Origin of the sequence: Chitinophaga terrae (ex Kim and Jung 2007) (assembly GCF_900107795.1) — a bacterium.
Classification (GTDB): domain Bacteria; phylum Bacteroidota; class Bacteroidia; order Chitinophagales; family Chitinophagaceae; genus Chitinophaga; species Chitinophaga terrae.
This window is the reverse complement of record NZ_FNRL01000038.1, coordinates 1-46,515: the sequence shown is the minus strand read 5'-3', so window position 1 is coordinate 46,515 and position 46,515 is coordinate 1. Positions and strand designations below refer to the sequence as shown.

The 46,515-nt window shown below is 47.4% G+C and carries 46 protein-coding genes and 1 tRNA gene; 30 read left to right on the top strand and 17 right to left on the bottom strand.

The features are described from left to right. Positions 1 to 317: 317 nt before the first annotated feature. The gene (locus tag BLV62_RS25990) at positions 318 to 2,474 is read right to left on the bottom strand and encodes a TonB-dependent receptor plug domain-containing protein (protein WP_089765730.1); all 2,157 of its coding nucleotides are present in this window, start codon (positions 2,472 to 2,474) and stop codon (positions 318 to 320) included. A 277-nt stretch (positions 2,475 to 2,751) separates the two neighbouring features. On the opposite strand from BLV62_RS25990, the gene BLV62_RS25980 reads away from it, so the two are divergent. Continuing rightward, positions 2,752 to 3,741: a helix-turn-helix domain-containing protein gene (locus BLV62_RS25980; protein WP_089765726.1), complete on the top strand. Its 990-nt coding sequence runs from the start codon at positions 2,752 to 2,754 to the stop codon at positions 3,739 to 3,741. 156 nt (positions 3,742 to 3,897) lie between these two features. Here the strand turns inward: BLV62_RS25980 and BLV62_RS25970 are convergent, their stop codons facing one another. Continuing rightward, positions 3,898 to 4,227, bottom strand: coding sequence for an antibiotic biosynthesis monooxygenase family protein (locus tag BLV62_RS25970; protein ID WP_168928001.1), 330 nt, complete (start codon positions 4,225 to 4,227; stop codon positions 3,898 to 3,900). A 181-nt stretch (positions 4,228 to 4,408) separates the two neighbouring features. On the opposite strand from BLV62_RS25970, the gene BLV62_RS25965 reads away from it, so the two are divergent. The 7 genes from BLV62_RS25965 (at position 4,409) to BLV62_RS25935 (ending at position 10,211) form a co-directional block, all read left to right on the top strand. Continuing rightward, positions 4,409 to 5,104 (top strand): HmuY family protein, encoded by a 696-nt coding sequence (locus BLV62_RS25965; protein WP_089765720.1) that lies wholly within the window; start codon positions 4,409 to 4,411, stop codon positions 5,102 to 5,104. A 24-nt stretch (positions 5,105 to 5,128) separates the two neighbouring features. Then, on the top strand, positions 5,129 to 5,917 hold the full coding sequence (locus BLV62_RS25960) for an HmuY family protein (RefSeq protein ID WP_139170400.1): 789 nt from the start codon (positions 5,129 to 5,131) through the stop codon (positions 5,915 to 5,917). A 20-nt stretch (positions 5,918 to 5,937) separates the two neighbouring features. After that, positions 5,938 to 6,684, top strand: a complete 747-nt coding sequence (locus BLV62_RS25955; protein ID WP_139170399.1) for a hypothetical protein — start codon at positions 5,938 to 5,940, stop codon at positions 6,682 to 6,684. A gap of 12 nt (positions 6,685 to 6,696) precedes the next feature. Beyond that, a complete protein-coding gene (locus BLV62_RS25950) occupies positions 6,697 to 7,734 on the top strand; it encodes a hypothetical protein (RefSeq protein ID WP_139170398.1) in 1,038 nt (345 codons plus the stop codon). A 63-nt stretch (positions 7,735 to 7,797) separates the two neighbouring features. Beyond that, positions 7,798 to 8,502 carry a hypothetical protein gene (locus tag BLV62_RS25945; protein ID WP_089765712.1) on the top strand — a complete coding sequence of 235 codons (705 nt, stop codon included), beginning with the start codon at positions 7,798 to 7,800 and terminating at the stop codon, positions 8,500 to 8,502. 210 nt (positions 8,503 to 8,712) lie between these two features. Beyond that, a complete protein-coding gene (locus BLV62_RS25940) occupies positions 8,713 to 9,303 on the top strand; it encodes a Crp/Fnr family transcriptional regulator (RefSeq protein WP_089765711.1) in 591 nt (196 codons plus the stop codon). Positions 9,304 to 9,398: 95 nt separating this feature from the next. Then, positions 9,399 to 10,211 (top strand): sterol desaturase family protein, encoded by an 813-nt coding sequence (locus tag BLV62_RS25935; RefSeq protein ID WP_089765709.1) that lies wholly within the window; start codon positions 9,399 to 9,401, stop codon positions 10,209 to 10,211. A gap of 185 nt (positions 10,212 to 10,396) precedes the next feature. Here the strand turns inward: BLV62_RS25935 and BLV62_RS25930 are convergent, their stop codons facing one another. From BLV62_RS25930 to BLV62_RS25920, 3 genes are all read right to left on the bottom strand, one after another. Continuing rightward, positions 10,397 to 10,765, bottom strand: a complete 369-nt coding sequence (locus BLV62_RS25930; protein WP_089765736.1) for a VOC family protein — start codon at positions 10,763 to 10,765, stop codon at positions 10,397 to 10,399. A gap of 79 nt (positions 10,766 to 10,844) precedes the next feature. Continuing rightward, entirely contained in the window at positions 10,845 to 11,636 is a 792-nt protein-coding gene (locus BLV62_RS25925; RefSeq protein WP_089765707.1) for a helix-turn-helix domain-containing protein, read from the bottom strand. Between the two features lie 51 nt (positions 11,637 to 11,687). Then, entirely contained in the window at positions 11,688 to 13,838 is a 2,151-nt protein-coding gene (locus BLV62_RS25920; RefSeq protein ID WP_089765705.1) for a formylglycine-generating enzyme family protein, read from the bottom strand. Positions 13,839 to 13,913: 75 nt separating this feature from the next. On the opposite strand from BLV62_RS25920, the gene BLV62_RS25915 reads away from it, so the two are divergent. After that, entirely contained in the window at positions 13,914 to 14,789 is an 876-nt protein-coding gene (locus tag BLV62_RS25915; protein ID WP_089765703.1) for a serine hydrolase, read from the top strand. Between the two features lie 60 nt (positions 14,790 to 14,849). On the opposite strand, the gene BLV62_RS25910 is transcribed toward BLV62_RS25915, so the two are convergent. From BLV62_RS25910 to BLV62_RS25885, 6 genes are all read right to left on the bottom strand, one after another. Beyond that, positions 14,850 to 15,311, bottom strand: a complete 462-nt coding sequence (locus BLV62_RS25910; RefSeq protein ID WP_089765701.1) for a hypothetical protein — start codon at positions 15,309 to 15,311, stop codon at positions 14,850 to 14,852. A 188-nt stretch (positions 15,312 to 15,499) separates the two neighbouring features. Beyond that, complete coding sequence (locus tag BLV62_RS25905) at positions 15,500 to 16,417, bottom strand: bestrophin family protein (RefSeq protein ID WP_089765699.1); 918 nt, start codon at positions 16,415 to 16,417, stop codon at positions 15,500 to 15,502. A 12-nt stretch (positions 16,418 to 16,429) separates the two neighbouring features. After that, positions 16,430 to 16,912, bottom strand: a complete 483-nt coding sequence (locus tag BLV62_RS25900; RefSeq protein ID WP_089765697.1) for a hypothetical protein — start codon at positions 16,910 to 16,912, stop codon at positions 16,430 to 16,432. Between the two features lie 110 nt (positions 16,913 to 17,022). After that, positions 17,023 to 18,378, bottom strand: a complete 1,356-nt coding sequence (locus tag BLV62_RS25895) for a sensor histidine kinase (RefSeq protein WP_089765695.1) — start codon at positions 18,376 to 18,378, stop codon at positions 17,023 to 17,025. Further along, positions 18,362 to 19,087 carry a response regulator transcription factor gene (locus BLV62_RS25890; protein WP_089765693.1) on the bottom strand — a complete coding sequence of 242 codons (726 nt, stop codon included), beginning with the start codon at positions 19,085 to 19,087 and terminating at the stop codon, positions 18,362 to 18,364. Before BLV62_RS25890 ends, BLV62_RS25895 begins: the two co-directional genes overlap by 17 nt. Positions 19,088 to 19,183: 96 nt before the next feature. Continuing rightward, positions 19,184 to 19,759 carry a histidine phosphatase family protein gene (locus BLV62_RS25885; RefSeq protein WP_089765691.1) on the bottom strand — a complete coding sequence of 192 codons (576 nt, stop codon included), beginning with the start codon at positions 19,757 to 19,759 and terminating at the stop codon, positions 19,184 to 19,186. Between the two features lie 96 nt (positions 19,760 to 19,855). Between BLV62_RS25885 and BLV62_RS28450 the strand changes: the two genes are divergently transcribed. Together BLV62_RS28450 and BLV62_RS25880 are read left to right on the top strand one after the other, a co-directional pair. Beyond that, positions 19,856 to 20,023 (top strand): hypothetical protein, encoded by a 168-nt coding sequence (locus BLV62_RS28450; protein WP_168928002.1) that lies wholly within the window; start codon positions 19,856 to 19,858, stop codon positions 20,021 to 20,023. 34 nt (positions 20,024 to 20,057) lie between these two features. Further along, complete coding sequence (locus BLV62_RS25880) at positions 20,058 to 21,131, top strand: class I fructose-bisphosphate aldolase (RefSeq protein ID WP_089765689.1); 1,074 nt, start codon at positions 20,058 to 20,060, stop codon at positions 21,129 to 21,131. 2 nt (positions 21,132 to 21,133) lie between these two features. Here BLV62_RS25880 and BLV62_RS25875 read toward each other — a convergent pair whose 3' ends face one another. Then, positions 21,134 to 22,381: a glutamate-5-semialdehyde dehydrogenase gene (locus BLV62_RS25875; protein WP_089765687.1), complete on the bottom strand. Its 1,248-nt coding sequence runs from the start codon at positions 22,379 to 22,381 to the stop codon at positions 21,134 to 21,136. A gap of 12 nt (positions 22,382 to 22,393) precedes the next feature. After that, positions 22,394 to 23,428, bottom strand: coding sequence for a glutamate 5-kinase (gene proB / locus BLV62_RS25870; protein ID WP_089765734.1), 1,035 nt, complete (start codon positions 23,426 to 23,428; stop codon positions 22,394 to 22,396). A 307-nt stretch (positions 23,429 to 23,735) separates the two neighbouring features. On the opposite strand from proB, the gene BLV62_RS25865 reads away from it, so the two are divergent. From BLV62_RS25865 to ltrA, 5 genes are all read left to right on the top strand, one after another. Beyond that, positions 23,736 to 24,005, top strand: coding sequence for an ArsR/SmtB family transcription factor (locus BLV62_RS25865; protein ID WP_089765685.1), 270 nt, complete (start codon positions 23,736 to 23,738; stop codon positions 24,003 to 24,005). A gap of 140 nt (positions 24,006 to 24,145) precedes the next feature. Then, positions 24,146 to 24,901, top strand: a complete 756-nt coding sequence (locus BLV62_RS25860; RefSeq protein WP_089765683.1) for a glucose 1-dehydrogenase — start codon at positions 24,146 to 24,148, stop codon at positions 24,899 to 24,901. Between the two features lie 20 nt (positions 24,902 to 24,921). Continuing rightward, complete coding sequence (locus BLV62_RS25855; protein WP_089765681.1) at positions 24,922 to 25,668, top strand: SDR family oxidoreductase; 747 nt, start codon at positions 24,922 to 24,924, stop codon at positions 25,666 to 25,668. A 408-nt stretch (positions 25,669 to 26,076) separates the two neighbouring features. Continuing rightward, a complete protein-coding gene (locus BLV62_RS25850; protein WP_089765679.1) occupies positions 26,077 to 26,259 on the top strand; it encodes a hypothetical protein in 183 nt (60 codons plus the stop codon). A gap of 211 nt (positions 26,260 to 26,470) precedes the next feature. After that, positions 26,471 to 27,745, top strand: a complete 1,275-nt coding sequence (gene ltrA / locus BLV62_RS25845; protein WP_089765677.1) for a group II intron reverse transcriptase/maturase — start codon at positions 26,471 to 26,473, stop codon at positions 27,743 to 27,745. 79 nt (positions 27,746 to 27,824) lie between these two features. Here the strand turns inward: ltrA and BLV62_RS25840 are convergent, their stop codons facing one another. Then, positions 27,825 to 29,258 carry an aminotransferase-like domain-containing protein gene (locus tag BLV62_RS25840; protein ID WP_089765676.1) on the bottom strand — a complete coding sequence of 478 codons (1,434 nt, stop codon included), beginning with the start codon at positions 29,256 to 29,258 and terminating at the stop codon, positions 27,825 to 27,827. A 45-nt stretch (positions 29,259 to 29,303) separates the two neighbouring features. After that, entirely contained in the window at positions 29,304 to 30,731 is a 1,428-nt protein-coding gene (locus BLV62_RS25835) for an aminotransferase-like domain-containing protein (RefSeq protein WP_089765674.1), read from the bottom strand. Between the two features lie 98 nt (positions 30,732 to 30,829). Here BLV62_RS25835 and BLV62_RS25830 point away from each other — a divergent pair, with 98 nt between their 5' ends. From BLV62_RS25830 to BLV62_RS25785, 9 genes are all read left to right on the top strand, one after another. Continuing rightward, on the top strand, positions 30,830 to 31,270 hold the full coding sequence (locus tag BLV62_RS25830; protein ID WP_089765672.1) for a carboxymuconolactone decarboxylase family protein: 441 nt from the start codon (positions 30,830 to 30,832) through the stop codon (positions 31,268 to 31,270). A gap of 337 nt (positions 31,271 to 31,607) precedes the next feature. Then, on the top strand, positions 31,608 to 32,504 hold the full coding sequence (locus tag BLV62_RS25820) for a DNA-3-methyladenine glycosylase family protein (RefSeq protein WP_089765667.1): 897 nt from the start codon (positions 31,608 to 31,610) through the stop codon (positions 32,502 to 32,504). Positions 32,505 to 32,511: 7 nt separating this feature from the next. Beyond that, positions 32,512 to 32,997 carry a methylated-DNA--[protein]-cysteine S-methyltransferase gene (locus BLV62_RS25815; RefSeq protein WP_089765665.1) on the top strand — a complete coding sequence of 162 codons (486 nt, stop codon included), beginning with the start codon at positions 32,512 to 32,514 and terminating at the stop codon, positions 32,995 to 32,997. A gap of 110 nt (positions 32,998 to 33,107) precedes the next feature. After that, positions 33,108 to 33,902, top strand: a complete 795-nt coding sequence (locus tag BLV62_RS29105; RefSeq protein WP_089765663.1) for a DMT family transporter — start codon at positions 33,108 to 33,110, stop codon at positions 33,900 to 33,902. Between the two features lie 106 nt (positions 33,903 to 34,008). Next, positions 34,009 to 34,449 (top strand): GNAT family N-acetyltransferase, encoded by a 441-nt coding sequence (locus tag BLV62_RS25805; protein ID WP_089765661.1) that lies wholly within the window; start codon positions 34,009 to 34,011, stop codon positions 34,447 to 34,449. A gap of 18 nt (positions 34,450 to 34,467) precedes the next feature. Further along, entirely contained in the window at positions 34,468 to 35,031 is a 564-nt protein-coding gene (locus BLV62_RS25800) for an NUDIX domain-containing protein (protein ID WP_089765659.1), read from the top strand. A gap of 20 nt (positions 35,032 to 35,051) precedes the next feature. Further along, positions 35,052 to 35,870: a 23S rRNA (guanosine(2251)-2'-O)-methyltransferase RlmB gene (gene rlmB, locus BLV62_RS25795; protein WP_225889715.1), complete on the top strand. Its 819-nt coding sequence runs from the start codon at positions 35,052 to 35,054 to the stop codon at positions 35,868 to 35,870. A 42-nt stretch (positions 35,871 to 35,912) separates the two neighbouring features. Then, a complete protein-coding gene (locus BLV62_RS25790) occupies positions 35,913 to 36,764 on the top strand; it encodes a hydroxymethylglutaryl-CoA lyase (protein ID WP_089765657.1) in 852 nt (283 codons plus the stop codon). A 9-nt stretch (positions 36,765 to 36,773) separates the two neighbouring features. Beyond that, complete coding sequence (locus tag BLV62_RS25785) at positions 36,774 to 37,748, top strand: GSCFA domain-containing protein (RefSeq protein ID WP_089765655.1); 975 nt, start codon at positions 36,774 to 36,776, stop codon at positions 37,746 to 37,748. Positions 37,749 to 37,803: 55 nt separating this feature from the next. On the opposite strand, the gene BLV62_RS25780 is transcribed toward BLV62_RS25785, so the two are convergent. Next, positions 37,804 to 39,297, bottom strand: coding sequence for an MFS transporter (locus BLV62_RS25780; protein ID WP_089765652.1), 1,494 nt, complete (start codon positions 39,295 to 39,297; stop codon positions 37,804 to 37,806). Between the two features lie 159 nt (positions 39,298 to 39,456). Between BLV62_RS25780 and BLV62_RS25775 the strand changes: the two genes are divergently transcribed. Further along, positions 39,457 to 41,721, top strand: coding sequence for a patatin-like phospholipase family protein (locus BLV62_RS25775; protein WP_089765650.1), 2,265 nt, complete (start codon positions 39,457 to 39,459; stop codon positions 41,719 to 41,721). On the opposite strand, the gene miaE is transcribed toward BLV62_RS25775, so the two are convergent. Continuing rightward, the gene (miaE, locus tag BLV62_RS25770; RefSeq protein ID WP_225889716.1) at positions 41,718 to 42,314 is read right to left on the bottom strand and encodes a MiaE family protein; all 597 of its coding nucleotides are present in this window, start codon (positions 42,312 to 42,314) and stop codon (positions 41,718 to 41,720) included. The genes BLV62_RS25775 and miaE overlap by 4 nt on opposite strands. Before the next feature lie 61 nt (positions 42,315 to 42,375). Between miaE and BLV62_RS25765 the strand changes: the two genes are divergently transcribed. From BLV62_RS25765 to BLV62_RS28675, 4 genes are all read left to right on the top strand, one after another. Next, complete coding sequence (locus BLV62_RS25765; protein ID WP_089765646.1) at positions 42,376 to 43,485, top strand: aminotransferase class I/II-fold pyridoxal phosphate-dependent enzyme; 1,110 nt, start codon at positions 42,376 to 42,378, stop codon at positions 43,483 to 43,485. Between the two features lie 49 nt (positions 43,486 to 43,534). Next, positions 43,535 to 45,958 (top strand): penicillin acylase family protein, encoded by a 2,424-nt coding sequence (locus BLV62_RS25760; protein ID WP_089765644.1) that lies wholly within the window; start codon positions 43,535 to 43,537, stop codon positions 45,956 to 45,958. 62 nt (positions 45,959 to 46,020) lie between these two features. Further along, positions 46,021 to 46,096, top strand: a tRNA-Lys gene (locus tag BLV62_RS25755). A gap of 145 nt (positions 46,097 to 46,241) precedes the next feature. Beyond that, positions 46,242 to 46,515, top strand: a 274-nt coding sequence (locus BLV62_RS28675; RefSeq protein WP_211118338.1) for an ISAon1 family transposase N-terminal region protein, incomplete at its 3' end; no start/stop codon positions are given.

Genomic DNA, 46,515 nt, shown 5'->3' with positions numbered 1-46,515 from the left:
CTACAATCGTCTGCGCATATGTATCTGGAAGCAATGGAAAACCATCCGTAACCGGTACCGTAATCTTATAAAACTTGGCTTATCAAAGTATTACGCAAGGATGTGGAGCAAAACGAGTATAGGTTACAGCCGTGCGGCTCGTAGTCCGATACTATGCAGAACCCTCACCAACGCATACTTTAGGAAAGAAGGCTATGTCGGATTTTACGAACGCTATTATCTGAAAACAAAAAGTCAGATTAAATTATTCTAACAAACCGCCGTATACCAGACCGGTACGTACGGTGGTGTGAGAGGACAGTGAGGGAAATAATCCCTCACTTCCTACTCGATTCGCTCTTCCCTCCAAACCGGTAACTAAAGCCTCCCATGAACATCCTGCCGGGTTGGGCAGGTACCAGGTAGTCTGTATAATTCGTGATGTTATCTACCAGGAATTTAAGCGTTAGTTTTTCTTTTAACAACGTTTTCTGCAGGGATACAGAAAGCAGGACAAAACCTCTCACAAAAACATCGTAGTTATCTATATACCCATTGTTATCGATATCCAGGAAGCCATACCGGCTCCTGTAGTTACCCCGCACGGAAGCGCTCAGCTTCCATGGCCGGTAAGTATAATATACCTGTGCATTGGCCATATGCCGGCTCCTGTTAGGCAACCCGAAATAATCACTTTTTACGGCGGCCCGTATCCCTTTGTCGGTGCGTACTTTACCGTAAGCCCCGTTGCCGGCGGCGATGCTGTCTTCCACGTCCCTGCTGCGGGCAACCAGGTACTGGTAGCCCCCCATAATGCGTAAATCCGGTAACAGGTTTAGCTCTATTGATGCTTCCAGTCCCCGGGTATACACCTTGCCAAGGTTGAGGTAAGAGAACAATTGCTGGCCGTTTCGCATAATGCCTACTTGTTCAGTATTGATGAGGTGATTGATATTGTTGTAAAACCCGTTGACAGACAACGTATATCCTTCCCCGAAAATAAATTTGCTTCCCAGGTTCCAGGAAACGGAAGTTTCTGCTTCCAATGGTTTTATTAACGCGGCATTGCTCCATACGGCCTGTACTGATCCCGTTTTCTTCAGTTCTTCCACAGCCGTATTGAAAACATTAGCGCCAACAACGGTATAGCCCTGGGTGATGTTAGTGAATACCTGGTAAGCCTGTGCATAGGTAGGCGCTTTAAATCCCTGGCCTACAGAACCTTTTACCTGCAGCCATCTGAAGGGCTTGTATTCCATGCCCAGCGTGGGATTAACCTTTCCGCCGTACAAACTGTTGCCATCATACCTCAATCCGGTGATCAGGCTGTATTTGGCAGTGGGGGTATAGTTAGCCTGGATATAGGCAAAATAGGTCTGCTGGTTGGGGATGCCTGCTACCGCACTATTGTTCATATGCTGCAATTCTCCTCCCAGTCCGCCTGTCAGCTCAAATTCCGCATCCCGGAACTCTTTGTTGCCCTGTATTTCCAGCCGTTGCAGCTGCTGGGAGAATTTGTTTTCCTGCAACCGCTTGCCGGTTTCCACAACCTTCACTTCCTGGTCGGTTCCATAGTGGGTAAAGTAATAACGGGTAAGAAGGCGGGTAGAGTGATTGATAGTAGTGCGTAAAGACAGGGCAGCGTTGACGTCCGTTTCATCCAGCAGGTCGCTGAACGGTTGGGCGCCATAGGAACGGGTCATGACCGAATGGCGGTTGGCCGCCCTGGCGCCCAGTTGCAGGGTGTTGTTGCTGTTCAGTTGCCAGGATGCCCTTGTTTGCCCGCTGAAACTGTGATAAGGTGGTGCAGTTTGCCCCTCCTTCAGGTACATTGTGTTTACATTAAACCCCGCTGTTTTGTAATAATTGCCGGAAAGATGCAGGGTTCCTTTTTTCCTGGCAAATGGCGTTTCACCACTTGCGCTGATATCGGCAGTCCGGTAGGCGCCATAAATGGCGGATACCTGCCCGCCGGTTTGCTTTACCTGCTGCCGGGTAATGATATTGATCACTCCTCCTAATGCTTCGCTTCCATACAGGCTGCTGGATGCGCCTCTCACAATCTCTATTCTTTCTATGTCCTGTACGCTGATGCGGCTGATGTCGAAATTTTCGTTGAACCGCCCGGATACAGGCAGGCCATTTAACAAAATAAGGATGTAGGCAGAGCTGAACCCCTGCATCTGGATGCCGATGCTCCTGTTGCCGGCTCCCAGGTCGCTCACGATGGCCATGCCTGCCTGTTCGCGCAGTACTTCATCCAGGCGGCGGCTGCCCATCTGTTCAATGGTTTTACCTTCGATCACGAGGGTAGGCGCTGCTATTTTCTTTACGTCTATGAGGTCGTCTGTTTTTCTGTGGTATTGCGCCTGGACATCTACGCCTTTCAGTTGTTGTATCTTTTGCATGCCGGTAGTATCCGCAGGCAGTGCGGTTGCATAAGTATTGCCCGTCAGCAACAGCAGGAGGGCGGGAAATATATATCTGTTACACATCAGTTCTCGGGAGCGCTTTTAAACTATGCAAGATGGAATTTTCCCGGCGCCAGGAGTGGAGAAATAATTACCACTTGCGGAGAATGCAGTACAGGCAAGGATGGCGGAAAAGGAGAAAAAGTTACCATAAACGGAAAAACCGTTTTTGTCAGAAATAGCATGACAAAGGGTTTTCCCATATTCATAAAATAAGTTCCCTTTTGCGCAAATTCTTTGATAGTGCAATGATTTAATATTGCTTCGTTGATGAAATATTCTGTAATTAATAAGAGTACCATTGTCTGCAATCGCAAATACCCATAACAAGCTATTCAATGCATGCCCGTTCAACATCCTGGGAGAAGAGAGCCTGCGGCAACGGAAACATGCGCTAAGCCAGCATGGCCACACAGGCATCGTCCAGGAGCTCCGGAGCCCCGACGGTATCGCGCTCGGCTATTACAACCTCAGATCAGAGAAAGGGGGTAGCGTTGTATTCAGTAACCAGCAACCTTTCCTGCAACTCAGTTATACGATCAGCGGCAGCAAAAGTTACCATGTGAACAGCGGTAAAACGGTGCTGGCAAACATGGGTAAACAACAATACAATTATCTTTTCTTCCCGCAGCAGGAGATACAGTTAAGTTGGGAACCTAACGAACCGCTGGAGATCTTCGAACTGGGCGTTAGTCCCGAACTGCTCTTTAACTTTATGCCCGAAGAGCATCCCCTGTTCGATGTTTTCAGGAAAAGCCTGGTCGATAATTCGCCGGTTCCGCTTAGCAAGAATAATCTTCCCTTACAAGCCAATTTCAGCACCATCCTTTACGAAATGCTAAACTGCCCGCTTGAAGGGCGTTACAAGCAATTGTACATCAAAGCCAAAACAATTGAGCTGCTGGCCATCCAGTTAACGCATTACGAACAGATGATGGGCGTACCGGCAAGAGAGCCGGCGGCCCGTACGCTGAAAAAGGAAGATATTGAAAAGATGTACCTGGCCAGGGATATCATCATACAGAATATTAACAGTCCCTGTACCCTGATCGATCTTTCGCACCGGGTCGGCACCAACGATGCATACCTGAAAAGCCATTTCAAACAGGTGTTCGGCACTACCGTGTACGGCTATCTGCAAAATATTAAAATGGCACATGCCAGGGAAATGTTGGCAGAGGGTAAAAGCGTTTCGGAAGTGGCTTACCTGTCGGGCTACAAACATACTGCCCACTTTACAAGGGCATTCAAAAAACATTTCGGGTTCGCTCCCGGTATAATGAAAAGGTAAGGCGCCGCCTTACCTTTTACTATTGCTGAAATTACTTTGCAACCCAATACAAAAGATACAGCCAGAAAAGACCTTTCAGCAGGAAAAAGAGGAATCCCCAAAAGCCGAGACGTTTCAGCCATTTGATTATTTTCTGTTTTCTGGTTGTTGTTTCCATCACTCGCTGATTATCTGGTAAATTTTAAAATCGCTGCGCATAGGAGCCGGTTTGCCTTCTGCTTTCGCTTTGGCCAGGTCTTCGAACCCCCGCTTATGCCCCGCTATGAACTGCTCTGATTTTGTCCAGTCCTTGAACGCCTGCTCACTTTCCCAGTAGCTGACGATCAGGTAATCGTCTCCCGGTTTCGAAGGGCGTAATACGTGCATGTTGATAAAGCCGGGCATGGTATCAATGGCATGGGCCCTGGAGGCAAACAGTTGTTCAAATCTTTCTGTGTAATCGCTGTTACAAGATATGTAATTAATAGCTACGAAATGCTTGTTCATGATCTGTAGATTTTTTGTTTGATAGATCAAAAGTACAATTGTCATATCACTGTCATGAACCTTATCCGGAAATATAGTTTACCACATCCGGAAAATCGCTTTTTTCCTTTCGTGGTTGGTTTTTCTCCGGTACTGGTCAGCAACCTTTTTGAAATTTGCATCATCAATTACCGCAATACTGATGAAGAAATATTTTTGGAAGATATCATTACCCTTTGCTGCTGCATGGCTGCTGGTTGCCTGTTCAGGCAAGAATGAAGACGCTGTTCAGCCGGCAGATAACGCCATAACAATACGTGATCTGCCAGCCGACACTGCCGCCTCCATGGGCGAAGGGGTAGATGGAAAAACGAAGCGCCCTTTCTATACTATTACTTTCAGTTTCCGCACCCAACAAACGCATGTTATACGCAATGCAGCAGATTCGGCTGCCTATCTTAAAAATGCAGATTGGGATATTGCTTTCTCCAAGGAGTATAATTCTTTCGTGGTGATCAACAACGGTAAAGTAGCCGGAACGCCCGGTTATGGCGGGCCTGGTACCGGCAACCTGGTAATAGTGGATCAGCCATTTGATAATGTAACTACTGCACCGGCAGATGAAGTGTTTGAACAGCAGGGTATCGCCGGCGTAGGCTGGGATAACGGCAATGGATATGGCTGGTTCTTTTATTCGCTCAATAATCATATATGCGTTCCCGTCAGGAACCGGACTTTCGTGATAAAGACGGCGAAGGGGCAATTCGCAAAACTGGAACTGCTAAACATCTATAAAGGTAATCCGCCGGTTGTAACAGATCTCTTCTGGCCGGCGCCTTACCTCACTTTCCGTTATTATGAGCAAACGGATGGCAGCAGGAACCTGAAAAACAAGTAAATATTTTATCTAATTCCAATCATTATGATTTCGCACTCAATATGGCGAACAGTTACCGCCATGCTGTTGCTGGCCGGCTCGCTGGCCGCATGTTCGAAGAACGACGATAAGCAGGAAGTTATTGACCCCGGGGGCAATACTGTTACTGTAAAGACAGGGGTTTACAGTGTAGTTAACCTCGTAGCAGATACAAACGCCACCTCCGCAGGCAACGCAGTAGAACTTTATTACAGCCTCGAAGAGAACAAGGTTATACCGGCATCTTTAAAGCAAACCAGCAAATGGGATATTGTTTTCTATGGCATCTATAACAGCAGCGTATATCCCAACAATGGCGCCGCTACCGGTTCGCCAGGCTTTGGGGGACCTGGAACAGCCAGGTTATACGTGGTAGTAGACAGGAAATTTGACGCGCAGTATTACGATACAACCAACTTTAAACCGAAAACGCTTCCCATCCCGCGCCAGCTATGGAACACCGCATTCGATGCTGTGAAAACAGTACCGGTAACAGACGGCCAAATGGGAGTAAGAGATGCAGGCCTGGATCACTTCCAGAACAACTTCGATGGCTGGGGATACTACGATTTCTATGGTTCCCTTTTTCCCGATGATCCAAAGAAGGCGCATGTCGTATATGCGATGCCGAGGGTAATAGTGGTGAAAACAACCAAAGGCCATTATGCAAAAGTGATCATCGAAAATATATATAAAGACAATCCTGCAGCTCCCAGCAGGGATAACAAGCCGGGATATGTCACTTTCCGTTACGCCATCCAGATGGATGGTTCCAAAAACCTGGACATTAAATAAGTCAGCTTCACATTACTATTATGAAGAATTTTTATTTCGCACTACTGGCGATGTTGGCAACATTGCCGGCCTGCACTAAAACTGAAACAGTCCCTTATCTTCCTGCAACTGGCAACCAGCTATTGGAATACAAAATTGTGAATGTACAGGGCAACCCGATCTATGGCGCTATTAACCAGGCCGACACAATCGTTACTGTTTATCTCCCTTTCTACCTGCAATTAACTTCACTGGAACCGGCTATTAAAGTAAGTGAAGGGGCAACTGTAACGCCGGCGTCGGGTACCATGATAGAAAACCTGCTGGAAGTATTCCGTACCGGGCGTACCATCAGGTATGAAGTGAAATCGAAAGACGGTAAGATCAAATCCTACAAACTGGATATCCAGGTACAACAGCCTGCTGTAACACTGGAAGAGGTAAGTAAAGAAGCGGACAAACCCAACGAATATGTGATAGATATGAAGAAGGATTACGATTCTTTCTCCTTCTCTGTGAATGGAACCGGCTTCGCGTCTAGCCAGGAAATGATCAGCGCCGTACTGGTAGATGAAACGAATAAGGAATATGGCCCGCTGCCCATGAGCACATTTAATACAACAGACCTTACTTACCTGAACTTTGTTGTGACTAAATACAAACCGGGGCAATCGTCCGAGATCCTGGCCACGCTGCCTGCTACAGGCTTGTACAGGGTGCGCGTATATTCCTACGCTAAAGTGGCTACAACACAAAATCCAATTCGCATCACCTTACTCAACAAGTAATAATCCTCCAACATGAATCGCATATCCCGGTTACTATATATTGGGTCATTAGCTGCCGGCGCAGCACTAATGACAGCCTGTAAAAAAGAAACTGCATACGTTAATTCCCCCTATCATAACATCGAGAGCTTCACAGTAACAACAGCAGACCTGGGCGCTCTCAGCGGGGCAGTGAACGGCGACAGCATCGTGCTTTACTGGCCTTCGTATTCGGCTATCCCGGCGAAAGTAGCCCCCGTTATCAAAGTATCAGCCAATGCTACAATAACGCCGGCGTCAGGAACGGAAGTGCCGCTGGCTACCGGCACCAAATACACGGTGAAAGCGCAGGATGGGCAAAGCAAGGATTACTTCCTGAAAGTGGTGCTGAACCAGCCCGGCATCCAATTCAATGAAACTGTTTCCTACTACGCTTTAAAAGGCCAGACCGTTTCTATCAATACCAACAGGGATGTAAAATACCTGGTAGAAGATGCGGCGAAAACCAAAGCCTTCCTGGTAGATAACGACGGGAAGGAAGCGGAACTTAATGTTGCTTTTACAGTGAGGGAAAAGATACATTACATTGATATCACCATACCTGCGGACATTGCCTTCAAAGAAGGCGCATATAAGCTCAAGTTCACCAGCAACCAGGTTTCGGCAACCAGCAACGGGAATATATTTGCCATCCTTTACCCGTCCGACAGGTACCCGAGGGCCAATAGCCTGACAGCTGACATCACCGTTAAACGTAACGAAAACATCACTTTTACAGGCGCCAGCTTTACCGACATGCAGGATGCCCGGGTCTTCTCCTATACTTCATCTTTTTCGGAGAAAGAGCTGGGGGTGTTTAAACTGGTAAGTTTCACTGAAACCACGGCTACTTATAAAGTGCCTGCCGATTTTCCTACCGGAACCTATGAAGTAGGAGGATGGGGAGATGATAACCCGAATATGTGGATACAGCTTCGGACCAGCGATTACTTTAACTACTGGAACTGGATGAACCCGAAGAAAAATTATGCAGATGTGAACGGCTCGGTAAAGATCACCATCAAAGACTAAACGAATAAACTCATTACAGCAGTAAATCCATTTTTAACTCATCAACTAAACCCTATTAGTATTATGTCCAAATTAACCACAAACCTCGCCAGGTTAACATGGGTGCTGGCGGGAGCCGGGGTGCTGTTCCTTGCATCCTGCTCAAAAGATAACGACAGTGTAGCGCCTTCCCTGCAAAAATTGGAAGGCGGTTCTAAAACTGCGGTAACGGTGCCTGATGGCGGCAGCGTTACTATCACCAACAATAACGGCCAGGGTAAAGTATACCGTAATGGCAGTGTTTACCGTGTTGAAAACTTCAGGCAGGCCTATGTTTCCGACACCGGTCAGCCAAATACCGGTACTTTCTGGTGGCGTTTCTCAGATAACGATGCAGGAAACCCGGCCAGCTATAATATCCGGTTTTCCGGCATTGCAACCGGCGATATCACCGCCGGCGGAACCGATGAACTCCGGTATATCGACAAAGCATTTTCCAGCGTAACCGCTGCCGACTGGAGCACGGCATCAGTACCTGTTGCCAATACTATTGGAATGAACAGCGTAACAGGCACCGGTGTTCCGCCTGCCGTAGCGGCCCTGGCTAACGGGAAAGGCTGGTATACCTATAACTGGAGCGCAGGTCATACTGTTACTCCTGTAAGTGGCCGTACGCTGCTCTATAAATCAGGTACTTTCCTGGTAGCTTTCGAGATCATCTCCATCTACCAGAACCAGGTGACAGGCGGCGCATTTCCATACTATCATTTCTATTACAAGATCCTGTAATAGCTGATTCATAACCGCTGCTGTAATACTTCCATAATAACGGAACGGGATGTCTTTTTACAAGATGTCCCGTTCCCGCTTATATAGCCGGTATGCCAAAAAAAGCGCCGCGTCTTCGGAACGATATTTTCTTCTTTCGTAAAAATATCTTCTATAATAACCATGCAACAACCGGAATATGTATTTTCGCGAAAATTGTAAGCCAAGAGCATGACCGTATTGCAAACATTACTGGAAGAACTGAGCGGGGTATTACCAGGTAATATGACCTCCTTATTTGCTTTAACCAGGCAGGTTAAACTGGAAGAAGGGGAAGCATACATACGGGAAGGCGATAAATCGAGGCGCCTGGCATTTATAGAGAAAGGTATTATCAGGGCTTATACCCTGAAGCAAAATGGCGATGAAGCTACCCTGTTCCTGCGTTGGGAAGGCCATTTCGTAGCTTCTCATGATACCATCATCCATTCCATTCCCGCCAGGTTCACCTATCGCGCCCTGGAAGCCTGTTCGCTGATCGAGATCGATTATGACGAATTGGACGATGTGCTTCGCCGGCAGCCGGAACTGGAACACCTGCGCAATTATTTCCTCCTGAAAATGTTATCAGACGCCCTGGAAGGACTGGAAGGATTCGTGCTCTTATCGCACGAAGAAAGATATCAACGCCTCCTTGAAAACAGGTGGGATATCGTTAACCGGGTTCCCGACAAATACATCGCTTCCATGCTGGGCATCACCCCCGTTTCCCTGAGCCGTATCAGGAAAAGGATACATAACAAAGGCCGCAACCAGGGATGAAATTAACTTTTGTTAATTTCCTTTCTTATCCATTGTTAACCGGAGTTAGGCCGTACCATATCTATTTTTGAGGTACAAACCAACTAACCGTAAAAATGGACGTAACTAACGAAATTGTAAAGATCTTCGGTGCATCGGCTATACGTTATTTTATATTGGCAGGAATTCCATTCCTGGTTTTTTACCTGGCATACCCGGACAAGCTGAACTCCCGCAAGATCCAGCAACGACTCGCCTCAAAAAAGGACTTCATCCGCGAGATCTGGCACTCCATGCAAAGCACCCTTGTTTTTACTTTAATCACCGCGTTAATACTGTTTACGCCCGTAAGGAACTATACACAGGTGTATGCTAACCTGAACGACTATCCTATATGGTATTTCTTCGTTAGCGTTGCTTTATCGCTGGTGATACACGATACTTATTTTTACTGGATGCACCGCATCCTGCATCACAAGACCTTATTCAACCTAACTCACCTAGTACATCACCGGAGTACCAATCCTTCGCCCTGGACCTCCTACAGTTTCCATCTGCTGGAAGCCATTGCAGAAGGAGGCGTGTTATTCGTGCTTATCGCCATCATGCCTATACATCCGCTGGCAATACTGTTGTTCACCGTACTATCATTTATAATTAACGTCTACGGTCACCTGGGATACGAGATCATGCCCCGCGGTTTCAGGAACAGCGTCTGGTTTGAAGTACTGAATACCTCCGTTCATCACAACCTGCATCACAGCAAATTTAAAGGAAACTACGGCCTCTATTTCCGGGTATGGGACCGCCTCATGGGCACCGAACATCCCGACTACGTGAAGGAGTACGACAAAATCCAAGCCCGAAGGTTCACGCAAAGGTTTCACGCAGAGGGGCATAAGGTGCAAAAGAGGCATAAGATATTTTGATCGGAGCGAATTTTAAGAAACAAAGGGAGCGAAGATGGTATTATAACACAATCTTCGCTCCCTTTGCTTTCTTATTTTCCTTAAAAAAATTTCTTATGCCTCTTTTGCACCTTATGCCCCTCTGCGTGAAACCTTTGAGCTTGGGTGATGATTTTGCATGCTGATAAGGGATGCAAATATATCCATTATAATGATGTGATCCACCAGGTGTTGTCGTTGGCGTCGACTACCCCGCTGCTTCTTCCGTAGTGCTGGTCTGCAGGCTCCATTACGCTGGTAGCGCCATGTTCCAGGGCTTTTTTATATGTTTCGTCTGCATTTTCAACGTAAATGAACATGCCTGCAGGCTGGGCAGGCCATTCGGGGCGGGCGGTTGCTACCATCAGCGTATTGCCGCCAACCTGGATCTCGGCATGCCTGAGCAGCCCGTCTTCGTGGTAGTCCTCATGGGTGATCCGGCCATTGAATACTTCCCTGACAAATGATAGGAATCCTTTTCCATCCTTCAGGATCAGGTATGGCATAACTGTTTGATGTCCTTCTGGTATTTTCATAATCATGAGTTTAACTGGGTGAATAATGATGTAAAACTATCGCAGGATCAGGGCCTGAAATTGGAAAAAACCGACATTATTATTCCATCCAGGCGGTAGCTTCTGAACGGCCGGAGAAATAGGTTTTAGGATGCAGCCCCGAAAACTCCTTAAAGTCGTGGATGAAATGCGACTGATCGTAATACCCCGATTCCAATGCTATGGAGGTAAGCGATTGACCGGGGTTGCCATATTGTTTCATTGCCCTGTGGAAACGGGAGATCCTGGAAAATAGTTTAGGGGTAAGACCCGTATAGTGTTTGAATTGTCGCTCGAACTGTCGTTCCGACAAATAGTAGTTTTCAGATAGTTCTTTTATGCTCATCGATGTTGGGTGATGAACCAGTTGGGCAATGGCATGGAAGATATTGGAATGCTGATAATTGCTGCGTAAACATTCATCCAGGAACCGCTCAATGATTGCGATCCTTTCGGCTGTAGATGCGGCCAGTCCTACCTGTTCTTCCAATGCGTTCCCGACATGCTTCAGCAGGTCCGACAGGTCGGGCATCTGGTTGGCGCAGTCGGTAGCCGGTATTTTAAACAGCAGGGGAATGGCCTGCGGGTAGAAGTACACGCCAAACATCGCGAATGCACTGTTGATATGAAATTTCCTGATGGAGGTACCGGGACCGTGTATGCCAGCGGTAAAGCTATGAGCGGTGGAACCGTTGGCAAACAGTTCGCTGAAGCGGCCTTCGTAGTGGAACAGCAATTCTGGGCATATTTCCGCCATGGAGTAATGCGTATATGGCGCATCGCTTTCCAGCACCCAGTAGGATCTGACAATCTGCTGATGCCTTTCGGCCGGTGGAATGGAGAAATATTTCATAATGCCTCAGTTTGAATACGGTCTGCCAGCTAAAGTTAACGAAGTTTCAGCTTATATTTTGTCTTTTACGCACCTGAATCCCAGCGTCCGGGCCCTGTCCATGCCGGGTGAAAGGAGCAGGTATTTGCCATGTTTATTTACCTCCTCGGCATGCGGGAAATACCAGTGGGAGGTCTGCGGATGGAAATAGCTGCCGCCTTTCAGTACGGCGGAGCGGGTATGTTCGTCCAGGTATTCGTCTGTCCATTGCCAGATATTGCCGCAGAGGTCTTCGACGCCGAAGGGGCTGCGGCCGCCGGGATAGGCGTTGACGTTAGTAGGCCTGCGCATTGCCCGGCTGGTATCCGGCGGCGGCATGTTAGCCGGCACTTTCTGCGAGCCCCAGGGGTAAATGCGGCCGTCATTGCCCTGCGCGGCATACTGCCATTCCCATTCGTGCGGCAGGCGCTTGCCAGCCCATGTTGCGTATGCCCTGGCATCTTCAATAGATACCCAGGTGACCGGCAGGTTTTCTTCTCCCGGTAGGTATTTGCCGTTCTGCCAGTCCTTCAGGAAGTTGGTAGTATCTGCAGGCCGGTAATGCGATTGTTGTAGAAAAGTATAGAACTGCTGGTTGGTAACCGGATATTTGTCCATATAAAAAGCAGGGATAGACAGCTCGTGCTGATGATCTCTCGACGGGTGCTGTTCCCAGGGGTACTGAACGCCAACGCCATCGGGCAACGGGTTGCCTTCTATCATTACGCCGTTGCTTTTAAACAGGTAGGAATCGGCGCCTGGTATCAGCACCATGCCTTCAGGCGCTTCCTGTGCGGGTTGTGTACGCGGGATCTCCCGGATCTTTTGCGGCATAAAAGGCCTGGTAGCGGCTAATTGATTCAAGGGTGTTGCTGAAAGAGATTTCATTGTTCCCAGGAATTTGCCCATACTTTTAAGGGGTTGATGCTGTATGCGGATGGCCCCAAAGCCGTTGCCTTCTACAGGTACCCGCAACGTAACCTGGTTGCCGGATATTTCGCCTTTCAATACGGTTCCGTTCCAGGCATCGAAGTATTGATCATTTTTTGAAAGGGGGACATTTATTTCCACGCTGCTTTTATCCACCGAGTCCCGGTTCACCAGCGTAATAACAGTGCCGCCAGCGTCGGGGAACCTGGAAGCAAAAACGCCTGCTGTAGCTACGGGGTAAAACGGTTCCCAGTCCATACTGCTCCAGGCCTCCGGGAACTGCCTGTAGATGCTGCGTATTTTTCGTATAGCCATGGCATATCTTTCAGGCACCTGGTTCCAGATACCCCAGATATTTTCCCAGGCGTTGTACCCGATCCCATTGAAGAAAGCATATTGCAGGTCTTCTGTTTTATTGATCGCCCAGCGGCTGGTAATATGCACCTGGTGTTTGGGCTGCAGCCATTTATAAAGACTTATACCCAGTATATAACCATTTTGGGCTCCATCCCAGACCCGCCAGAAATATCCCCAACTCATAGTGTTATATTCCAGCATCTTCAGATCCTTTATGCTGATCTCGGGTTGCAATGCCAGCGGGTGATGCAATTGCTTCATGGCATCTGCAAAGTCGATGGTTACCCCGTTCATGGTATCTCCATTCAATCCATCTGCCCCTAACTCCTTCGCTTCCTTTACCAGGGCCATTGCCATCGATTCGCTGATGGCGCGGGTGCCATGATCCCATATCATGATGGGAAAAAATACTTTGACGCCCCGCTTATGGAAGTCTTTTATCATTTTCTTTAATCCTGCTTTGCCTCCGGGCATGTCGGCGAACATATCGAACTGGTTGCGGTTGTCGATGCCGATATTGGGATAGGTAGGCCAGACCAATACAGCATCCAGTCCGCCGTAGCGGGCGGTTACATCATCCAGGAACCTGTCTACGGTATATTGCCTGGCAACAGGGTCATAAAGGTACCTGTCGTGGGCCATCATCTGCGCATACATATAGGTTTGGCGGGTCCAGTTCAGCGCCGGATCTTTATACAGCGCATCGTTGAATTGTAATTTGTTAAGTTGGTCCTGTCTCCATTGTTTCACTGTATCGAGCCAGGCATCGCGTTGGGCGCTGGTTCCAGGCCCGGCGATCAATTCTCCGGCAGCTCCCTGTATCCTTATGCTCTGGGCATTTACCAGCGCGCTGAACAGGAGGGGTAGGAGTGTTAGTTTTCTTTTCGTGGAAAGCATATAGGCAGCGTTTCGGTATTTCCTAAGTTAATAAGCTTATTTGTCTTTTAATAATCCAATGCTTATTTTGTTAGAATGAAAAAGGTCGTTTTATTCTCCCTCTTCTTTTCACTGCCTGTTTTTGCCGGTGCGCAAAAAAGACTGAAACCTGACAAGTCGCTGCAGCAGGCGATCTCAGCAGCTGTTGCAGGTTTTAAAGGCGATGTCGGCGTGTATGTCTGCCAGTTATCAACCGGGAAATATGCAGCCATCAATGCTGATACCATTTTCCCGACAGCCAGTATTGTAAAGATCCCCTTGCTGGTAGGGTTGTTTGATAAGATAGATAAAGGCGAGCTTCAGTACCACCAAACCCTTTGGTACAGGGATTCTATCAGGTATGGCGGCTCGGGGATCATGCAGTTTTTCAAAGACAGCACCAAAACAGAGCTCAGCGTACTGGCAGCGCTCATGATGGCGTATAGCGACAATACTTCTTCTTTATGGAACCAAAGCCTGGCGGGCGGTGGAGTAACCATCAATAAAATATTGGAACAATATGGCTTGAAGGATACAAGGGTCAATTCCCGTACCCCGGGGAGGGAACAGGACTGGAAAAAATATGGATGGGGACAAACTACGCCCCGCGAAATGGCTTCGCTGCTGGTGAAGATCCGCAAGCAGGAAGTGATCAGCCCTAAAGCTTCAGACAGGATGTACAGGTTGATGACCAAGGGATATTACGACGAAGGAGCTATTTCACAGATCCCTGCCTGGGTGCAGGTAGCGGATAAAACTGGGTCGATAGACGACTCAAAGTCGGAGGTGCTGCTGGTAAATGCCCCGCATGGGGATTATGTATTGTACATTGGAACAAAGAATATACAGGATCAGCGGTGGGCAGACGATAATGAAGCGGTAGTATTGATCCGCCGGATATCCGCCATTGTATGGAAGCATTTCGAAGAATAAAAAACAGGCGTCACTAAACGAACGCCTGCCCAAAATGAAAAGAAACAAAACCTGTGATTATTATGGTGCTGCTGTTTGCACAGCGCTGATCAGCGCATTGTAATAAGTTTCCAGTTTGGTTTTATCTTCCGGATCAATTTTTTGTTCGGCTACTTTCTTATTGTATTCATCTTTCAGGGAGGTAAGTTTATCCATATATTCAGATGCCTTTTTGCCGCTGTTGGTATTTACCAGGTCCGACAGGTATTTGTGGAAGTCCTGGGCTAAGTTCTTAGCGTTTGCTTTTTTGAAATCGGGCATCGGAACTTTCGACATGGCATCGTTGATGGCCGATTGAACGGCTGCTACAGCAGCGTTGGCGGCATTGGCGTTAGCGGCTGCATCGTGCATGGCAGACGCTTCTGCAGACTGGGTAGCTTCTTTCGCTTTTTCTTCCGCCATTTTTTCGTCGTGTTTCTGGGGATTCTGGCAGGCGGCGCCCAGGCAAAGGGCGGCTACCAGGCAGTAATTGAATAGTTTCATAGCTTAACAGTTTTGCGTGAGTAAGTAACTTGATTGAAACAGCTACCTAAAGAACACGCGTGCTGGGTTTTTGTTTAATATAATTGTTAATATAAAAAACGAGCCCCGGTTGATACCGGGGCTTTATGTTAACGCTATAAATTACGGCCCCGTGGGAAGGGCGCCTTAAACACAAATCAATAGTTTACTTACAACACATAGAAGCGTCCTACTTCTATTTGTTCTTCTTCCGGTGCGTTAAACTGTTCATGCAACTGCTGTCTCAAATCTTTTTCGATGTTCCGGGCAATGGTTGTTACCGGTGTATCTGTAGGTTTATTTTCGAATGGATCCTGTAAGTTGATACCCATCTTTTCTATCAACAGGAAAGAAGATGCAATGGCAACAACCAGCGGAATTTCCATGAACCCTAACACGTCGATCAATGCAAAGGGCAATAACAGTATAAAGAAGATCAGCGTAAAGTGAGTGTACAGGCTGTAGGTAGCCGGGAACACCGTATTCTTGATACGCTCGCATTTTCCCATGGCATCGCAGAGGCGCGATAATGTTTTGTCGATCTCTACCTGCTGGTACTGGTTGATCCAACCCTGATCCAGCGCATGTTTCAGATCTTTACCGTGTAAGAGCAACAGGGCAGCGGGCACGTTATCATATCTCATCACATAGTTTAATTCCCTCCTGGTTAGTAACCTTTCCAAACCTTTTAATGGATCCGTCTTGCGTAACGATTGTCCCAAGCTATAGCACCATGCTGCCTGCCGCTTTACAAAACGTTCCTGGAACTCGGTCAGTTCTTCCGATTGATACGCACTATCCATTAAACTCAATAACTGCCTTGTTAAGGAACGTGAATCATTTACTATCGCCCCCCAGATTGTTCTGGCCTCCCACCATCTGTCGTATGCCTGGTTAGACCTGAAAGCCAATAGCAGGGATAGCACAGTGCCTAATACCATGGGTACAGACAGTGGGATAACCAGATTAGTGAAGTCGTAGCGATAATACAGGAGATTAATAGCCAGTGTATACACTGTTACCAGCAGTATCTCAAACCTGATCTTACCAAATACATATTTTAAGGGGATATTCTTCTTCAGTAGCATAAAAAACGCTTTTTATTCGGCCAATAATAGCGATGAGATAGTTGACCTGTCGGTAACATATTTACGACGTTGCAACTGGATCTTCATCTTTGGGTAACTGCATTTGCTGAGTAATTTCTCAGGGTTGTAACTTCTCTTGGACGGAGGCGTAAATTCCTGGTCGGCAGGTTGGATGATCAGATCTATGTTTTGCGCCAGCAGGAAATTCCTCAGTGCAACCCTCGTATTACCATGGAAGAATTCTATCTTCAGTTGGTTAATGGCAGAGGAATATTTGTTGCGGATAATTTCACAACCATCCTGGAAGTCGTTGGAGATAAGTTCTACATGCCTGGAGTTACGTGTATAAGTTACCAAATCAAACAACGAGTCTGGCATCTCCAGTGCATGCATGAATATGATGTTTACCTTCTCTCCCGGATGTTGGGCAACAATACTGTGCACATAATTTAAGGAGCGGATCGAAAAATCAGTTGGAATGAGTATATTTTTCATATCTGGTAACTTTTTATGACAGCAAAATTATTGCTGGCAGATAAGTAACCAGTAAGAGCGGAGTTAAAAGGTCGTAAAAATCCGGTAAGAATTCGGTAAGAAAGCAGGCGCTACAATGGTAACTCAACCCTGATCTCAGTTCCGTGGTCTACTTCACTATGTACAATAATATCCCCTTTGTGCATGCGGACGATATTCATTGCCAGCGGCAAGCCAATGCCATAGCCCTTAAACTTGGATGTATTGGAAGCCCTGAAGAAGGGAGAGAAGATATAAGGAAGATCTCCCTGCGGGATGCCTATACCCATATCTTTTACGATGATAATATTTTTCTTTTCTGTTGCCGCCAGGGCTATGGAAACAGGTTTATTATCCGAATACTTGATGGCATTCACCACTATATTGGTTAACGCCAGTTCCAATAATTGCATGTTCCCGCTTATCTGCAGCTTTTCTTCTTCTTCCGGGAACAGGCTGTAGTCTATTTCTACATGGTTATCCGGGTACATCTTATCAATGGTGCGTTTCACATTGAAAAGCAGCTCATCTGTCCGGATGTCTTCCCATTCCTGTTTCTTGCCGTCAAACCCTGTTTGGGCAAGGTGCAGCAGGCTGCGGGTAATATGTTCAAGCCGTTCTGCTTCGCTGAGGATGTTTTGAAGGGAATACACGTAATGCGCAGGCGTTCTTTCTTTGTTCAGCGCCAGTTCTGCCTCGCCGATAATAGCGGTAAGCGGTGTTCCCAATTCGTGGGAAGCATTGCTCACGAAATTGTTCTGGGTTTCAAAGGCTGTTTCCAGCCTGTCGAGCATATTATTGAAAGTAGTTGCCAGGTCGGTGATCTCGTCTTCGCTGTTCTCTACGTTTAGCCGCAGGTGTAAGTTGCGGGAACTGATATTTTTTACCTGTACCATCATCTGGCGGATGGGTTTTAAAATATATTTGGAGAAGAAGATACCGGCTCCTATCAGGATAACGCTGGAGGCAACGGCACAGATCAGCAGCAGTTTTCTTAACCAGGCCAGGTATTCTATGCTGTATTGATTGATAGCGGAAACGATAACAATGTATACGCCTTGTTTACTTTTATAGAGTACGCCTTCATAAAAGCGGTCGCCTTCCCGGTAGGTAGCTTTGCTTTCGCGGATCACCTGCTGGTAAAACGTATCCGGTAAACTAAGTTGCTCATTTTTGGAAACGGTATTGTTATTAACAGCAAGGAAATATTCTTTTTCTGCCGGCAGTTTTTCCAGGTGTTCTTCCCTTATCTCGTTATAGATAGCGCTGTCGGATTCGTAATTGGGCAGGGTAGCCCTGGCGGCCAGGTAGGCGCGGATCTCCAGCCGTTTGTAGAAGTCTTCAAACGAATGCTGGTTGGCAAAATAGTACACCAGGCCCGTCATCACGAGGATCGTGGAAATGGTCAGACCTGCAAATACAAGTAATATCTTAGTGCGAATCTTCATCCAGCTTGGTTTCTTTCAGCATATACCCCAATCCTACAACGGTATGTATCAGTTCTGCTGCATCCGGCTTATTGATCTTCTTGCGAAGGTAGTTGATATAGACATCCACTACTTTCGTGTTCATGTTGAATTCTATACCCCAGACATGTTCCAGTATCTCTAACCTGGATAACACTTTGCGCGGGTTTTTAAGCAGGAATTCTAACAACCGGTATTCTGTTGCTGTCAGTTGTATGTTTTTACCCATACGGGTAGCTGTTTTCGTGTCGGTGTTGAGCGACAGGTCGGCCAGGCTCAGTATTGCCGGAGAGGGGGCGGCAGCGGGAGCTACAGGCTCCGTATTGCCTGTTTTCCGGCGCATCAGGCTCCTGATCCGGGCTTCCAGCTCCTGGAGCTTGAAAGGCTTCAGGAGGTAATCGTCGGCCCCGGAATCGAGCCCCATGACGATGTTCTCTGTAGTTCCCAGGGCGGTGAGCATCAAAATAGGGGTATCAACCTGCGATTTGCGCAGGGAACGACATACTTCGATACCATTCATGCCGGGTAGCATTACATCCAGTATAATCAGCCGGAAACTGGGATTATTCAGGGCCATTTCAAGGCCGCTGTTGCCGTCGGGAGCCACGCTTATCTCGTAGCCGGCTTCCGTCAGCCCACGGGTAATGACAGATACTACAGCAGGTTCGTCTTCTATCAACAATAATTTCATGGGTAACAAATATAACTCTCATGAATAAAGCAACAAAGTTCAGTTCTTTTTAACACTAAACTTTGTTGCTTTTTTAACAATTATGAAGAATAAGAGTTAGTCGAGATGCTTAACGCAATTGAATAATTCGCAGTTCCAGTTGTCGTTTGCGAACAACAGCCTGGTGAAAGAGGTGTTTTTCATCGCAGGGGTAGGGTGCATGGCCGGTACAATGGTGTCGAGCAACTGCCTGATAAAGCTGCCATGCGTTACGAGCACTATTTTCTTGCCTTTATTTTCCGTCACTACTTCTTCCAGGAACGATAGTCCCCGCTGCACTACTGACTCCCGGGATTCCATCCCCAGGTCAAGCTGTTTCCAGTTAACGCCCCATTTTTCCTGGCGTTCTTCTTCGGTAGTACCTTCTATCAAACCGCCGCCGGCTTCACCTATCCTTTTGTCTTCAAACACGCTGTCGATATTCAGTTCCTGTGCAATAATGGCGGCCGTTTGCCGGGCGCGTATAAGATGGCTGGAGAAAACCAGATCCCAATTTTCACTGCTTAACCGCTGTCCTAACTTCAAGGCCTGCTGGATACCCTCTTCATCAAGCGGGATATCCGAATATCCCTGAAGGCGGCCTGCTTTGTTCCAGGACGTAGTACCGTGACGAATAATTGCGATCTCAGTCATATTATTTTTTTTGTTCTTCCGGGGAGCAAAGATAGAAAAATAGAAGCGCTGATCCTACCAAAAATTCACTACCCAGTATTCCGTATATTTGTTGATATGGATAAAAATAACAGACCCGTTGAAGAGAACCCGGAAAAAAAACAAGAAGATGTAAAAGAAGAACCCATTATACATGATGGTTCGGGAGGTGCGTTTGAAGGTACTGAAAGAGTGTCGGAAGAGGAGGATGATAAACCATCCAAACCAGGCCCGCTTCCTTATTAAAAAAAATTTAATGACTCCTTAAAACCACAAGCTTATGTTATCATTAGACCAGATCAGTGAATTGTTAGGAAAGGAGAGTGAAGTGCTGTTGCAGCACCAGAGCAAAACAATTGATAAATCAATGTTGCACCTGCCGGGACCGGATACCGTTAACAGGATCTATCAGCCAAGCAGCCGCAATCCGCAGGTGCTGAGAAGCCTGGGGCAGTTGTTCGGGCATGGCAGATTGGCAAATACCGGTTATTTATCTATCCTGCCGGTAGACCAGGGCATAGAGCACAGCGCAGGGGCGTCTTTCGCTAAAAATCCTGCTTATTTTGATCCTGAAAATATAGTGAAACTGGCCATAGAAGGTGGTTGTAACGCTGTAGCCTCAACATTTGGCGTTTTAGCGGCAGTTTCCCGTCAATATGCCCATCGTATACCCTTCATCGTTAAGATCAACCACAACGAGTTGCTTACTTATCCGAACCGGTTCGACCAGGTAATGTACGGTACCGTGGAAGAGGCCTGGAACCTGGGCGCAGCGGCCGTTGGCGCCACTATTTATTTCGGGTCGGAGGAGTCGGACAGGCAACTGGTAGAAGTAGCACAGGCCTTTGAAAGGGCGCATGAACTGGGAATGGCTACCATTCTCTGGTGCTACCTGAGGAACGATGCTTTCAAAAAAGATGTGGATTACGACCTGTCGGCAGATCTTACAGGGCAGGCCAATCACCTGGGCGTAACCATCCAGGCGGATATCATCAAACAAAAACTGCCTGTTTACAACGGCGGTTTCAAAGCCTTGAATACCGGTACTTCCTCTTATGGCAAACTGGATGAAAGGATCTATACTACCCTGACTTCCGACAACCCCATCGACCTTTGCAGGTACCAGGTGGCCAACTGTTACATGGGAAGAATGGGATTGATCAATTCAGGAGGCGCCTCAGCAGGCGAGGCCGACCTCGCCGATGCGGTAAGGACAGCCGTCATCAACAAGCGGGCCGGCGGCATAGGCCTCATTTCAGGAAGAAAAGCCTTCCAGCGGCCAATGGCAGAGGGAGCAGCCTTGCTGAATGCCATCCAGGATGTATACCTGAATGAGCAGATCACTATTGCATAAGGTTATCTTACCTGGCCGGAGCCGTGGATGATCCATTTTTCGGTTACCAGTTTTTCCAATGCGAAGGGACCGCGGGCGTGCAGCTTTTGCGTGGAAATCCCTATTTCCGCACCCAGTCCGAACACCCCGCCATCAGTGAACCTCGTAGAGGCGTTCAGGTATACGGCAGCAGCATCTACTTCGTTCAGGAAGCGTTCGCTGATCTCCGGATCGTTTGAAATGATGGCTTCCGAATGTTTGCTGGAATATTGCCGGATATGCGCCAGTGCAGCGTCAGGACCGGGCACAACTTTTACAGAACATTTCAGGGAAAGGAATTCACGGCCGAAGTCTTCCGGTTGTGCGGCGGTTAGGTAAGGATATTGCAGTTGCTGCAGGAGGGAGTAAGAGATCTCATCTGCAAATATTTCTACTTCATATTGCTTCAGTTGCGGCGCCAGTAAAGCCAGGAAAGGCGCTGCCACGGCTTCGTCTATCAATACGGTATCGAGCGAGTTGCAAACGGACGGTCTTGAAACCTTTGCGTTGGTAACGATAGCGGCGCCCTTTTCCAGGTCGGCTGTTTTCTCGATATAGGTATGGCATACGCCAGCGCCGGTTTCGATCACCGGTACCTTTGAATTGGCCCTCACAAATTCGATCAGTTGTTCCGAACCCCTGGGGATAATGATATCCACGTATTTAACGGCGTTCAGCAGTTCGTTTACCAGGTTGCGGTCTGTAGGAAGCAATTGCACGGCGTTCTCGTCTACTCCAAAAGTCTTTAAAGTTTGCTGTATGAGTTGAACGAGGATGGTATTGGTATCGAAAGCATCGCTGCCGCCCCTGAGTACGCACCCATTACCGGAGCGGATGCAGAGGGCCGCTACATCTACCGTTACGTTGGGTCTTGATTCGTAGATCACGCCTACTACGCCGAGGGGAACAGATTTTTTCTGTACCTGCAGGCCGTTAGGGAGCGTTCTTTCCAGCAATAATACATCAGCCGGATTGGGCAATGCGGCGATGTCTTTCAGGCTGCCGGCCAGGTCGCGTATGCGCGTTTCCGTTAGCAACAGGCGATCTTTTTTCGGATCTTCGTCTGCCATGCGGTCCAGGTCCTTTTTATTGGCGGCAATGATATTGCTGGTATGTTCCACGAGCACATCGGCAAGCTGCAACAGCAACGCTTTTTTCTGTGCATCGGGTAATGTTCTTACAGCTACGCTGGCTTGCTGCGCTTTGGCTAACAGCGGTTGTATTGTTTCCATGATAAATCGTTGTTAAAGAAGCACGATATCGTCGGCATGCGCCACTTCAATATTCTGTGCCCGTTGGTTAGCTTCCAGTGTTTCAGAAGCAATTTTCGATCTTCCTACTGCGATCACGGTTTCATCTTCATTCACAATTTCTATTACTTCGCCGCATTCAAACTTTTCGAGTATTGCCTTTACGCCTACGGCGAGCAGGCTATGACGTTTTTCCAGGGCTTGTTCAGCGCCTTTATCAACCTGTATACGGCCGGTAACCAGGCTGCCGCTTGCCAGCCATTTTTTGCGGGCAGGCATGCTGCAGGGTTGCGGAAGGCAGAGCGTGCCGGTTTTTCCTTTGATGGCGTTGAGGATGCCATCTTCTGTCCGAATTCCGAATATCACCACGCGGATGCCCATACGGGTAGCCAGCCTGGCAAATGTGAGCTTGGATACCATACCGCCGAGGCCCAGGGCCGATTTCTCTTTATCGGCCAGTCCCAGTGCGGCTTTATCTATCACATCAATTTGCGGTACTACTTTTCCTTCCCTGTCGAGCACCCCTGCAACGGAAGTACTGAAGAGCAGGAGGGAGGCGCCGAAGCCAACGGCGATAAGCGTTGCCAGCTCGTCGTTATCCGAAAACTTCAGCTCAGTGCTACTTACCACATCGTTTTCGTTGGCGATGGGAATAATATTGCTGGCCCATAATTCTTCGTAGGTCCGTTTCAGTTGGAGGAACTGGTTCCTGTCTGAAAAGTGCTGGCGTTCGCACAGGCTTTGCGCCACAGCTATATTATAAGGAGCGAAATACCGGCTGTATTTATTAAGGAGCAGCGGGTTGCCGATAGCGGCTGCTGCTTTTCGTTCGCTAATTGTTCCGTTGTATTGGCGTAAGAACTGTTTTCCTGCTGCCACAGCGCCCGACGACACCAACACGATATGATATTCGGTATGCAGCTCGGCTACCTGCCTGGCAATACCTGCAATCACTGTTTCATCAAGGTCTCCGTTCTGATGGGTGATGGACGCGGTACCAAATTTTATAACTAAGATCGGTTTACTCACTTTTTCCAAATTTGCCGGTTAAAATAGCTATTTCTTGCAACGTATCAAAGGAATGTTTCACGCAAAGGGGCTAAGAAGGTTAAGAGCGCAAAGGATTTTTTTAAGTGAAATAAGAGAACAAAGGGAGCGAAGATTGAGTATAATATATAATCTCCTTTTCCTTATATATAATCTCCTTTTCCTTTGTTTTCTTATTTCACTTAAAAAAATCCTTTGCGCTCTTAACCTTCTTAGCCCCTTTGCGTGAACCCCAAAAAAAATTCATTGAAGTATTTCGATATTTGGAAAATGTCTGTATATTTGCATCATGGATTTAGCAGTTATAGAAAAAGCAGCAAATGCCATTGCCGATAAACACCGCCTGTCTATTATTATGGAGGTGGTTCGGAAAGGGTCGCTGGTTTGTGGAGATGTGTGTGAATTTACATGTTTGAAACAGCCTACTGTTTCGCATCACGTGAAAATTCTGGTGGATAGCGGCGTGTTGAATTCAACCAAAAACGGACGCATTGTGGAATTGACGATCAATAAAGAGATGATGAAACAATTGTCCATGTTCTTTTTGCAATTGAGCTGAGATGTTTATTACGGGCATATACATCAACAGCTTTTTTTATAGATAAATACATTGATACTTTTAAATTAATAGATGAAAGGGAATTGCGATTCTCTTTTTTAAAAACTTAAAGTATTGATAAACTTAAATAAATCAATGAAATGGCATTGCTTTCGAAGAAAGTAGCTGTTATCACGGGCGGTAACAGCGGAATAGGATATGCAACAGCAGCAGATTTTGTGGCACAAGGCGCAAGAGTAATTATTACAGGCAGGAACAGGGAAGCAATAGAGAATGCAGCCAGGGAACTGGGAAGAGAAGTAGAAGGAGTAACAGCAGACCAGGGAAGAATAAAGGACGCAGAAGAATTAGCTTGGTTCATTAACGACAGGTACGGAAAGATCGACATTCTATTTGTAAACGCAGGCATTCCGGGAAACCTTGGCGCATTTTCGGCCGTTACAGAAGAAGACTTTGATGAGGTGATGAACATCAACACCAAAGGAGCCTTCTTCCTGATCCAAAAATTATTACCACACATGAGGGATGGGGGTACTATCATATTACTCTCTTCCATCAGCGCCGACAGCGGCATGCCGGGCGCGGTGGTATATAATGCAAGCAAAGCAGCGCTGAATGCTTTGGGTCGTACATTGTCGAGGGAGCTGGCCAGCAGGAGGATACGTGTGAATATAGTAAACCCGGGCCCTGTCGAAACGCCTTTCCTCAGCAAGGCTAATGTACCGGCAGAAGTCACCGCCGGTATGAGCATGGATAAAGTACCAATGGGAAGGGCCGGCAGCCCGGCTGAAATAGCCAAACTTGTCACCTTCCTGGCTTCAGACAATGCACAATTCATAACAGGAGCAGCGTACAACATCGATGGGGGACTCAGTGTTCACCCGCTATTAGGCTAACTAATTAACAAGGGCGTTACATGTCATTCAAGGATAAAATTGTTGTTATCACAGGCGGTAACAGCGGGATAGGATATACCTCAGCAGCATCATTTTTAGAGAAAGGAGCAAAGGTTTTGATAACAGGTCGGAATCCGGGTGCTATACAGCAAGCTGTATATGCACTCGGGCACCCTGCAGAAGGTTTCAAGGCAGACCAGGGCAAACTGGATGAAGTCCGCAAACTGGCAGATTATATCAAAGGCCGCTTCGGCGCCATCGACGCCCTGTTCATCAACGCAGGACTGGCGGAAGCCGGCGATATAACAACAGTGGATGAAGCGCAGTACGATCGCCTGATGAACGTCAATTTCAAAGGAGCATTTTTTACTATTCAATATATTTTGCCTTATATCAAAGACGGCGGTTCTATCACTATTCTCTCTGCACTGAATGCCAATGCAGGGATGGCGAATACCTCCGTACTGTCGGCCTCCAAGGCGGCTTTGACCGCTATGGCCAGGACATTGTCCAGGGAACTGGCTGCACAACGTATAAGGGTCAACGTAGTAAACCCGGGTATCATTGATACGCCGTTACTGGAAAAAGCAGGGTTGTCAGAAGCGGCTAAGCAGGTAATAGCTGCACAAACGCCGGCAGGCAGGTTGGGAGAGAGCGCCGATATCGCTCATCTTGTAACGTTCCTGGCTTCTGATGATGCTTCATTTATAACCGGGGCGGAATATAATGTAGACGGAGGCCTTTTTGTGCACCCGTTGATTGCCTGATAAATATTCCAGTCGTTGTATTGTGCAGCATAGTCATGCTGCACAGGCAACACGGATACCAAACGATTTTCCTTTGTTGATTTACAGTTATGGTTGTTTAGAGAAAGTTTGTAAATCCCATTTTTTGGTTGCCAGCCAGGTACTGCTTGTCATAGATGTTACCTGGCGGCAGCTAAATAAAAGAAATTGATATTACAGTTGTAGGTTAAACACGCCGGGATATTCTTATCCCGGCTTTTTTAGTGTGCCAGGCATGTAGTAATAGCTCTAGGGTGAAAGTCCCGAATGCACTTTGCAGTAGGAAGCATTAGCCAAAAGCAAGGGTGTCCATCGTAAGATGGAATCTGAAGGAAGCTGGCGGCAAAAATCCGGGCCGACGAACAGAAACTGCATATAAGGCGGGGTTATATGGGTAATGTTGCTAAAGAAACAAAAGCCCTATACTGCACAGATTATAACAACGTAAATGCAGCGGCTAGATGGATGGAAAGCGTTACACTTACCCTGGGAGATCCTGTTTTTTTTTACAGGAAGTCAGCAGACGCCATAGTAGATCAGCAACGAGCCATCTACCCGAAGTACAAGGAGTAAGATGGAGGTCTCACAGATAAATCGAAGGGCTGAATGTCAGAATGGTAAAGGATGATCATATACATAACAAAGCGTTTACAACCGAAACCCGTAAGAGAACTGCTGTATTGGGCTGGAAGCCGGAAGCGGAAGGTCATACAAACAGGTGTTGAGCAGCGTTATTCGATTTGATGAAGACAATACCGGATATTAGTTTTTTTTTTAGAGTAATATGCTTGAAGAAATATTAGACTTCAGAAATATCACAAAGGCCCATAAACAGGTAGTTAGTAATAAGGGGGCAGCCGGGGTTGACGGAATGCAGACCGATGAACTTCGCGACTTTCTCAATACGGCCTGGCCCCGCCTGAAGTCTGATATTTTACAGGGGCATTACAAACCCCATCCGGTACTGAAGGTAGAAATACCGAAGGCAGGAGGGGGTAAACGAATGCTTGGAATCCCTACCGTAATCGACCGGGTTATTCAACAGGCCATATCTCAATGGCTGTCTCCTAAGTACGATTCCTCTTTCTCCAAAAACAGTTATGGGTTCCGAAAGGCCCACAGCGCTCACCAGGCCGTAGTGCAAGCCAGAGAATATCTGAATGCGGGAAAAGTATGGGTAGTAGAACTGGACCTGGAAAAATTCTTTGACCGGGTCAACCATGATAAGCTGATAAGTTTATTATCGCGTCGGATAGCAGATAAACGGGTATTAGGTTTACTACGTACCTACCTGGGAAATGGGATTATGGAGGGAGGGGTAGTCAGTCCACGCCTGTCAGGAACGCCGCAGGGTTCACCATTAAGTCCCTTGCTTTCTAATATTTTACTACACGAGCTAGACACCGTATTAGAAATGCGCGGTCATAGCTTTATCCGCTATGCAGACGATTGCAGTATATACGTTAGTAGTCGTAAAGCGGCAGAACGGGTAATGTCTAAGGTAACTGTCTATATAGAACAGGAACTAAAGCTGAAAGTAAATAAGGAGAAGACCAAAGTGAGCTATGGAGCAGCCAGTGAGTTATTAGGGTTTAGTTTTTATCGAAGAAAGGGGGGCTGGATTACCCGAATCAGCACTACCGCTGTAAAGCGGATGAAAGCGAAAGTAAGAGGGCTGACTATGCGTAAATCCACACAACCGCTTAACGAGATCATAAATAAGCTACAAACAGTAATAAGAGGCTGGGTTGAATACTTTAGGCTGGGGCAGGCCAAGTCAATAATGATCAGACTGGACGCCCTTGTGCAGACGCGACTGCGAATGCGTATATGGAAACAATGGAAACATCCGGGGGCCAGACAAAAGAATCTTATTAAACTGGGAGTAGGAAAGAAACAGGCAAGGATGTGGAGTAACAGTAACAAGGGTTATTGTCGAATGGCTAATAGTAAGGTACTGCTAACAACGTTAAATAGAGATTACTTCCTGCGCCGGGGTTACATAGGGTTCCACAATTACTATTATTGGAAAACAACACATCAAACTAAGTTATTCTGACAAACCGCTGTATACCGAACGGTACGTACAGTGGTGTGAGAGGACAGTGAGGGAAATAATCCCTCACTTCCTACTCGATTTAACTCATTTTACGGACCAGTTTTCCCAGTGTTCTTAACGCATCATCCACTTGTTTGTTATAAGGTGTTCCGAAACTGATGCGCAGGCAGTTGTTGTATTTATTCTGCAAAGAGAAGATGCGTCCCGGGCAGAAAGTGATCTGGTGCTTTAATGCCTGCTGGAACAGTTCAAAGGTATTGACAGACTCCGGCAGCTCTATCCAAAGCACACATCCTCCTTCTGGCCTGGAAATTTTAGTGCCTTCGGGAAAATATTCCTGCAATGCCTGCGAATATCTCAGGCACTGGGTATGCAGCATTTTGCGCAGGTTCTTCAGATGGAACTCGTAACGCCCTATTTCCAGGAAATGCCCCACTGCCGCTTGTGTTATGGAAGCAGTGGAGATAGAATGATTATGTTTGATGGCCAGCACTTTATCTTTATAGCGGCCGGGAATGGTCCAGCCCACGCGGTAGCCGGGCGCCAGTGATTTTGAAATGGAGCTGCATAACAGCACATGCCCATGCTTATCGAATGTTTTGCAGTTAACGGGGCGATGTTTGCCGAAATAAAGATCGCCGTAGATATCATCTTCTATCAGGGCGATATCATACTTCACAATAATATCTACCAACTCCTTCTTATTCTGTTCTGACATGCAGAAACCCATAGGGTTGTTGAAGTTGGTTACAAAAAGACAGGCCCTGATCTTGTGTTTGGGTATCGCTTTATCCAGGTAGGCCAGGTCGATGCCGGTGACGGGGTGCGTGGGTATTTCCAGCACTTTCAACCCCAGGCCTTCGGCCAGTTGCATAGATCCATGGTAGGCGGGGCTTTCTATTGCAATGGTATCGCCGGGTTTTGTAACGGCAGAAAGAGAAAGGGTGAGCGCATCCATACACCCGTTGGCAGTTACCACATCATCGCCTGTATAAGCGGCGCCCCAGCTCAGCGAAAGCCGGCCTATCTGCGTACGCAGGGTAAGGTTGCCCTGCAGCGGCTCGTATCCAACCCCGTAATTAGGTAAGGTTCTCAGCGCATGGGTGACCGCCTTCGCCATTTTTGCCGCCGGTAAAATAGTAGCAGGAGGCATGGCGATAGAGAAATCAACCAGGTTATTGGCAGTACCGCGGTAACGGTTGAACACCTGCATCACCATTTCGGTGACCGATACTTCGCACGACTTCTTTACAGGACTGGAAATACTGGGAATGGCCGGCATGCGGTGAGAGTTGAACCGGATGTAGTAGCCCGATTTGGGTCTCGACTCAATCAAACCCTTTGCCTCCAGGTGATAGTACGCCTGGAAGGCCGTGCTCAGGCTGATGCCTTGTTGTTTGCTCAACATACGCACAGAAGGAAGTTTTTCTCCTATCTTCATCACTTCCTTCTCTATAAGCTGTTCTATATTATCTGCCACCTGGAGGTACAGATGATCGGCGGTTTTTATCATAACACTGAAATCTGATCTGCCCAAAAGTACAAAAAAATATAACTGTTATAATTGCGTGTTGATCAGTTTACCCAGGGTAGCGATGGCCCATTCGTGCTCGTCGGTCCAGGGATTTGCATTCGTGAGCCGCAGGCAGTTGGCATAATGCGGCTGGCTGGAATACAAAGGCCCGGGTGTGATAATGATCTTTTCTGCTGCTGCCTGTTCAAAGAGCTTCCAGGTGTCGACCTTTGGCGGAAGCGCTATCCACAGGCTGATGCCGCCGCCGGGCTGCGTCAGTTGCGTATCTTTCGGGAAGTATTCCTGTATCCCCTTGATCATCTGCATATTTTGCAGGTTCAGGGTTTGACGCAGGTTTTTAAGATGAAGATCTATGCGTTGCTGTTCCATGAACCGGTGCACCATCATTTGGGTGATGGTATTGGTAGCGGCGGAGTTCATGAATTTGATCTGGGAGATCTTTTCCTGGTAACGGCCGCCTATTACCCATCCCAGTCTCAGGCCCGGGGCCAGGATCTTGGAGAAAGAAGAGCAGTATAATACCCAACCTTCCAGGTCGTACGATTTAATGGTTTTGGGGCGGTCGGGGGAGAAGTGCAGGTCGCCGTATACATCGTCTTCTATCAGCGGTACCTGGTACCGGGCCAGCAGTTTGGCCAGTTTCTCCTTTTGCGGATCTGGCATGCAACTGCCAAGCGGGTTGCTGAAATTAGGGACTAACAGGCATGCCTGTACTTTTTTCTGCCGGAAAGCTTCTTCCAGTTTATCTACTTGGATGCCGGTTACCGGGTCGGTAGGGATTTCCAGGGCTTTCATGCCCAGGTTTTCGATAGCAAGCAGCAATCCAAAAAAAGTGGGCGATTCGATGGCGATGGTATCTCCCGGTTTTGCAACGGCCCGGAGGCAAAGAGTAGCGGCTTCCAGTGCGCCGTTGGTGACCAGTATCTCGGCGGGCGAAATAGCGCGGCCCCAGTTCAGGCAAAGCCTGGATATCTGCTGCCGCAGCGGCTCGTAGCCCCGGATATCGCCATAGGGAATATAGCTGTCGTCGTAAGTCCTGGCAACGGCCGATAACGCCTTTCGTAGTTTGCCTGCGGGCAGGATAGCGCTGTCCGGCGCGGGGCCAACCAGCGATACTACATCCATGCCCGAATAGAACTTCAACCTGGCCAGTTGCTCATTTACCTGTACTTCTGCAGCCGTAGGAGCGGGATTGCTGACAGGAGGAAGCGCGCGCCTGTTCTGCAACCTGGAATAGGCTACAAAGTACCCGGATTTTTCCCTGGCTTCTATCCATCCCTGTTTTTCCAGGTAAGCATATACCTGTAACGCCGTGCTGATGCTTATATGTTGTTCCTGGTGCAGGGTTCTGACAGAAGGCAGCTTCCCTCCCGTAGGATACGTACCGTTAATGATCAGTTGCTGTAATTTTTCGGCCAGTTTAAGATATTTAAAACCACTGTTCTTCTTCATACCACAAAAATAATCTGTTATGGTTACAGATCAATAAATCTGTATCTGTTTTGGTTATTTGCTTTGTTGTTATTTTGTAGCATAAAAAAAACAACACAATGGAAGAAAGAATGAACATCTACAAACTGCTTCCTGGCTCCTATGAAGCCATGAGCGGGTTGAGCGACTTCGTAAAAAGTTTAGGATTAGACCACACTTTAAGTGAGCTGATAAAGATCCGCGCATCGCAGATCAACGGTTGTGCATTTTGTTTGAATATGCATGCACGGGATGCCCGTAACTTCGGCGAAACAGAACAACGCATCTACGCCTTGCCAGCCTGGAGAGAGGCGCCATACTATACCGACCGCGAACGGGCAGCCCTGGCATTGGCAGAAGCCATCACCCTGGTTAGCTCTACCCACGTACCAGACGATGTGTACAACGACGCACTGAAAGTGTTCACAAAAGAGGAGATCGCGAAAATCACGATGGCCGTAGTGCTGATCAACTCCTGGAACCGTATTGCGGTCACTTCCCGCACGCTCCCCCGCGATTAGTTTCACGCAAAGGCGCAAAGGAGGCAAAGGGACGTAAGGTTTTTTTAAGAGAAATAAGGGACGTAAGATTTTTTGAGAGAAAATAAGGGACATAAGATTTTTTTAAGAGAAAATAAGGGACATAAGATTTTTTTAAGAGAAAATAAGGGACGTAAGATTTTTTTAAGAGAAAATAAGAAAGGTAAGAAGGAGTTGAGATTGTGTATACAACATATTATCGTCACTTCTTTGCTTTCTTATTTTCTCTTAAAAACCTTTGCTTTCTTATTATCCTTAAAAAAAACTTACGTCCCTTTGCCTCCTTTGCGCCTTTGCGTGAAACCCGTAATTTTAGGATATGGAGTTTAAAGTAGCCATCACGGATTCGTCCAACTTTTCGTTTGAGGAGTGTTTGTGTTTCCTGAGCCGTTCGCCGAAAGAGTGTTTGCACTATATACATGACAACAAGATCACCCGCATGCTGGTAGCCGGTACAGAGCCGGTAGTGGTTGAAATAAGGATGGGTGAAACAGCAGATCATCTTGCAGTAAAAATATTGGCGCCTGCCGAACCTGTAGATATCCTTCCTTTGCAGCGATATATTACCCGCTGGCTGCACCTGGATGTTTCGTTGAATGAGTTCTATGATTTTACGGAAACAGACCCTTTGCTGAAAGGATTGGCGCAACAGTACCGGGGATTGCGGCTGATAGGAATGCCCGATTTTTTTGAGGCGATCACCTGGGCTATTATCGGGCAACAGATCAATCTTAGTTTTGCGTATACGCTGAGAGAGCGTTTTGTGAAAGCGTTCGGCTTTCATGCAGTGGTAGAAGGGCGCGACTACTACCTGTACCCGCAACCGGCGGTTGTTGCAGCGTTGGAGCCGGAAGAACTGTTGCCTATGCAGTTTTCGAAAAGCAAGGCGCAGTATGTGATCAATACAGCCAGGAGTATTGTAAGCGGAGAGTTATCTCTTCCACAGCTGGATGAAATGGATTATGAAACGGCAAGAATAAGCCTGGTGGCGTTGAAAGGGATCGGGAACTGGTCGGCCAATTATGCATTGATGAAGTATCGCCGTTTTCCTCAATCTGTTTTGCTGGAAGATGTGGGGTTGCAGAATGCTATCAAAAATAGGTTAAATTTGGCGTCTAAACCTTCGATGGCAGAACTGAAATCGTACAGTCGTTTATGGAAGGAGCATACAGCGTATGCCACGTTTTATTTATGGAGATCATTACTACCCCAATAATAGGTCAATGGAAGAGGAAATATATCATTTGCGTATAGACAGCCCGGTAGGCGCCCTAAAGATCACGGGTACCAGTTCATTCATCAATGCCGTGTCATTTACCGACGAAGCGCCGGAGGATTTTCCCCAACCTCCTGTGTTGTTGCTGGACTGCGCCCAGCAATTGTACGAGTATTTCAGCGGTACCCGGAAAACATTTGAACTCCCGCTTTACCAGGAAGGAACGGATTTTCAGCAACAGGTCTGGAAGCAATTACAGGAAATCCCTTTTGGCCAGACCATCTCCTACCAGCAACTGGCAAAACGGGTGAACAACCCTAAAAGCGTAAGAGCGGTAGGAAATACCAACGGCAAAAACAGGCTGGCCATTATTGTACCCTGCCACAGGGTGATCGGCAGTAACGGTACGCTTACAGGCTACGCCGGCGGGATATGGAGGAAACGCTGGTTGATCGAACACGAAAGAGCTGACCTGTTTACCGGCCTGATGTAAATCTGATATGGTCGTTATTTTCAAAACTGCATCTGTTTTAGGAACATAAAAAGTTTCAATTTTGAAGTCTGAATTCTACCGGCAGAAGGAAGGGCTTTAATGAAACTTTTATGCGCAGAACTAACAACAATGCGTATATCGCATTGGCAATCGTAAGTATTTTCTGGGGAACCACGTACCTGGCCAGCCGCATAGGTGTAAGACATATGCATGGCATTACGCTGGCAGGCATCAGGCAATTAATGGCCGGTGTTTTACTGATAGGCTTTTTCCTGCTCCGCGGGTACAGGTTACCTGAAAAAATGGTGTTATCGAAATTGTTTGTGATAGGCGCCCTCATGTTATGCGGAGGCAACGGGCTATTGACCTGGGCGGTGAAATACATTCCCAGCGGCCTGGCCGCCATCATTGCCGCTACTATTCCCATCTGGATCACTATCGCAAGTTATTTCCTGGTACAACGTACACGTTTTTCCTGGCAGTTGATCGCAGGTATGATCATAGGTTTTGCAGGCGTTGCAGGCATCTTCTATAACTACCTGTCAAGCCTCTTTAACCCGCAATTCCAGTTTGGTATTCTAATCGCGTTCGGCTCCTGCATCTTCTGGTCTTTAGGTTCTATACTCACCGCGAAATGGGCGCTGAATGTCAATTACCTCTTTGGCGCAGGTTTCCAGATGCTGTTCAGCGGCGTGATCATGGTAGGCATTGCAAGCCCAGGCCGCCATTTATGCTTATATCAACCCGATTGTTGCCGTGTTTTTGGGATGGATGATCCTGCACGAGCGTCTAACCTGGTTGATGGGCTTTTGCTCGCTGGTGACCATCGGGGGAGTATATCTTGTAAACAACGCGATCAGCAGGCAGAGAGCTGCAATGAAAGCATCAACATAAAAATATTTTAAGGTAGAATTTTATTAACTGCTCATTGGTTTTCACCTCCGGGCATCTTTTTTCCAGTTTAAATAAATAATTTACCTTGAGATAGAATTGAATCTCAAATGTTTTTTTATGGAAGTTATCCAGGCAACGGAGCTGCATACGAATGAAGTAGCAGTATTGTTTGATGCATACCGCAGTTATTACGACCGGGACCCCGACTTCAAAGGCGCTCTTGCTTTTGTTACAGAAAGGATCACAAAAAAAGATAGTGTTATTTATGTAGCGATGCTGAAAGACGAAATTATAGGCTTCGTTCAGTTATTTCCTATATTCACTTCTCTGGGTATGAAAAAGGCCTGGTTGCTCAACGACCTGTATGTACTGGAAGAGCACAGGGGCATAGGCGCGGGAAAAGCGTTGCTGGATGCGGCTTATCAGCTGGGCAAAGATACTGATGCGGCCTGGCTCATGTTGCAGACTTATACTTCCAATAAAGTGGCGCAGTCGCTCTACGAAAAAGAAGGCTTTGTAAAAGACGCTTCTTCTTACTACTATTACAGGAAAATTTAGCAGGCATTTTAACGGAATATGGATACAACCAAGAATCCCTGGACCATACAGTCGAGGGAATTAAAGTATGATAACAACTGGATAAGCGTCTGGCATCATGAAGGCCTGAATCCTTCAGGTACGCCGGGCATTTATGGAGTAGTGCATTTTAAGAATAAAGCGATAGGTATTGTGGCGATGGATGAAGAAGAACAGATCTACCTGGTTGGCCAGTTCAGGTTTCCCCTGAACCGGTATAGCTGGGAGATCCCCGAAGGCGGAGGTCCGCTTGCCGAACCGCCGCTGGAAACTGCCAAAAGGGAATTGCTCGAGGAAGCAGGCCTGGTGGCGGAAAACTGGCAGGAAATTGTGCGCATGGATATTTCCAATTCGGTTTGCGATGAAGAAGGGGTGATTTTCCTGGCTACCGGCCTGACGCAGCATGCGCCGGAACCCGAAGAAACGGAACAGTTGACCATCAAAAAAGTGCCGTTACTGGAAGTTTATGACATGGTTAACCGATTCGAGATCACGGATTCCCTCACCGTTGCAGCCATACAAAAAGTGATGTTAATGCGCTATGAAGGCGCATTAAACAAATAAACCCGTTACCTTTGCGGTACATGGAAAGAAAATCTCACGCTTTCAAAGGAGAAAGAAAATCAGGAGGGGGGCATCGGCCTAATAAGTATGCTACGCAACGGCCGAAACAATCGGCCATGATCATTGGCCGGCAGCCTATCCTGGAAGCCCTGAAAACCGGCAGGCCCATAGAGCGCATTTATATGCTGAGAACTGCCACAGGCGATATTATTCCGCAGATCAGGGAATTAACCCAGGCAAACAATATTCCTGTCAACTACGTACCCGTAGAAAAGCTGAATGCACTTACCCAGGCTAATCACCAGGGTTGCATCGCATTGATCAGCAATGTTGCCTACCTGGATCTGCAGGATGTGATATCGCATGTAACCGAGCAGGGGCAAACGCCGTTATTCCTCATCCTGGACGGTATTACCGATGTACGGAACATCGGGGCTATTGCCAGGAGCGCCGTGTGTTGCGGGGCCCAGGCTATCATTATCCCCGACAAAGGTATTGCCGCCCTGAACGAAGAAGCGATGAAATCTTCCGCCGGCGCATTGGAAAAAATTTCTATATGCCGTGTCAACAGCCTGAATAAAGCCATTGATACCCTTCACCTGAACGGGATCAAAGTAATGGCCAGCGAAATGGAAGCCTCTTCCAAATTGTATGATTGCGACCTAAAAGAACCGGTAGCTATTATTATGGGATCGGAAGACAAGGGCGTATACCCGGCGCTCATCAAAGCATCGGATGAGCTGTTCCATATCCCTATGGCAGGTAATTTCGAATCGTTCAACGTTTCCGTGGCAGCAGGGATAATCTTATATGAGGCCTTGAAACAACGTACGACCTGAGAATATCAAAAGTATTGTCTTTAACGTGTAAAAAGCCCTGGTATGCTTAAATTGATCGAATGTCCGCGCGACGCCATGCAAGGTTGGCACCATCTGATACCTACATCAGAGAAAATAGCTTATCTGAATGCATTGTTGAAAGTAGGATTTGATACTATCGATTTCGGCAGTTTTGTTTCACCCAAAGCCATTCCCCAGATGGCCGATACCAGGGAAGTGGTTGGACAACTCGATCTTTCTGCCGGCAGCAGCAAACTGCTGGCTATTGTAGCGAATGTAAGAGGGGCGGAAGAAGCAGTGACCTTCGAGGAGATCAGCTACCTGGGATTCCCGTTTTCTGTATCTGAAACCTTCCAGCTCAGGAACACCAATAAAACAATAGCCGAATCGCTGGAACAGGTAGACGCGATGCAGGAACTCTGCATCAAGAACCGCAAGGAACTGGTGATCTATATTTCCATGGGATTTGGCAATCCATACGGCGAACCTTACAGCCCCGAAATTGTGTTGAAATATGTAGAAGAGATGGTGAAGATGGATATCGGCATCGTTTCCCTGGCCGATACGGTTGGGGTAGCCGATCCTGTTACCATTGCCAATCTTTTTAAACACCTGGTGCCGGCCTATCCCGGTATCGAAATAGGCGCACATTTTCATGCGGCCCCCAATAACTGGAAAGAGAAGATCATGGCCGCCTATAACAATGGCTGCAAACGTTTCGACAGCGCCATGAAAGGCATAGGAGGCTGCCCCATGGCTAAAGACGAACTGGTTGGCAACCTCGCTACCGAAAACATGATCGCTTTCTGCCAAGAGCAGAACGAACCATTGAACCTCGATGAAGCCGCGCTGCTCCAAGCCCGGCAAATGGCAGATATGGTGTTCCGCAATTAATCTTATTACATGCAGTTCCATTTAAATTTTCCTATCACACCACTTTCTCCCGCAATAGAATACGGGCAGGAATTATTGTTAATGGGCTCCTGTTTTGCCGAAGAAATTGGCGAGAGGTTGAATGCAAGTCAATTCGCTACCCTCATCAACCCAAATGGCATTTTATTTAATCCTTTAAGTATTACCAGGGCTATTACCGGGTATCTCGACGGCAAACTATATACAGAAGCCGACCTCTTTCAACACCAGGGCCTCTGGAGAAGCTGGGAGCACCATAGCAGGTATGCCGATGCAGATATTAATGCCGCCCTGGACCGGATCAATGCTTCGCAAACCGCAGCCATCAACGCTATTGAGAAAATCGACTGGCTGGTACTTACCTTCGGATCAGCGCATGTTTATTCCCTGAAAGAAAATAACCAGGTTGTAGGCAACTGCCATAAAATGCCTGCCGCCGGTTTCAGCAAACGTTTGCTGACCGTGGAAGAGATCGTGACAGCGTTGGATAACGTCATGCACCGTTTATTCTTCCGGAACAGGAAAGTTAATATACTCTTCACCGTTAGCCCGGTACGCTATGTGAGGGATGGGGTAGTGGAAAACAATCTCAGTAAAGCTATTCTGTTGCAGGCAGTGCATCACCTGGTGAATAAATTCAATCGTTTACATTATTTCCCGGCTTATGAGCTGGTGATAGACGACCTGCGCGATTACAGGTTTTATAAAGAAGACCTGGTACATCCGAACGATCAGGCCATTCAATATGTATGGGAGCATGTGGTGAAATATTGTATTTCAACTGCAAGCCAGGAACTGCTAGGTAATATTGCCGAACTGCTGAAAGCGGCGCAGCATAAGCCTTTCAACCCGGATACCACGCAACACAAGCAGTTCCGGCAGCGGAATGCAGAGAAGGTAAAGCAACTGATGGAAAAACATCCCGAACTAAAACTGGAAAAACTCCTCAATTATTTTCAAGATTGATCATCAATAAAAAAGCCAGGCATAACCTGGCTTTTCCTGTAATATTTTCTTCTCTCTACAACGCTTCTCCTCTCTTATCTTTCAAATACAATAATCCTACTACAAAACAAATCAACGCAATACCTATAGGATAGATCAGTCCCGCCAGGTGATTGCCGCTCTTCGCTACCAGGATGGTAGAAATGGTAGGCAACAGGCCTCCGAACACCCCGTTCCCAATATGGTACGGCAGCGACATGGAGGTATAACGTATGCGGGTTGGGAACAGCTCTACCAGGAAGGCCGCAATTGGCGCATATACCATTGTTACGAATATCACCTGTACAAATATCAGCAGCACCAGCCATACGCTGTTCATACGGCTCACTGTCAGCTCTTTTTTGTCGCCTGTTTCTTTCAATACACTGCCATCAGTATAGGTATGGATGCGGGTTGTAGTGGTCACTATTTCGCCACTCTCATTTTTATGCGAATTGCTTTCTATCCGGTAAAGCGCCTGGTCTTCGGTTTTCTGGCTGGTATTGCCTATCCTGTCCATAGCCCCGTAAATAGGGTAGTAGGCAAGCGCTGCTACCAGCATGCCTGTAAGCATGATCTTCTTCCTGCCTATCCTGTCTGAAAGGCCACCGAAGAAAATAAAGAACGGCGTACCCAGCAACAACGCAATAGCAATGATGGTATTGGATTGTACGAATTCGATGTTCATTGTTTTCTGGAGGAACGACAACGCATAGAACTGGCCGGTGTACCAGACAACGCCCTGTCCCATGGCGGCGCCAAATAACGCGATAAGCACCAGTTTCAGGTTCTCTTTATTTCCAAAACTTTCTTTAATAGGATTTGTACTGGTTTTTCCTTCCTTTTTCATCTGAGCGAACAAAGGCGATTCGTGCAGGCGGATGCGGATGTAGTACGACATCAGCACCAGCAGAACAGAAAGCAGGAATGGGATACGCCAGCCGTAGTTGTTAAAATCTTCGGGCGTCATAGACATGCGGGTGAGCAGGATCACCCCCAGCGAAACAAACAGCCCCAGGGTAGCAGTGGTTTGTATGAAACTGGTATAATAACCCCTGCGATGGTTGGGCGAATGTTCAGCCACATAAGTGGCGGCGCCTCCGTACTCGCCTCCCAGTGCAAGGCCCTGCAGGAGCCGCAGTACCAATACAAGTATAGGTGCTAACACGCCGATGGTATGATAGCTGGGGATAAGCCCTATGGCAAAAGTGGAACCTCCCATTAAGATCAGGGTGAGGAGGAAGGTATATTTTCGTCCTACCATATCCCCAAGCCGGCCAAATACGATAGCGCCAAATGGCCGTACAATGAATCCTACGGCAAAAGTGGCCAGTGTGGCGATATAAGCCAGGGTAGGGTTGCTGGGAGGAAAGAATTTCTCAGCGATAATAGCGGCAAGGCTGCCGAAAATATAGAAGTCGTACCATTCAATGAGCGTACCGGCAGAAGAAGCCAGGATCACCTGCCAGATATTCTGTGTTGAAGGGGTACTTTGCTTGCGAGGTAATTGCAAGGAAGTAGAGTTTTTCATACGTGTTAATTATAATAGCGCGTTGATAATGCAGCAGATCAAGATAATAAATATTTGGAAGCAACACAAATATCATCTCTCTGAAAAATCAGTCAATCGCCGTGTCCGTAAATCTCTATAAACCCTTATCTTTAAGATATTCATTTTTTTAACTCACCGATGGGCCGAATATCTACCAACAGGAAATTAGCTATACTTACTATGTTTGCCCTGGTTGCAGTGGTTTTTACTGCAACGGCGCAGCAGACGGCAGGTGGCCGGCCCAAAATAGGGTTGACTCTCAGCGGGGGCGGAGCCAGGGGGCTGGCGCATATAGGCATCCTGGAAGCGATAGACAGTGCAGGTCTGAAGATCGATTACCTGACCGGAACCAGTATGGGAAGCATAGTAGGCGCCCTATATGCGATGGGGTATTCGGGTAAATCCATCGGCGAAATTGCCCGCAAACTGCACTGGAATAGTTTATTTTCCAACCAGCCCGAATTAGCAGAAATTTCATTCGAGGAAAAGAAAGAATTCAATAAATACATTATCGAGATCCCTTTTGAATACGGCAAGCCAAAACTGGCTTCGGGCGTAATTTCAGGGGAAGCCCTATGGCTGGAACTGGCTAAACTCTGCTGGCCGGCAAAAAATGTAAAGAACTTCTCCGATTTCAATATTCCTTTCAAGTGTATTGCTACCGATATCGCGACCGGCGAAATTGTGACGCTGGACAGCGGCGAGATCGTTACCAGTCTTCGCGCCAGCATGGCCATTCCCTCCATTTTCACCGCCGTAAAGATCGGCGATAAAAAGCTGGTAGACGGGGGCGTGGTAAGGAACTTCCCGGTTATCACCGCCAAGGAAATGGGAGCGGATATAGTTATAGGCAGCAACGTCAGTGCAGGGCTGAGAAAAGCGGACCAACTGGTTACGCCTATCGACATCGTTTACCAGCTTGGATTTTATAAAGATGCAGACGATTTTAAGCAGGAAAGAAAAGAATGCGATATCTATATTTCGCACAATAAAGAACTGAACGAATATTCGGCCGCCAGCTTTGGCAGCGTGGATTCCATCATCGCCATCGGCGAGCGGAAAGGCCGGGAAATGTACCCGGTTTTCAAGCACCTGGCAGATTCTATCAACGCCCTGTATCCCGGTACGGAGTTCCGGCAGGACAGGATGCCTTTTGTTACAGATATAGAATTGAGCAGTATTGAAGTGCAGGGGCTGGTGCATTCGGATAAGAAATTCTTCCTGCAAAGACTGCACCTGAAGCCGGGAGAATGTTATACAGCAACCCAGTTGCGCAATGCCATCCTGAATGTATACGGAACAAGGTTCTATAAACTGATCACTTACGACCTGGTGCCGGAAGGGTATGGAAAAAGCAAGATGATCATCCAGGCGGAAGAAAACCCGCTCACCTACGTAAAGTTTGCCTTGAACTATAATACCTTCACCGGCGCTAATGCGATCGTTAACCTTACCCAGCGGAATTTTATCGTACCTAACTCCCGTTCTTTTGTAAGCGCCGCGATCAGCGAAAACCCGAGGCTGGAAGCCGAATACTTCAAATACCTGGGTCGCAACCGGACATTCGGGTTTGGTATCAGTACTTATTACGAGAATAACGGTCTTTCGTTTTTCGATGCCGATTTCAATAAAATGCAGACCTACAGGAATAAATACGCCAATGTGAACATGGATGTGCAGTATACGGTTGGCAGGAACATGTCGGTAGGCGCAGGTACCCGCTGGGAGTACATCAAGTACAAGCCGCAGTTTTCGCCGTTCGTGGAAGTAAGAGGCAGTACCAACCAGTTGAACACCTACTTTTCGTTCGGCGTCAATTCGCTGGATCATAAACAGTTTCCTACCCGCGGGCTGTTGTTGAACCTGGAGGCGGGATACATTTATAACCAGCATTCGGGCATTAAGGTAACCGCAGAAAATAAGCCTATCGACCTGGATAGTGCAGGCATCAATTTCAACGACTACCAGCGGTTGCTGATGAATATGAAATATTATATTCCTTTAGGACGTAAGTCGACGCTGGAATTGGACGGCAATATCGGCTACAACCTGAATTATAACGAGTGGCAGGTGAATGGGTATGTGGTTGGAGGTATGAATACGGTGACACGGAACCAGGTACCACTGGTAGGGCTATACGAAGGAGAGGTGATCACGCCGAAGATAGGGGCTGCGCAGCTGGCCTGGCAGTATGAATTTGTGAGAAATTTCTATGCTATTCCGCGGGTGGGCGGGGCCGTATACGACGCTACCCCGCTTGGCGGCAAACGTTATATGTACCTGAGCGGTTATGGCCTTGGCGCGGCTTACAGCAGTCGCCTGGGCCCTGTTGAAGCCACTATGATGTACAGTGACCAGATCAGGAAGATAAGGTTCTATGTAAACCTTGGATTTAATTTTTAGTGCATCCTGTCGCCCCGTACCTTGATATTTTTCAGGATCTCAGCTTCCAGTTTGAGCCATTCCTGCCAGCGCAGGGTTACTTTTTCTTCAGGGAAGTATTCGTTGGCCAGGTCTATGAAGAGGCGGTAATGCCCGGCTTCCGATACCATGAAACGGCGATAGAACTCTTTCAGGTATTCATCTTCCAATCCTTCGCTCAATAGCCTGAAACGTTCGCAGCTCCGCGCTTCTATGAGGGCGAAGATCAGCAGTGCATCCAGGAAGCTATCGTCCGGATGGCCGCCTTTCTTGCGGTTTTCCAGCAACGCATTTACGTAATCATCTTTTCTTTGCTTGCCCAGCGGCAGGCCGCGTTTTTTGAGTTCGGCCAGTACCTGGCGGAAATGTCCCCATTCTTCAGTTACGATCGGCGCCAACGCTTCTACCAGCTTGGTTTTTTCCGGGTTCTTCTGTATTAACGAAATGGCTGAAGAGGCAGCCTTTTGCTCACAGTAGGCGTGATCTGTCAGGATATCCTGCAGGGAAATAGCTGCAAGATCTACCCAACGGGGATCAGTAGGTAATTTTAGTCCTAATATGGAAACTTTGCTCACTTTCGCTTTTTTTGCGAAGATAAAGGCAAAGTTTAAATTGTGTGTGCCAAAAATTAAAACCATGGAGAAAGATGCATTTCTGTTAAAGTGGCTGGAGGAGCGGAGATCAGCAGATGCTTACAGGGAGCTTCGCCTGCCCGGGGGGAAAGTAGACTTTTGTTCCAACGACTACCTGGGACTGGCCCGCAGCGAGGCGGTGAGAGCTTATATCCATACGCTGATGGAGGAAAGGCATCCGGCATATGGAAGTACAGGTTCCCGTTTGCTGAGCGGGAATTATGAATGGGCGGAGTCGATGGAGCAGGACCTGGCGGCATTTCATAAAGCCCGGGCAGGATTGCTGTATAATTCCGGCTACGACGCCAACCTGGGGCTTTTTTCCAGTGTGGGCAGGAGAGGGGATACCATTATTTACGACCAGTTGATACATGCCAGCATCAGGGATGGCGTGCGGCTATCGGCGGCCCAGGCATTTTCGTTTAAGCATAACGATGTTGCGGACCTTGAAAAACGGTTGCAAAAGGCTGTTGGAAACGTTTTTGTGGCGGTGGAATCTGTGTACTCGATGGATGGAGATTTGGCGCCCCTGGAGGAAATTGCGGAACTATGCGGGCATTATAAAGCCAACCTGGTGGTAGATGAAGCCCATGCAACAGGAGTGGTAGGGCCGGCAGGGGCAGGATTGGTGCAGGAGCTTAACCTGGAAGATAAATGTTTTGCCAGGGTGCATACATTCGGGAAAGCGGTAGGGTGTCATGGCGCCGTGGTATTGGGATCAGAAACGCTCCGGCAGTACCTCATAAATTTTTCGAGATCCTTTATTTATACAACCGCTTTGGCGCCGGCATCTCTGGCGGCTATTGAAGCGGGATACGCTCATTTCCCATATATGGATGAAGAGCGGAAGCAATTGCGGGAGCTGGTACACCTGTTCCGAACCGGGGTAACGAAGCAGGAACTGTTACCGGGCGAGTTGCCTATACAGGCGGTATTGACGCCAGGCAATGAGAATGCCCGCCACATTGCGGCTGCCCTGCAGCAGGATGGATTGGATGTAAGGCCTATCCTGCATCCTACGGTGCCGGAAGGAGGGGAGCGTTTAAGGATCGTGTTTCACAGCTATAACACCGCCGATGAAGTAAGCCGGCTTATAAAAGTGCTGGCGTCTTAAGGTCCGAATTGAAATTTAATGTATTTTCATAGATATCAGTTTTGTTACTATGAGAATCATTCCTGCTGTTATCACCGGTGCTATCACCTTATCGCTTACCTATCTTTTCAGCCACAAGCTAGGGCAGGTGCCGCCTATGGGAAATTTACTGAGTCCGCAGACCGGGTTTTGGCAGAATGCAGAACCGGTAGGCGAGTTTCCCCAGCAATCAGTGAAGCTGCCGGCTTTGCGGGGCAAGGCGGAAGTCTGGTACGACGACAGGATGGTGCCGCATATATTTGCTGATAACGAGGCGGATGCTTATTTCGTGCAGGGATATGTTACAGCAAAAGACAGGTTATGGCAGATGGAGTTGCAGACCTTTGCTGCTGCCGGCAGGTTATCGGAGATCCTGGGGCCTAAGCTCATCGCTTACGACAGGCAGTTGCGCCGGCTGGGAATGATCTACGGCGCAGAAAAAACAGTGAAGGAGATCAATGCAGATCCGGCCATCAAAACAGCAGTAGATTCTTATACCGCGGGCATCAACGCCTATATTGCAACACTTACGCCAGCGTCTTACCCTGTTGAATATAAAATACTCGATTATAAGCCGGAGCAATGGACGCCAATCAAAACGGCGTTGCTGTTGAAGTATATGGCGAACGACCTGGCAGGTTATTGCCGGGACCTGGAATTTACCAATGCGAGGAGGTTTTTCCCGTTGAAAGAATTTAACCAGATCTATCCTGATTTCATAGACGCTACAGATCCCATTATTCCTAAGGGCACTCCGTACGCTGCTCCGACTGCGAAAGCGTTGAGTCCTGCAGATAGCATCATTGCTGCGAATGCCGCTTATTTCAAATTCAAAGTAGAACAACCCGATCCTGATAATGGCAGTAATAACTGGGCTGTTGGCGGAAGCAAAACCCGTTCCGGCGCGCCCATCCTGTGCAGTGATCCGCACTTGGGTTTATCGCTTCCTTCGCTCTGGTACGAAATACAGATCCATACGCCAGGTATGAATGTTTACGGCGCTTCGTTGCCCGGATCGCCCGGCGTTATCATCGGTTTCAACGATCATATAGCCTGGGGAGTAACAAATGGAGAAGAGGATGTAAAGGATTATTACAGGATGGAATTCAGGAACGGGAAATCAGAATACCTGTATAATGGCAGTTACAGGAAGGCGGATATCCGGGTGGAAGAGATCAAGGTCCGCGGAGGCGCATCATACTACGATTCAGTTGCCTACACAGTATTTGGTCCTGTGATGTTCGATAACACCTTCCCAGATAAAGTAACCAGCCAGTCGTTTCTCGCTATGCGTTGGAAAGCGTTGGATTCTTCCAACGAACTCGCTACATTTTATTTACTGAATAAAGCAAAGAATTACGACGATTACCAGGATGCTTTAAAACGATATACCTGCCCGGCGCAGAACTTCGTGTTTGCCGACAAGCAGGGCGATATTGCTATCTGGCATAATGGCCAATATCCCTTAAGATGGAAAGACCAGGGTAAATGGATCATGCCGGGAACCGACAGCAGTTTTGCATGGCAGGGCTATATCCCGCATGAAGAGCTGCCGCATATTAAAAATCCAGAAAGAGGATTTGTAAGTTCAGCCAACCAGCGGGCTACAGACAGTACCTATCCGTATGCGCTCTACGGCACGTATGATGTTTACCGCGGCGTACGTATCAACCAGCGTTTAACGGCCATGAGCGCTATTACGCCGCAAGACATGATGCAATTGCAGAACGATGATATGAACCTGTTTGCCGCCAACGCCATGCCTTTGATCCGCCGGCATATCGACAGCAGTTCCCTAACCGCCGCCCAGCAACCTTACTGGCAGTTATTATCAGCCTGGGATTGCATGGCTACGCCTGATAGCAAAGGCGCTACAATTTTCAACAAGTTCTGGGCTAAGCTGGAAGATACCATCTGGTATGATGAGATGCACCCCAAAGATTCGACCATCCTCGGATATCCGCAATCTGTTGTCACTTTACAGCTCTTGCTGAAAGACAGTTCGCTAAAATATATAGACAATATCAACACTCCGCAGAGGGAAACGCTTACTTCGCTGGTGCATGGAGCATTTGCAGCTACGGTGAAAGAGCTTTCGCAATTGAATCAGTCGAACAAGCTCGAGTTAGGCAAAGCCAGGGGTACAGATATCAATCATCTTTCCCGCGGCATCCCTGCTTTCAGTGCATTGCATCTGAATACCGGCGGCGGCACTCATATTGTGAATGCGACGAAGCAGACGCATGGACCGTCGTGGCGTATGGTGGTGGAGATGGCAGACAAGACGGTAGCGTATGGAATATACCCGGGTGGGCAAAGCGGTAATCCTGGGAGTCCGTTTTATGATAACAGTGTGAATGACTGGGTTTCGGGCAAATATTACCAGTTGCATATATTTAATTCGAGTGAGGCAGATGACCCTGCAATCCGCTACAAGCTTGTGTTTTCAAAATAATTTAAAAAATATTTGGTTAGTGTTAAATAATTAATATCTTTGCACTCCCATTACGAAAAAATGATTCCGTAGCTCAGTTGGTAGAGCAATACACTTTTAATGTATGGGCCCTGGGTTCGAGTCCCAGCGGGATCACCACAAGAATATCAAAGGAAATTAAAGCCGTTTGAATCGTAGGATTTATGCGGCTTTTCTGTTTTTACCATAGAAAGGGGATCAAGTTAAATAATTGGGGGATTAATATAAAAATAGTTTTTTTGCATTGGATTAGCCAATAAAGCATGTGGATCAGAACTTTCGCAAACTTGTAGAATTGCTGTTACCAGCGGGAATATTAGAGTATTTTGACTTAATAGATTCAAATCAGGACAAAGAAGGTATTCACATATACCTGGAGGAAAAGAATAGCATTCCAGTAGAACATCAACATAAGAAAGCTCACTCTAAAGGATTCTTCTCAGAAGTTGTTATTCAGGATTTTCCCATACGCAATCAGCGCGTCATGTTGCATGCAAAGCGCCGTCGGTGGGAAGTTTTGGAGGATGGGCAAATAATAA

Excerpts from the sequence above, each read along its gene's own strand:
- BLV62_RS25990 (WP_089765730.1), bottom strand. The coding sequence starts at position 2,474 with ATGTGTAACAGATATATATTTCCCGCCCTCCTGCTGTTGCTGACGGGC.
- BLV62_RS25970 (WP_168928001.1), bottom strand. The coding sequence starts at position 4,227 with ATGAACAAGCATTTCGTAGCTATTAATTACATATCTTGTAACAGCGAT.
- BLV62_RS25965 (WP_089765720.1), top strand. The coding sequence starts at position 4,409 with ATGAAGAAATATTTTTGGAAGATATCATTACCCTTTGCTGCTGCATGG.
- BLV62_RS25960 (WP_139170400.1), top strand. The coding sequence starts at position 5,129 with ATGATTTCGCACTCAATATGGCGAACAGTTACCGCCATGCTGTTGCTG.
- BLV62_RS25955 (WP_139170399.1), top strand. The coding sequence starts at position 5,938 with ATGAAGAATTTTTATTTCGCACTACTGGCGATGTTGGCAACATTGCCG.
- BLV62_RS25950 (WP_139170398.1), top strand. The coding sequence starts at position 6,697 with ATGAATCGCATATCCCGGTTACTATATATTGGGTCATTAGCTGCCGGC.
- BLV62_RS25945 (WP_089765712.1), top strand. The coding sequence starts at position 7,798 with ATGTCCAAATTAACCACAAACCTCGCCAGGTTAACATGGGTGCTGGCG.
- BLV62_RS25940 (WP_089765711.1), top strand. The coding sequence starts at position 8,713 with ATGACCGTATTGCAAACATTACTGGAAGAACTGAGCGGGGTATTACCA.
- BLV62_RS25935 (WP_089765709.1), top strand. The coding sequence starts at position 9,399 with ATGGACGTAACTAACGAAATTGTAAAGATCTTCGGTGCATCGGCTATA.
- BLV62_RS25930 (WP_089765736.1), bottom strand. The coding sequence starts at position 10,765 with ATGAAAATACCAGAAGGACATCAAACAGTTATGCCATACCTGATCCTG.
- BLV62_RS25925 (WP_089765707.1), bottom strand. The coding sequence starts at position 11,636 with ATGAAATATTTCTCCATTCCACCGGCCGAAAGGCATCAGCAGATTGTC.
- BLV62_RS25920 (WP_089765705.1), bottom strand. The coding sequence starts at position 13,838 with ATGCTTTCCACGAAAAGAAAACTAACACTCCTACCCCTCCTGTTCAGC.
- BLV62_RS25915 (WP_089765703.1), top strand. The coding sequence starts at position 13,914 with ATGAAAAAGGTCGTTTTATTCTCCCTCTTCTTTTCACTGCCTGTTTTT.
- BLV62_RS25910 (WP_089765701.1), bottom strand. The coding sequence starts at position 15,311 with ATGAAACTATTCAATTACTGCCTGGTAGCCGCCCTTTGCCTGGGCGCC.
- BLV62_RS25905 (WP_089765699.1), bottom strand. The coding sequence starts at position 16,417 with ATGCTACTGAAGAAGAATATCCCCTTAAAATATGTATTTGGTAAGATC.
- BLV62_RS25900 (WP_089765697.1), bottom strand. The coding sequence starts at position 16,912 with ATGAAAAATATACTCATTCCAACTGATTTTTCGATCCGCTCCTTAAAT.
- BLV62_RS25895 (WP_089765695.1), bottom strand. The coding sequence starts at position 18,378 with ATGAAGATTCGCACTAAGATATTACTTGTATTTGCAGGTCTGACCATT.
- BLV62_RS25890 (WP_089765693.1), bottom strand. The coding sequence starts at position 19,087 with ATGAAATTATTGTTGATAGAAGACGAACCTGCTGTAGTATCTGTCATT.
- BLV62_RS25885 (WP_089765691.1), bottom strand. The coding sequence starts at position 19,759 with ATGACTGAGATCGCAATTATTCGTCACGGTACTACGTCCTGGAACAAA.
- BLV62_RS28450 (WP_168928002.1), top strand. The coding sequence starts at position 19,856 with ATGGATAAAAATAACAGACCCGTTGAAGAGAACCCGGAAAAAAAACAA.
- BLV62_RS25880 (WP_089765689.1), top strand. The coding sequence starts at position 20,058 with ATGTTATCATTAGACCAGATCAGTGAATTGTTAGGAAAGGAGAGTGAA.
- BLV62_RS25875 (WP_089765687.1), bottom strand. The coding sequence starts at position 22,381 with ATGGAAACAATACAACCGCTGTTAGCCAAAGCGCAGCAAGCCAGCGTA.
- BLV62_RS25865 (WP_089765685.1), top strand. The coding sequence starts at position 23,736 with ATGGATTTAGCAGTTATAGAAAAAGCAGCAAATGCCATTGCCGATAAA.
- BLV62_RS25860 (WP_089765683.1), top strand. The coding sequence starts at position 24,146 with ATGGCATTGCTTTCGAAGAAAGTAGCTGTTATCACGGGCGGTAACAGC.
- BLV62_RS25855 (WP_089765681.1), top strand. The coding sequence starts at position 24,922 with ATGTCATTCAAGGATAAAATTGTTGTTATCACAGGCGGTAACAGCGGG.
- BLV62_RS25850 (WP_089765679.1), top strand. The coding sequence starts at position 26,077 with ATGGGTAATGTTGCTAAAGAAACAAAAGCCCTATACTGCACAGATTAT.
- ltrA (WP_089765677.1), top strand. The coding sequence starts at position 26,471 with ATGCTTGAAGAAATATTAGACTTCAGAAATATCACAAAGGCCCATAAA.
- BLV62_RS25840 (WP_089765676.1), bottom strand. The coding sequence starts at position 29,258 with ATGATAAAAACCGCCGATCATCTGTACCTCCAGGTGGCAGATAATATA.
- BLV62_RS25835 (WP_089765674.1), bottom strand. The coding sequence starts at position 30,731 with ATGAAGAAGAACAGTGGTTTTAAATATCTTAAACTGGCCGAAAAATTA.
- BLV62_RS25830 (WP_089765672.1), top strand. The coding sequence starts at position 30,830 with ATGGAAGAAAGAATGAACATCTACAAACTGCTTCCTGGCTCCTATGAA.
- BLV62_RS25820 (WP_089765667.1), top strand. The coding sequence starts at position 31,608 with ATGGAGTTTAAAGTAGCCATCACGGATTCGTCCAACTTTTCGTTTGAG.
- BLV62_RS25815 (WP_089765665.1), top strand. The coding sequence starts at position 32,512 with ATGGAAGAGGAAATATATCATTTGCGTATAGACAGCCCGGTAGGCGCC.
- BLV62_RS29105 (WP_089765663.1), top strand. The coding sequence starts at position 33,108 with ATGCGCAGAACTAACAACAATGCGTATATCGCATTGGCAATCGTAAGT.
- BLV62_RS25805 (WP_089765661.1), top strand. The coding sequence starts at position 34,009 with ATGGAAGTTATCCAGGCAACGGAGCTGCATACGAATGAAGTAGCAGTA.
- BLV62_RS25800 (WP_089765659.1), top strand. The coding sequence starts at position 34,468 with ATGGATACAACCAAGAATCCCTGGACCATACAGTCGAGGGAATTAAAG.
- rlmB (WP_225889715.1), top strand. The coding sequence starts at position 35,052 with ATGGAAAGAAAATCTCACGCTTTCAAAGGAGAAAGAAAATCAGGAGGG.
- BLV62_RS25790 (WP_089765657.1), top strand. The coding sequence starts at position 35,913 with ATGCTTAAATTGATCGAATGTCCGCGCGACGCCATGCAAGGTTGGCAC.
- BLV62_RS25785 (WP_089765655.1), top strand. The coding sequence starts at position 36,774 with ATGCAGTTCCATTTAAATTTTCCTATCACACCACTTTCTCCCGCAATA.
- BLV62_RS25780 (WP_089765652.1), bottom strand. The coding sequence starts at position 39,297 with ATGAAAAACTCTACTTCCTTGCAATTACCTCGCAAGCAAAGTACCCCT.
- BLV62_RS25775 (WP_089765650.1), top strand. The coding sequence starts at position 39,457 with ATGGGCCGAATATCTACCAACAGGAAATTAGCTATACTTACTATGTTT.
- BLV62_RS25765 (WP_089765646.1), top strand. The coding sequence starts at position 42,376 with ATGGAGAAAGATGCATTTCTGTTAAAGTGGCTGGAGGAGCGGAGATCA.
- BLV62_RS25760 (WP_089765644.1), top strand. The coding sequence starts at position 43,535 with ATGAGAATCATTCCTGCTGTTATCACCGGTGCTATCACCTTATCGCTT.